A 55983-nucleotide genomic window follows, 5' to 3' on the forward strand; every position below is an offset into this window, starting at 1 on the left:
CCGCACCGACCGTCCCCGCCTGTCCCTCCTCCGCACCGCCCTGATCGGGACGACGACCGCTCTGCTGGCCGTCCTGGTCGCGGCGGCGCTCCTGTTCCACGCGTCCGGCGGACGCTGGTTCATCGTGCAGACGCCCTCCATGGGCACGGCCGCCCCGGTCGGCACCCTCGTCCTCACCGAGCCGACGGCCCTCGAGGACGTCCGGGTCGGCGACGCGGTCAGCTTCCACCCCACCACCACGCCCGACGAGACCTACACCCACCGGGTCGTCGAGATCGCCGACGACGGCACGCTCCGCACCCAGGGCGACATCAACGGAGCCGTCGATCCGTGGGCCACCGGCCAGGACCAGCTCATCGGAGTCGTCACCACGGCGCTGCCGGTGCTCGGCTGGCTCGTGCGCGGCCTGCCGCTGCTGATCATCGGCGCCGTCCTCGTGCAGCTGCTCACCCGCTTCATCGCCTCGCCCACCCAGCGGGCGTCGATGCGGATCCTCGGCCTCTCGCTCGTCGCGTCCGTCACCGTCTTCGTGCTCCGCCCGCTGGTCGGCATCGTCGTCCTCGAGGCCACGGTCGACAGCGGCACGACGAACGCCACGCTCGTCTCGACGGGCGTCCTCCCCATCCGCGTGAGCGCCGAGGGCGCCGACCCCGTCGACCTGGTCTCCGGACAGGTCGGCCGCCTGCAGATCCCGGCGCACGACGGAGACGCCTACGCCCTCTCCTCCGCTCTGCACCTGCCGTTCTGGGGCTGGGTCCTCTTCGTCCTGCTCTGCGCGATCCCGGTGCTCTACACGGTCTTCGTCGGCCTCCCCGGCGAGCCGGAGCGGACCGCCGAGCGCGGCCGCCGCGCCGCCCGCGAGGAGGAGACGGCATGAGCCGGCACCGCCTCTCCGCCGGCTCGCCGGCCGCGCGGCTGCGCACCCTCCTCGCCCGCCCGAGGTCTGTCGTCGCCGCCCTCGCCGCCGCCGCCCTGGCCGCCGTGCTGCTCACCGCCCCTGCCACCTCCGGCGCGTACACCGCCTCGATCCTGAACTCGACCAACACGGTCGGCAGCGCCGCCGCGTTCTTCACCTGCGACGGCGCCCTCGCCGCCGACCGCGGGGCCGCGCTCTTCGCCTACACGCTCGCGCAGCCGAGCGGATCGACGACCGCGCCCGACACGGACTCCGGCCAGTACCCGGGCACCTACCGCTCCACCAGCCTCTTCCCGACCGCGATGGTCAGCTCCGCCGCGACGCCCAAGGCCTGCCCGCGCGACGCGGGCGGCTCGTGGACGCCGAACGGCACCAACCAGTACCTGAGCACGCCGCTGGAGATCAGGAACCCCGGCACCTTCAGCACCGAGATCTGGTTCAAGACCACGAACGCCGGCGGCAAGCTCTTCAGCTTCAGCGCGGGCGCCACCGCTCCCGGCGGCCAGTACGACCGCCACACCTACATCGGCGCCGACGGCAAGCTCGTCTTCGGCGTCTACAACGGCGCCGCGCAGACCATCACGAGCACCCGAGCCGTCAACGACGGGCTCTGGCACCACGTCGTCTCCACGCTCTCGCCGACGGCGGGCATCGCGCTCTGGGTCGACGGCGTGAAGGTCGCCTCGAACAGCACGTACCGCACGGCCGAGAACACGACGGGCACCTGGAAGATCGGGTACGACAGCCTCGGCGGCCAGTGGCCGAACGTCGGCTCCTCGTACTTCGGCGGGAGCCTGCGCTACGCCGCGGTGTACTCGACGGTCCTCACGCCGGAGCAGATCCAGACGCACTACGCGGCAGGACGCTGAGCGAACGGCCCGGTCGGCGGCGCCTCCGCCGCCCTAGGGTGAGCGGATGAGCACCCCCGCCCTCTCGCGCCGCGCCCGCTTCCACCAGCGGTTCCTCGTGGAGGAGCGCGTGATGGCCCCGGAGGAGCGCCGCGGCCTCGACCGGGCCGGCTTCGGCCTCATCGGTGTCGGCGTCGTCCTCTTCGCGGCCTTCACCGCGCAGGTCGCGAGCGGCACCGGCCTCACCGTCCTCGATCCGGTCGTCGCCGAGTGGTTCCGCGAGAAGCGCTCCGCCGAGGGCACGGTCGTGATGGACGCGCTCGCCACCGTCTTCGGGCCGGTCTACCTGCCGGTCATCATCCTGGCGGTGCTCGTGCTCTGGTTCGTCCTCGCGCGGCACCTCTGGCGGCCGATCCTCCTGGCCGGCGGCATGCTCGTCGGGATGCTCAGCGTGCAGCTGGCCGCTCACCTCGTGATGCGGATGCGCCCGCCGGTCGAGTACATGCTGCTCGGGCCCGACGGGACCTTCTCGTTCCCCTCCGGCCACGTCACCGGCGTGAGCGACTTCTTCCTGATCACCACGTTCCTCCTCGCCTCCCGCCGCTCCTCCCGGAGCTGGATGATCGGGGGCTTCGCGCTCTCGCTCGGGATGATCGCCGGCCAGATCGTCGCGCGGCTCTACCTCGGCTACCACTGGCTGACCGACACGCTCGCCTCGGTGTCGCTCGCCCTGATCGTGCTCGGCTCGGTGATCGTGATCGACACCCGCCGGACCGCGGTCGTGCGGGGCCACGCGGACTGACCGGCGCGGCGCCTCCCTCTGCGGCGAGGAGCAGGCCGCGGGAGCAGGCCCTGTCGTCAGCCCCGGTCGGCCGGATCCTCCTCGGTGACGATCGGCACCGGCTCCGTCACGCCGATCGTGCTGACGATCGGGACGATCCCGGTGCGGGTGAACGGCTCCTCGGCGGCCGGCGCCGGCTCGTCGGGCAGCGGTGCGGGGTCGACCGCGGCCGACGCCGACGGGTCGGACGCCGTGAGGCCGGATCCGCTGCCCGGCGCCGTGACGACCTGCGCGGTGTCCGCCTGCCCGGCCTCGGCGCCGTCGGGGTAGAGGACGTCGGCGGCGAGGGCCTGCTCGATCCCGCGGTCCCGGCGGGTCCGGGCGCGGACCGGCGCCACCGCGCGCACGATCGGGGTGCGCAGGCGGCGGTAGGCGATCCGGCCGAGCGTGACTCCGCCGGCGAGGCCCAGCGCGATCATGCCCGCCTGGAGCAGGAGCTCGATCCCGGCGCTCGGGCCGGCGTTCGAGGTGAGGCCGAGGACGCCGCGGTAGAGGGTGAGGCCGGGCAGGAGGGGGACGATCGCGCACGCGGTCGTCACCACGGCGGGCACCCGCATCCGCTCGGCCAGCATCTCGCCGAGCAGGCCGATCGCCAGCGCCGGGAGGGCGTTGGCCATGAGCGGCGCGAAGCCCGAGGTGGTCAGCGAGTCGGAGACGAGGAACGCACCGGCTCCGGTGAGGGCGGCGATGAGCGCGGGCCGCGGCGGGGTGTGCGACGAGAGCGCCCAGGCGCCGGCCGCGACCCCGGCGCCGAGCACCTGCACAGCGGCCGGCCAGGGGCGGGCGTAGGAGTCGACCAGCACCAGCTCGACCCCGAGCGAGCGCGCGCCGTCGAGCACCACGGCGATCCCGACGACGATGCCCAGCGTCAGCAGCCCGACCTCGAGCAGCCGGCCGCCCGCGGTGATCGGGAACCCGTTGATCGCGTCGTCCGCCGCTCCCACGAACGAGAGCCCGGCGAGGAGCACGACCACCCCCGACGCGACGACGAGCGCGGGCGGCAGCACCGCCAGCTCCACGGGCAGCCGCGGCACGACCGCGAGCAGCACCACCGCCACTCCGGTCGCCAGCGCGGCGCCGGCGATCTGCTGGAAGAAGGCGGGCAGACCCCAGCGGGCGAGGAGCTGGTTGACCAGGTCGATCGCGGCGGCCGTCGCGGCGGCGAGGAGCACGACGAGGGGTCCGCCCCCGAGTAGGAGCGCGACGCCCGCCGCCATCAGCGCGAGCGTGAGGGTGACGACCCCGCGGCGGTAGCGGTGAGGCTGGACGAGGATCGCGTCGAGCCGGTCGTGCGCGGCCTCGAACTGGTGCCGGGCCTCCTCGCGGGCCTCGGCGGAATCGACGGCGTCGGCGACCCGCACCTCCGGCGAGCCCTCGGTGATGGCGGTGACGAGCGCCGTCACGCGGGCGAGCCGCTCGTAGTCGGCGCTGCGGGAGGGGACGACGCGCAGCACGCTCACGCTGGGGGAGTCGTCGCCTCCGTCGTGCACGACCAGGATCGACGTGAAGGTGAGGTCGACCTGGCACTCGATGCCGTAGGCGCGGCACACCCGCTGGATCGTCTCGGTCACCTCGGCGGCCGCGGACCCCAGCGAGAGCAGCGTCTCGCCCAGCCGCACGGCCAGCTCGAGCACTCCGCGGACCGTCTGCTCGGCGAGGAGCGCGCGCTGCGCTCGACGGCTCACCGGGGCCGCGGGCCGCTGCCCGCCGAGCTTGCCGACGACCTGCTGCAGAAGACGAGGAGAGCGCACCGTCCAGGGTAGGCACGCGGGGGCCGGTCCGGGGACGGCTTGCGGCGGCTTTCCCGCGGATGCCCGGGCAGCAGCCCTCAGAAGCAGGCGAGCACCCGGGTCGTCAGCCAGAGGGCGGCCTCGAGCTCGGTGTGCAGCTCCCGGCCGAGGGCGAGCCAGCGCTCCTCCGCCTCGGCGCTCCTCCATCCCTCGAACACGTCGCATCCGGACGCCCAGAGCTCCTGCCAGCGGAGCAGCGGTCCGTGCAGGGCCTCCGGGACGCCGATCGCACCCGGGTCGTCGATCGGGCCGTCGACCGCCCAGAGCGGATACTCCGCGCAGTGGTCCGGGTACAGGCGGAGGTCGGCGAGCCGCCCCTCCCGATCGGCCCGCGCGCGGGCGAGGGTGTCCTCCTCCGTCGCGAACGGCGGGACGATCCACTCGATCTGCGTGACGGGATCGACGACTCGGCGTTCCACGGCTCCTCCTCCGCTCCTCGATGCGCGCACGACGGTAGCAGGGCCGTTCCGCGCCGCATCGGAGGGGGCCTGCCTACACTGGCGAGCGACTGCGTCCGCGAACGGGCGGGCGGGGCGAGGGGTGGGAGCGCATGAGGGTTCACGAGCGTGCGGTGCGGCACGGGCGGCTCCGGCGGCGGTCCGGGGTGCGGACAGTGGTGGTCGGGATCGCGGCGGTGGTCGGCGTCCTCGCTGTCAGCGCCACCTCGCTCGTGGCGATCGCGACGGTGAGCATCAGCCGGAACGTCGCCGACAACGCGGTCGATCTGGGCGTCGCTCCTCCCACCGCCGGGAACGTGCAGATGGGCGCGGTCGAGGGCGGTTTCGACGTCCTGGTGGTCGGCACCGACAACGACGCCACGCAGGGCGACACGTTCGGCGTCCGCGACGACACGCTCAACGACGTCAACATCCTGCTCCACGTCTCGGCCGACCATCGCAGCGCGACGGTGATCAGCTTCCCGCGCGACCTGATCCTGGACCGTCCCGCCTGCACGGACCCCGAGACGGGCGTCGTCACCGAGGCCGCCGCCGGCGTCCCGCTCAACTCCGCGTTCCAGTACGGCGGGCTCGCCTGCGTCAACGACACCCTGCAGCAGTTCACCGGCCTGACGGTGCCCTACGCCGGCTGGGTGTCCTTCAACGGCGTCATCGAGATGAGCAACGCCGTCGGCGGCGTCCCGATCTGCCTCACGGGTCCGATCCTCGACACCGACTCGGGCCTGGACCTGCCCGCCGGCACCTCCACCGTCTCCGGGTCGATGGCCCTCTCGTTCCTCCGCAGCCGCCACGGCGTCGGCGACCAGAGCGACCTCAGCCGCATCTCGTCGCAGCAGCAGTACCTGGCCTCGCTGATGCGCACCGTCCGCTCGGCCGACACCCTCTCGAACATCCCCGCCCTCTACGGGCTCGCGCAGGCGACCTCGTCGAACGTGCACCTGTCGACGTCGCTCACGAGCCCGGCGACGATGATCTCGCTCGCCCTCGCACTGAAGGACGTCGACCTCTCGAAGATGGTGTTCGTGCAGTACCCGGCGCTCGACGACCCGGACTACCCGGGCAAGGTCGTGCCCAACGCCGAGGTCGGCGCCGAGCTCATGAACCGCGTCCTCAACGACCAGCCGGTGACCCTCGCCTCCGACGCTCCGGCGGAGGAGGCGCCCGCGGCGGAGGCGCCCGCGGAGGGCGGCGCGGCTCCGACGGATCCCGCTCCCGTCGCCGTCGACGCTCCGGGCCAGACCGCGGCGGAGGAGACCTGCGCGGTGCCGTCCGACTGACCCGACGGGTCTCGCGACGACGAAGGCGCCCGGGCGGTGTGCCCGGGCGCCTTCGTCGTGCGCGGTGCGCGGCCGTCTACGCGCGGCGGCGGCGGAGCACCGTCAGGGCGAGACCGCCGAGGATGCCGAAGGCGGCCAGGGCGAGCGGCGCGGTCGTCGAGACGCCGGTCGAGGCGAGGACGGCGCGGTGGCCGCCCGTCTGCGCCGCGGGTCCGGAGCCGGCCGGGTGCACTGCGGGCCCGGCGCCGGCAGGGTGCGCCGTGACGGCGGCGACCGCGGCGGAGCAGTCGGCCTCTCCGGCGATCGGGTCCTCCTCCGTCAGCGTGTAGTCGTAGGAGGTGCTCGCCACGAGACCGCTCGACGTGCCGCGGGCGATGACGCAGTAGATCTCGCTCGCCGGGTCCTGCAGCGGGTACTCGCCGAGGGAGATCAGGCTCCAGCCCAGCGCGTCGACGCCGACCTCGAGGCTCGAGCCGCCGCCCGTGAGCGTCTGGCGCGCACCCGAGGTCGAGAAGACGCCGATCGAGACGGTCTCGTCCGCGCCGAAGCCGAGGAGTGCGCCACCGCTGGTGGGCTGTCCGTCCGCCGGGGCGGGCTCGGGCGGAGCCCCCTGGGGCCAGATCCGGATCGCAGTGCGCGAGGGGACCTGCTCGAGCGACGACGCCACGGAGCGTCCGCTGGTCTCTCCCGTGGCGGTGACGGTGAAGGTGCCCAGCTGGTCCGCCATGGTGTCGGCGTCGAGCAGGACGAAGGCCTCGCCCGAGAGCGGGGTCGGCGCGGGGGGCACGAGGGCGGAGGTGCTGCCGTCGGGCGCGGTGAGCGTGACGGACACGTCCTCGCCGCGGTCGAATCCGCGGAACGAGGCGACGACGCCGTGGATCCGGAACTCTCCGACCTGGATGTCCGCACCGGCCGGGAGCACCCCGCCGTCCTCCCGGTTCTGGAAGACGACGCTCGTGTCGGGCTGCGTCACGGTCAGCTCGACGGCATCGGAGGCGACAGTGGCGCCCGAGGCGTCGAGTCCCTCCGCGACGACGGAGATCGTCTCGCCGGGGAGCGGGAGGTGGGGGTCCACCGCGACGCCGTCCGCGTCGGTGGGGAGCCAGTCCTGGAGGCGGAGCTCGCCGGAGGCGGTGATCACGCTGGTGGTGACGGCCTCCTCCGAGTCGCCGTCGCGGAGCACGACGACGGCGACGGTGCCGGGCTGGAAACCTGTCCCGGACACGTCCAGGCCGCCGGCCCAGCCCTCCGCCGACGGGATCGCGGAGAACGCCGAGCCCGCTTCGTAGGTGGTGCGGTCGAGGGCGATCGCCAGGGGCGACTGCGCGCTCTCGACGGGCGCGATGGTCGGAGCCGGAGTGGGCACGGGAGTCGAGGCCGGTTGCGGCGTCGCCGTGGGCTCCGGAGTCGCGATCGGCTCCACGGTGGGAGCCGGCTCGGCCGGTGCAGGACTCGAGGCGGCGTCCGGGACGACCTCGGTGGCCAGAGCGACGGACGGGAACGCGAGCGCCCCCAGCAGTGCCGCAGTGGTGATGACGGTGACGCCGTGGCGTCGTCGCGCAGAGCGCACGATTCCTGCTTCCTCCGAGCCGCTGATCGCGGTCGGCTTCCCCATGAGCGGGGGACGCTCGCCCCCTGTCGCTGAGTGTGTCCTATGCGGAACCTCAGCCGGTGCCGGATCCTGCAACGATCCGATCACGCCGCGCGGCGCGAGGTGACGGTTCGGTCGCGGGCGCGCACGGCGACCCGGACAGACTGGTGGGCGACGCTCCCCGGGGGTGCTCAGACCGGCGGCACGACCAGCAGCAGCACGCCGATCGCGGCACTCATCGCGGCGACCACGCACCAGCGCTCCGCCCGGGTTCCCGCGGGTCCGCGCGTCCGCGCCACGGCGCCGAGACCGATCGCGAGCACGGCGATGCCGACCTGCAGCGCCACGGTGGTGCGGATCAGCGTCCAGGCCTCGAAGACGCTCGCTCCAGCCGATCCCGTGGCGAGCAGCGGCACTCCGCCGACGCCCACCGGTACCAGCAGCAGGCCGGATCCGATCGCGAGCGCCGCGACCAGGTGGGCGAGCACGTCGTCCAGCGCGGTCCGTGGGGGCGCGCCGACCGGCCCGAGAGCGGCGGCGCCGGGCCTCATCGCGACAGTGCGGAGATGCATGGGGCGAGCGTAGGTCCGGACCGCACCCGAGCGGACCCCCTGCGGAGGCCCCTGTCCGGTGGGCATTCCGGAGGAGGATCGGCGCTTTCTCGAAGGTGGTGCGAGGCCGGCGATGATTCCTCGCTCGTCGACTGGAATGCATGCCCGTGCAGTCCGATCGAGCGCCACGGGACGAGCGCGATCGCCTCGAGCGGGAGGAGTGTCTTCAAGGAGCAGAACTACTCAGGAGGAAAGACGCCGAGGCGGCCTGCGAGAAGCGCAGACCGCCTCGGCGGGAAGTACTCAGCCCTTGTCCGCCTGATCGGCTCAGAGAGCGATGTAGTTCCCGTTGTCGTGCAGAAGGAAGCTCTGAGCGCTCTCGGGAACGACGTAAGCGGTGTATCCGGTGAAGCTCGTGCCCGGGTACAGGGTCGGCCCGTCCGACATCGACGGCATCGAGTCGCCGAGGATCACGTACTCGTTGTCGTAGCGATTGCCCTCGGGCGTCGCCAGCGAGAGGTCGAAGCTGGCGAGAGAGGGCTCGACGCCGTCGGGGTCGATGCCCGTCATCGTCAGCTCGACGACGACGTACTTGAATCCTGCGGGCGCCTCGTCATTGAACATGTTGCCCTCCGTCACGAGAGCGCCGGCGTTCGCGTCCACCACCTTCGCGGTGAGGCTGTACTTGTCTCCTCCGAACAGTCCTTCGGCGACGTAGGGCTGGGGGAGCGGCTGCTGCGCGGAACCGTCCGCGGTCGGCTCGGCTGCCTCGGTCTGCTCCGGCGCGGGCTCCGGCTCCACGGCGTCCGCGATGGGCGCCTCGGCCTGCTCGGCAGGCGCTTCCGCGGCCTCCGACGCAGGAGCGGCTGCGGCCGGAGCGGGGTCGGCCGGCTCGACCGCCGCCGTCTCCGACGACCGGGTGTCGGAGGGGACGAGCGCGAGAGTGGTGGCGAAGATGCCGCTGATCAGGGCGACGGCTCCCAGTGCGAGTCCGGTGACAGCCAGGCCCTTCGGCTGCTTCCTCAGCAGGGCGAGAACGGCGAGAGCGACCGCTGCGATGGCGAGGACGAGACCGAGGCCGGGGACCAGACCCGTCAGGAAAGCGAGGATCCCGAGGACCAGCGCGAGGATGGCGAAAGCTGCGGGGCCCTTCGGCTTCGGGGCAGCGGAGGCACCCCAGGAAGCGGCGGTCGGCTGGGTCTGCTGGAAGGAGCCGTAGCCGCCGGGCTGTGCGGGAGGCGGCGGCGGCGCGTCGTCGTGCCAGCGCTGACCGTCCCAGTAGCGCTGCTCATTGTTCGCGTGGGGAGCGGGATACCAGCCGGCGGGCGTCTCGTGGGGCATTCTCGTGTTCTTCCGGATTCTCGATGAGTGATGGCGCAGTGAAAGCACTCGCGCCGAGCGCGTCTTGTGGGGAGTGCTCAGGAGTATGTCAGAAGCGCGTCGAGCGGCCGACAGTCGATCGACGACACTTCTCGCGGAGCATCCGGCGAGAACCGACGGGAATGGATCCTCGAATTCCGCCGCGCCGATATCGCCCGCAGATGCAGAGATCGGGTGCAGGACTCTTCGTGCGCTCTCCGGTCGCGAAACGTGATCGGACGAGGATCGGTCGGCCTCATCGATGCCTCCGCCCGGCACCTCGGCCTCGGGCACCGTCTCGGGCAGGATCAGGGGATGCTCCTGCAGACGATCACCACCGGATCCGGACCGCGACACGTCGGGCTGGTGCACGGTCTCGGCGGGTCGGCGGCGACCTGGGGGCCGTTCGTCGAGCGGCTCGTCGCGACCGGCCGCTACACGGTCACGGCCGTCGACCTGCGCGGACACGGCGCGAGCCCGCGGGCGGGGTCGTACCGGATCGACGACATGGCCGCCGATCTGGTCGAGTCGCTGCCGGCGGGACTCGACAGCGTGGTCGGCCACTCGCTCGGCGGCGCGGTGCTGCAGCGCGCCGTCGCAGGACTCGCGCCCGGCCGGGCCGTCTACCTCGATCCCGGGTTCGCCCTGGCGCTCCCGACGAGCGGCCTCGCCGGACGGCTGTTCTGGGCGGCACCTCTCCTGTCGCTCGGCCTCGCCCAGCTCGGACAGGCGCGGGCGAGCGCCGCGGTCCGCGCCGCCTACAGCCCCCAGACCCGCGCACTCCTCGACGACGCGAAGAAGCGGTTCGACGCGCGGATGGCTGTCGGCGTGTTCCGGGACGTCGCCTTCCACCCGGTCCCGGTCGAGGCGCCGGCGGTCCCGTCGACGATCGTGCTCTCCGACCAGTCGCCGGCGGTGCTGCCGGACGCCCTGGCCGCGCGGCTCGAGCAGCGGGGCTGGCAGGTGCGTCGGCTCCCGGGCGTGCACCACGACATGCAGCTCGAGGATCCGGACAGGACGTTCGCCGCGATCGCGGACGTGCTCTAGCCGCCCCCTCCGCGGGTCGGGCGCCGGTGAACGGGGATTCCGGATGCATCCGTACCTCGCGGATCGAGACGGCGGGCGATCCCGGAGGCCCGCCCGCCGTCCTCCTGCGCCCGCCGTCAGCGGACGGTCGTCGCGGCGGTGTCGGTGTTGCTGCGGATCGACGGGTCCGGCGTCCTGACCGAGAACGCGGCGGCGAAGGCGGTCGCGGTGCCGGTGCCGGTGGCCGTGACGGTGATCCTCTCGGTGACGGTCCGCCCGTTCGCGAGACTCGAGCGCGGGAAGATCACGATGCTCCCGATGCGGCTGTACGAGCCCGTGGCGGAGACGAACTGCACCGTCGGGGGGAGGACCACCTTCGAGAAGACGGACGTCGACGCGGAGGGTCCGGCGTTCCTCGTGATGAGCGTGTACGTGAACGTCCTCCCCTTCACCGCGGTGGTCGGAGCGGAGACGTCGACCCGCAGGTCGGCCCGCGTGGTCGCCTTCTGCGGAGAGACGGTCAGAGTGCTCACCGCCTCGACGGTGCCCGCCGAGTTCGCCGCGCGGAGGGTGAAGCCGTAGGTCCCCGCGGTGGTCGGGGTGCCGGTGAGGCGCCCGGAGGCGTCGAGGGCGAGTCCGGGAGGCAGAGTGCCCGACGCGACGGTGACGACCGGCGCCGGGGATCCGGTCGCCGTGTACGTGAAGTCGTAGGCGGAGCCGACCACGCCGGCCGCGGCCGTCCCCGAGAGGGTCGGAGCGGTCGCCGCCTGCCCGACGGTGAGTGTGTGGGGCGCGCCGGTGGTGGTGCCGAAGGTGGTGCGGGCGGACACGGTGAAGGAGGACGCCCCCTCGACGGTCGGGGTGCCGGAGAGGACGCCCGCGGAGGTGAGGGTCAGGCCGGCCGGAAGGGACCCGGAGGCGAGCTCGAACGTCGACGCGCCGCCGGTGGCGAACGTGTAGGAGAAGGGCGCTCCGAGAGGCGCCGTCGCCGGAGGGGCGTCGGCGGTGAAGACGGGCCGAGCGCCGAGGGCGAGGCTGTGGAAGCTGCCGCCGGACACGGCGGTGGCGCCGGTGAGTCCCGCCGGCACGGAGGCCTCGCCGAAGCCGTCGTAGCCCCAGGCTGTGACGGTGCCGTCGCGGCGCAGAGCGATGCTGTGGTACCCGCCGGCGGCGACGGCGGTGACGTCCGCGAGGCCGCCGGGGACGTCGGACTGGCCGTCGCTGTCGCTGCCCCAGGCGACGACGGTCCCGTCCGAGCGCAGCGCGAGGCTGTGGGAGGCGCCGGCGGAGACGGCGGTGACGCCGGTGAGTCCCGCGGGCACGTCGGTCTGCCCGAAGGCGTCGTCTCCCCAGGCGGTGACGGTGCCGTCGCGGTGCAGCGCGAGGTCGTGGAAGCGGCCGGCGGCGATGGCGACGACTCCGCTGAGCCCGTCCGGAACGGTCGCCTGTCCGGAGAAGTCGTATCCCCAGGCGGTGACGGTCCCGTCCCCGTGCAGGGCGAGGTTGTGGTAGCCGCCGGCAGCGATGGCGGTGACGTCGGCGAGCCCGTCCGGCACCGTGGCCTGCCCGTCGCCGTCGTCGCCCCAGGCGGTGACGGTCCCGTCCCTCCGCAGGGCGAGGCTGTGGTTCACGCCGGCGTCGACGGCGACGACGTCGTCCAGACCGGTCGGCACGGTGGCCTGCCCGCTGCTGTCCTCGCCCCAGGCGGCGACGGTGCCGTCGCTGCGCAGGGCGAGGCTGTGGGAGCCGCCCGCGGCGATCGCCGTCGCGTCGGTGAGCCCAGCCGGCGCAGCGACCTGCCCGCTGGAGTCGTCACCCCAGCCGACGACACCGGTCGCAACGGGAGCCGCGGCGACCGCGGACAGGGGAGCCGTGGTCCCGAGGAGGAGCGCGACGGTCGCCGTCAGCGCGAGCAGGCCGAGCGCCGGCCGAGGCCTCGTCCTCCGCTCAGGGGTCGAGCGGGCCGTGCCGGCGTCCGGGTCGGTCGGGCGGGAGGCGGAGGGAGAGCGCATGCTGGAGCCTTCGATCGGGTCGACCGTGGGCGGCCGTCTCCGAACAGTGGCACCCGGTCCCACCGCCGACAACAGCCTCTAGCGGACATGTCCGCAACAGGGCAGGTGCCGGTGCGCGGAGGACGCGGTGGCCTCGTCTCGTCCCCCGCGGAGCATCCCCCACCGGTGCCCGGGGGCGGTCCCGCCGGATCGCGCGCAGGCGTCTCGCGCGGACCGATCGCGGCGAGACGTTCTCCTCCCGGCCACCCGTGCCGGACGCCCCGGCCCCTACCGTGGCCGCATGACAGCAGCGGAGTCAGGACGTCCCGGAGCCCGAGAGCGCAGCTCGAGCCGTATCCTCGCGGCCGGCGCTCTGATGCTCGCCTCGGCCGGGCTGCAGCAGCTCGCCGCCGTTCAGCGCTGGGCCGTCGCCGGGCCGATCCTGGGCGAGCAGGCGATCGAGGACCACCGGTACGACTACTCGTGGCCCTCCGATCCGTGGGAGAACGTCGGATCGGCAGGGCAGCTGCTCGGGATCGGGCACCTCCTCGTCGCTCTCGCCGTCCTCGCCGCGGTCGGTCCGGGACGGCGGCGCCCGGTCGCGGTGCTGCGGATCGTGGTCGCCGCGGCGTTCGGCTGCCTCGGCCTGCACGCGGTCCTGTCCGGGATCCTCGGCGCACCGACGATCCTGCAGGCGATGCTCCCGGCGGTCGTGCTGGGACTGGTCGCGCCCACCGCTCTTCTCGCGCTCGCGGTCCTCATGGCGAGGACGTCGCCCCTCCGCGCCGCGTCCTTCGTCCTCCTGATCGGATCGACGCTGCCCGGCTACCTCGTCGCGACGTTCGCGATCGCTCCCGCGCTCGTCGGCTCCCAGTCGTACGACACCACGCCCTGGACGGAGTCGGTGGTCGCCGCCTCGGTGGCGCTCGCCGGGGCGGCACTCCTGCTCGAGGCGCTGATCCGCTCGATCGCGCAGCGCGCGGGGGCCGTGCCGCATCGCGACCGGTCGCCGGGAGCCGCGGCCTCCTGAAGGCGGGCTCACCAGCCCGCCGTGTCGGCAGTGCCCGGACACGAGGAAGGGCCGCCCCGGGGGACGGCCCTTCCCGCGACTCCGTCGGCCCTGCGCTCCTCGGCAGGAGCGCGGTCACCGGGGGGTCGGGTCAGCGCTGGACGAGCGGGACGGCGATGTCGGTGACGTTCGCCCCGATGGCGCCGAGCGGAGTCGCCGTGCCGTTCAGCAGTCCGATCTCGTAGAGCGACCCGTTGACGGCGGCGAGGCCGACCGAGCCGATGGAGCTGCCGTTGCGGAGGACGGAGTAGATGTCGAAGCCGGTCGCACCCGCTGCGTCGAGGCCGAGCTTCCCGGTCGGCGCCAGGGTGCCGGCGTTGGCCGGGGACTGGATGGCGATCTGGTCGAGGGCCGTGTCGAGGACGAACAGGGTGGTCGCGCTGTTCGCGTCGAGGTCGTTGTTCGTGTACGCGGCCCCGGCGACACCGGTGGCCACGGCGGGCGCGGCGTAGCTGAGCGTGCCGTCGGCGACCGTCGCGGCGCCCGCGGTGGCGAACGGCTGACGGAGGTTCTGGCCTGTGTCGCTGACCACGCGGAGCGCGTTCGCGGCGGGGTTGAAGTCGACGCCGAAGGAGGTGCCGCTCAGCGCCACGGTGAGACGGGTCACCTGGGTGGCCACGCCGGTGGACGGGTTGATGGAGTAGACGCCGGCGCTCGCCGCGTTGTCGCCGACGCCGTAGAGGGCGCCGTCCTGGACCCGGTAGTCGATGCCGATGAGCGCGGTGTCGCCGCCGGTGAGGCCGGTGACGGCGACGCGGTTCGTGACCTTGCCGGGCTTGGTCGGGTTGAACTGCACGAGCTTCGTGCCGCCGTCGGAGAGTCCGACGACCCGCAGCTTCGCCGCCACGGAGCGGACCGCGTTGATCAGGTTCCTGTCCGACGCGCTGCTGGAGTCGCTGGTCGCGGCGGCGGGAGCGACGCTGCTCGCACCGGCGAGCACGGGTGCCACCGCCATCACGCCCGCGACGGCGACAGCTGCGATACCGACTCTGATGTTCCTGGTCATCGTGCACTCCTCGAGACTTGCGGTCGCCGGAGATCGGCGGCTCGGAGGGGGATACCGTCCGGAGCGCGCGAGCGTTCATCCGATCCGGAGATCCGTGCCCCGTCACTCCAGAGAGCCGTCGGCGAACCGGCGGAGCGCGGCCGCGTAGCGGTCCGGGTCCCGGTGGTCGCTGTCGGTCAGGAGCAGCACCGAGCCGGAGACGGCGCGCGTGTATTCGCCGCGGCAGGGGAGGGTGACCACCGTCGTCAGTCCGGCCTCCCAGGCGGGGACGAGGGAGCCGAGGCAGCGCCGCTCCGGGGCGGCGTCCAGCGGGACGTCCCGCGCGTCCATCCGGGCGGACCGCAGCTCGTCGTGCCAGGCGCGGAATGGGGCTCCGAGGGAGTCGTCGCCGAAGCGCTCGCGCCAGCCGGGGCCGCGAGCGAGGTCGAGGAGGCGTGCGCGCTCGAGCGATCCGTCGGCGGTGCTGGAGAGCTGCCGGAGGAGCGGGCCGGTCTCGACCGCCAGATGCTCGACGCAGTCCTGCCACAGCTGAGGCCAGGCGCGCTGCTCGTCGGCGCCGGGCTCCGCCGACCCGACCCGTTCCGGGGACCGCTCGAGCGGCGGCGGCCCGTCGCCCGCCGGAGTGAAGCCCCACGCTTCGCGGATCCAGAGGAGCTCGAGCAGCGCCGAGGGGTTGTCCTCGACCGTGATGACCATCTCCGACGGCCAGGGGTCGCCGGGAAGAGGACGGGATGCGCGCATGGGAGGGGCTCCTTCCGAGGGGATGAGGTCGGATCGTGCCGGAGAAGGCTCCAGGGAGGCTGGGCTCGCGTCGGCCGACGCGCCACTCCTCCGGGCGCCCAGCGGCGTCGCCGGTGATCGTCCCCGCGAGCGGTCGAGGACGGCGCCGAGCGCCTCCCGAATGTCGGTGCCCCCGACCTACACTCGGACGCGTTCGAACACACGTTCGATGCCACGAGGAGGGAGCCGACCATGGGCGTGACCGTCGTGGAGCGCATCGCGACTCCGGCCTCGGACGCCGTCGCCGTCATGTTCCTCGTCACCAGCGAGGCGGTGGCGGCGGGGTTCCCGTCGCCGGCGCAGGACTACTTCGACGGGTCCCTCGACCTCAACGACCACCTGATCCGCGACAGGACGTCGACGTTCATCGTCCGTGTCTCGGGCGAGAGCATGGTCGGCGCGGGCATCAGCGACGGCGACGAGCTCGTGGTCGACCGGTCGATCACGCCGACGCACGGGAGCGTCGTCATCGCGATCCTCGACGGCGAGCTGACCGTCAAGCGTCTCGAGCTGCGCCCCGGGGGAGTGGTGCTGCGGGCCGAGAACCCGGAGTACCCGCCGATCCACGTCGCCGAGCTGAGCGATCTCCAGGTGTGGGGCGTCGTCACCGTCTGCCTCCACCGGCTGCACCGTGCGCTCTGAGCGGCGCATCGCCCTGGTCGACGTGAACTCGTTCTACGTCTCCTGCGAGCGGCTGTTCGATCCGAGGCTCGCGGGCCGCCCCGTCGTCGTCCTCTCGAACAACGACGGCTGCGTGGTCGCCCGCTCCGACGAGGTGAAGAGGCTCGGGATCGAGAACGGCACGCCCTGGTTCCAGATCGAACCCCTGATCCGCTCGGGCCGCCTCCCGGAGGTGATCGCCCGATCGAGCAACTACGAGCTCTACGGCGAGCTGTCCGCGCGCGTGATGGAGCTGCTGGGCCGCTACTCCGCCTGGCAGGAGGTGTACTCGATCGACGAGTCCTTCCTCGGCGTCGACGGCGACGTGGCGGAGCGGGCGAAGATCGGCCGGGCGATGCGGGCGGCGGTCGCGAAGAACGTCGGGCTGCCCGTCTGCGTCGGATTCGGGCCGAGCAAGACTCTCGCGAAGTTCGTCAACAAGGGCGGAGCGAAGAAGCACCCGCGCCTGGGGGGCGTCTGCGACACGGACTGGTACACGCCCGAGCAGCTCGACGCGCTCATGGCCTCGCAGCACGTCACCGAGCTGTGGGGAGTCGCCGGCCGCACAGGGAAGCGCCTCGCGGAGCTGTCTATCCACACCGTCCGCGACCTCCGCGACGCGGACCCCGCGCTGATCCGCAAGAAGTTCTCCGTGGTCCTGCAGCGCTCCGTCTACGAGCTGCGCGGCGTCGACTGCATCCCACTGGAGGCCGCCCGCACCGTCCGCGACCAGCTGATCTTCTCCCGGTCGTTCGCCACTCCCGTGACGACGATCAGCGACATGGAGCAGGTGCTCTCCGTCTACGCGCAGCGCGCCGCCCACCGCCTCCGAGCGCAGGAGTCGGTCACCAGGACGATGAGCGTGTTCGCGTCGACGTCGCCGTTCGCGGATGCGCCCTCCGAGTCCGCCGGCGGCCTGGCCGGCTTCCCCGTCCCCACGGACGACCCGGTGGCGATGGTGAGGGCCGCGATCGGCACCCTGCGCCCGCGGCTGCGGGAGGGCGCGCGCTACGTGCGGGCCGGCGTCATCCTCACGAACCTGTCGCCTCGGAACTCCCACGCGCTGCTCGAGATCTTCGACACCGCCTTCGACACGAAGGGCCTCGGCGCCACCATCGACGCCGTGACGAAGCGCCACGGCCGGTCCGCGGTCGGCCTCGGGCTGGCAGGCATCCGCACGGGGCCGGTGTGGACGATGAAGCGCGACGCCCTCTCGCTCCGGGCGACGACGCACTGGGGCGAGCTGGCCACGGCGCACGCGCGGTGAGCCCGCCGGCGGGGAGATCGGGTCATCCGACGGGTAGGCGCCCGGGGCGCTCTCGGGCAGGCTCGTCGCCATCGACGAGTGTCGGTGCGGGGACGGCGGGAGGACCCATGGCCGAGAGCTGGCAGGACGCGTCGGTGCGGGGCGTCGCGATGATCGAGAACGAGCTGGTCGTGCGCGACTTCCTCGAGGTGTGGAGCGCTCGCGACAGCCGCCAGCTCATCCCGTTCCTGCATCCGGAGGTCGTCTACAGCGCGTCGAGCTCGCAGGAGATCGCGGAGCGGGCGCGGGTCCTCGAGATGTGCGACGAGGTCCATCGGGCGTTCACCGAGATCCGGATCGCCCTCGTCACGATCGCGGTGGCCGGCAGCGTCGTCCTCACCGAGCACGCCCTGCACCTCCGCTCGGACACGGGGGAGGGCCACTGGCTCCGCTGCTTCGGGAGCTACGAGCTCCGCGGCGAGCAGATCGTCACCTGGCGGCAGCTCCATGGGTGAGGGCCGCGCGTGACGGCGGTGACCGGCCCCGCGCGCCTCAGGCTCGCCCTGGTGCTGCTGGCCATCGCCTCGGGCGCGACCGACGCGTTCGCGTTCCTCCTGCTCGGCGGCATCTTCACCGCGAACATGACGGGCAACCTGGTGCTGCTGGGGCTGTACCCCCGCTCCGCCTGGCTGACGACCGCGGCCGGAGCGGTCACGGCGATCGTCTTCTTCGCCGGAGCGGTCTACGCCGGGTTCCGCACGACCCGGGCGCGCACGCCGTCGACCGGCGACGGGAGACGTCCGCTCCGCGCGATCGCGCTCGTGGGGGTCGTCCTGCAGCTCGCCGTCGCGGTCGCCTGGCCGACGGTGCAGGGCGGCACGTCGCTGCTCGTGGACTGCGCGTTCATCGCGACCAGCGCGGCGGCGCTGGGGCTGCAGACCGTGCTCGCGAAGCGGATCTCCGGCGCCGCCGGCCTGACGACCACTTTCGTCACGGGCACGCTCACGAGCCTGATGCAGGAGCTCGCCGAGCGCTCGTCCGGGTCGAGGACCCTCCAGGCGCTCATCGTCGCGAGCCTCGCGGGCGGGGCCGTCGTCGGAGCGGCGACCGTGACGCTCGCTCCGGCCTGGGCTCCGACGCCGGCCCTCGTGCTCTCGGCGCTCGCCGTGGTGCTGCTCTTCGCACACCGGACGCGAGCCGTGCCCGCGGGAGCGGAGCCCGGGGCCCCGCGTCCCGCGTGACCGGGATCAGGCGTCGAGCGCCCACTTCGGCCGGACCCAGTGGCAGGTGTAGCCGCCGGGGTGCTTGCGCAGGTAGTCCTGGTGCTCCTCCTCGGCGTCCCAGAACTCGCCGGCGGGCTCGACCTCGGTGACGACCGGTCCGGGCCAGCGGCCCGACGCGTCGATCTCGGTGATCGTCTGGCGCGCGACCCTCTCCTGCTCGGGCGAGAGGAAGAGGATCACGGAGCGGTAGGCCGTGCCGATGTCGTTGCCCTGACGGTTCTTCGTCGTCGGGTCGTGCACCTGGAAGAAGAACTCGAGCAGGTCGCGGTAGGAGAGCTGCTCGGGATCGAACTCGATCTCGACCGCCTCCGCGTGGTCGCCGTGGTGGCGGTAGGTCGCGTTCGGCGTGCTGCCGCCGGCGTACCCGGCGCGGGTGCTGAAGACGCCCCGCATGTCGCGGATGAGCTCCTGGAGCCCCCAGAAGCATCCGCCCGCGAGGATCGCGCGCTCCTCGGCCATCAGACGCCTGCCTTCGTGTCGTGCGCGGACTCGCGCGGAGAGATCATCATGCGGGCAAGTCCATCACGGCCGAGGACGTCGCGGCGAGCGTCGGACGACTCTCCGAGCAGACCGTCGGCGGGCAGCGCGGCTCGATCCTCGGCCCGGCGGCCCCGGGATCCGGATGCGCCGACGACGAGCGGGGACGGTCCGGCCGGTCGAGCGCGGCTGCCGGCCGAGCTCCGCCGGACACGGCGCCGACGGAGTGCGGTCGCTGTGCTCTTGTTCAACGGACCCGGCGAAGCCCCCAGGCCCGGGTACCGCAGGCTGCCCGAGCATGGCGGCATGACGCACCTCACCGATCAGCGCCGACCTCCGCTCCCTCGGATCCGCTCACACCTCGTCGCCGGCCGGTACGCCGCCTCGACGGTGCCCGAGGCGACGGCGCTGTTCTGGATCCTCAAGGTGCTGACGACGGGGATGGGCGAGACGGCGTCGGACTTCCTCGCGACCGCGTTCGACCCGGTGATCGTGGTCGGCGCGACAGGGCTCGCGTTCCTCGCGGCCCTCGCGCTGCAGTTCGCAGCCCGCCGGTACACCCCGTGGGTGTACTGGACGGCGGTGCTGATGGTGAGCGTCTTCGGCACGATGGCCGCCGACGTGCTGCACGTGGTCGCCGGGGTCCCGTACCTCGTCTCGACTCTCGGGTTCGCGGTGGCGCTCGCCGCGGTCTTCGCCCTGTGGTGGCGGGCGGAGCGGACGCTGTCGATCCACTCGATCACGACGCCGCGCCGCGCCGCGTTCTACTGGCTCGCCGTCTCCGGGACCTTCGCGCTCGGTACGGCCGCGGGCGATCTGACCGCGTCGACGCTCGGGTTCGGCTACCTGCCGTCCGCGGTCCTGTTCGCGGCGGTCATCGCGGTGCCGGCGCTCGCGCACCGGTTCACGGGGCGGAACGCGGTCCTCGCGTTCTGGGCCGCCTACGTCGTCACGCGACCGCTCGGCGCCTCGGTCTGCGACTGGCTCGCGGATCCGGTCGACCGGAAGGGCCTGGGCCTGGGCACCGGCCCGGTCACGCTCGCGGCCCTCGCGGTGTTCCTGCTGCTGGTAGCGGTGATCGCGCTCCGCCGACCGCGCCCGACCCGTTGAGCGCGGCGCTCAGGCGTCGCGGCCGGCGCGGTTCTTCTGCCGCCAGTACGTGAGGGCGATGCCGGCGAGGCTGATCACGACGATGCCGACGAGGACGATGTCGATGTACTTCCCCACGAAGTCCGCGACGCCGGGGATCTGCCCGAGGAAGAAGCCGAGGAGGATGACGCCGGTGGACCAGACGGCGGCGCCGAGTGCGTTGAAGCCGACGAAGTGGCCGTAGTGCATCTTGCCGACGCCCGCGGCGACGGGGGCGAAGGTGCGCACGACCGGCACGAAGCGGGCGATGGTGACCGCCCAGCCGCCGAACCGGTCGAAGAACGACTGGGTGCGGGCGACGCTCGAGCGGCTGAAGAGCCCGCTGTCCTTGCGCTCGAAGATCCGCGGCCCGCTCGCGCGGCCGATGACGAACCCGAGCTGGTCGCCGAGGAACGCGGCGGCGGCGACCATCAGGATCACCAGCGGCACCGGCAGGGAGATCACGCCGGTCGCGACGAAGACACCGGTGAAGAAGAGGAGGGTGTCACCGGGGAGGAAGAACCCGATCAGCAGGCCCGTCTCGACGAAGGCGATCAGGCAGACCAGGGCGATCGCCCACGGGCCGGCGCCGTCGAGCAGGGATTGAGGGTCGATCATCGGTTCTCCTTGCGAGGGGTGAGGTCGGGGCGCGTCACGGGGAGGCGGACCTCCACGCCGAGCCCGCGCGGTACGAGGTTGCGGATCGTGAGCTCACCGCCGGCGGACCGGCTGAGCCCGGCGACGATCGCGAGTCCGAGGCCGGCGCCGCCGTCGCGGGAGCGGGCGGCGTCGGGGCGGGTGAAACGGTCGGTCGCGACGGCGAGGAACGCCTCCGGAACGCCGGGGCCGTCGTCGTCCACCGAGAGGACGGCCTCTCCTGAGCGCTCGACGAGGGTCGCGGTGATGCTGCCCCCGTCCGGAGTCGCGGCGACGGCGTTGGCGAGCAGGTTGTCCAGAATCCGGCCGAAGTCGGTCGGCGAGACGGCATACCGGGTGGCGCGAGCCGACGCGGGGGCGACGAAGTCGATCGCGAGATCACGGTCGCGGGCGAGCATGCGAGCGCGGTCGACGCTGTCGGTCACCTCCTCCCGCAGTGCCGTCGACGGCGCATCACCGACGGCGGTGCCGGCATCGATCCTCGACAGGATCAGCAGTCCGTCCGTCAGGGACTGGAGGCGGTCGATCGACCGCCGCGCGTCGACGACGTCGGCGTAGAGAGCGGCCGGGTCGTCGCGCACCCGCTCGGCGAGCTCCAGCCGCGTGCGCAGAGCGGCGAGGGGGGTCCGCAGCTCGTGGCTCGCGTCGGCGACGAGCCGCCGCTCCCGGTCCGCGGACTCCCGCAGATCCTCGATCAGCGCGTTCAGAGTCGAGGCGAGGTCGGAGAGCTCGTCCTGCGCCGGGCCGACGGGGAGCAGCTCGGTGGAGTGTCCGCGGCGCAGGCGGTCGGCGATCGCGCGCATCCTGCCGACGGGGCGCAGCGCGAGGCCGACGAGGACCCAGGAGGCCACCGCGAACACGACGAAGAGGATCGCCAGGGCGAGGAGGAGTGTCCTGCTGACGCCGCCGACGACCGCCTCGGCGGTGTCGCGGCTCTCCTCGATCAGCGCCTGCGACGCTCCCGAGCGGACCAGCTCGATGGTGGAGGCGTCGAGGATGTGGTCCAGCTGCTCGCGGACGATGATCGCGACGATCCCGAAGAACAGCATCGCGACCAGCAGGCTCGACACCGTGATCCGCACCCGGATCGACAGGGACCGCCACCTCACGGCTTCACCCCGAGCCGGTAGCCCGCACCCCGACGGGTGACGATCTCGACCGACGCGGCACAGGCGACGAGCTTGCGGCGGAGGTAGCTGATGTACTGCTCCGCGATGTTGTGGTCCACGAACTCCGCCGACCCCCACACCTCGAGCAGGAGCTCCTCCCGCATGACGAACCCGCCCGCACGCACGGCGAGCACGCGGAGGACTCCGAACTCCTTCGGGCTCAACGGCAGGACGGCGCCGTCGACCGTCGCGGAGTGGGTGTACGGGTCCATGCGCAGGTTCCCGATCACGACCGGCGCGCGGTGCGTGAGGTGCTCTCTGCGGATCATCGCTCGGAGGCGGGCGGAGAGCTCCTCGAAGTGGAACGGTTTCGCGAGGTAGTCGTCGGCGCCCGCGTCGAGGCCGAACACACGGTCCTGCAGGGCGTCGCGGGCGGTGAGCATGATCACCGGGAGCGTGGCACCGCTCGCGCGCAGGTGCCGGCAGATCTCGAAGCCGCTCATGCCGGGGAGCATCACATCGAGGACCGCCGCGGCGTAGTCCGCTTCGCGCGCCGCGTTCAGCGCGTCGACTCCGTTGGAGAAGAGGGCGACGTCGTAGCCGTCACCGAGGAGACCTCGCTCGAGGAGCCCGCCCATCTCGACGTCGTCCTCCACGACCATCACCGCATCACGCATCCGTGCCTCCTCCGGTCATGCTCGCATCCGCGGCGGGCCGGGACCGGCCCGTCGCGCCCGGATGTGCGGCTTCTCAGCGGCACGGCCCGGATGCGGGGGCGGCTCACGTGCGGACCGTCCGGGCAGCTCCTCCTCGGCGCACGGACGCCGAGGAGGAGGAGTGCGGGACCGGCCGGGGCAGGGGGCGGCCGCAGGGCGACGGGCAGCGGGCCCGCCGGCAGAACGAGTCATCTGACCGGGTCGCTCCGGGTGCCCCCGTTCCTACGCTCGTCGGTACAACCGAGGAGAGAGCGGAGCGGACCATGGAGCAGCCGAACGTCGAGACGCGCAGTGCACGGCGGGTGATCGAGACCCTGACCGCCAACGGCGTGAAGTACGTCTTCGGGATCCCGGGAGCGAAGATCGACGCGGTCTTCGACGTCCTCGCCGACGAGGGGCCGGAGCTGATCGTCTGCCGGCACGAGCAGAACGCCGCCTTCATGGCCGCCGCGGTGGGACGGCTGACGGGCAGCCCGGGGGTCGTCCTCGTGACCTCCGGCCCCGGCACGACCAACCTCGCCACCGGCCTGCTCACGGCCAACACGGAGCAGGACCCGGTCGTCGCGCTCGCCGGGGCCGTGCAGCTCTCCGACCGCCTCAAGCGCACGCACCAGTCGATGGATGCGGCCGCCTTCCTCTCCACCGTGACGAAGTACACGGTCGAGTCGACGGATCCGGACGACGTCTCGGAGGCGGTCAGCAACGCCTTCCGCGCCGCCGTCACCGAGCCCCGAGGCGCCGCGGCGGTCGTCCTCTCGGCCAGCGTGATGGCCGCGCCGACCTCGCAGGTCATCACCCGGGCGGCCACGGGGCCGACGAGCGGTCCGGCGCGCGCCGAGGACCTCACCCACGCCGCCGACCTGATCAACACCGCGGAGCGGCCCGTCCTCCTCGTGGGACTCCGCGCGTCGGAGCCGGCGACCGTGGCGGCACTGCGGGTCCTGATCAGCGAGACGGAGCTGCCGGTGATCGAGACGTTCCAGGCGGCCGGCCTCGTCTCCCGCGAGCTCGAGGACCACTACCTCGGCCGCGTCGGCCTGTTCAAGAACCAGCCCGCCGACCTCGCCCTCGCCGAGTCCGACCTCGTCGTCGCGATCGGCTACGACGCCGTCGAGTACGACCCGGTGATCTGGAACAGCGACGTCGACCGCCGGATCGTCCACATCGACTCCGTCGACGCCCCGCTGGACAACCACTACCTGCCCGCGCTGGAGCTGAAGGGCGACCTCGCGCAGACCGTCGCGGCCCTCACGCCGCTCGTCTCCGGCCTGCAGCTCGACGAGGACGCGGCCGACCGGGTCGCCCGGCACCGGAGCGAGCTGGAGCGGATCGACGACGCGGCGCGGACGGCCGAGGCGGCTCCCGGGACCGTCGATCCCGCCCGCCTCGTGCTCCTGATGCGCGACCTGCTCTCGGACGACGCCACCGTGGCCTGCGACATCGGCTCGAACTACATCTTCATGGCCCGGCACTTCCGGGTGTACGAGCCCAAGCACCTGCTCTTCTCGAACGGGCAGCAGACCCTCGGCGTCTCCTTCCCGTGGGGCATGGCGGCGAGCCTCCTGCGCCCCGGGACCCCGGTGGTCTCCGTCTCGGGCGACGGAGGTTTCCTGTTCTCCGCGACGGAGATCGAGACGGCGACACGGCTCGGCCTCTCGTTCACGCACGTGATCATGCGGGACGACACCTACGACATGGTCGGCTTCCAGCAGCTGCTGAAGTACGGCCGCAAGTCCGGGGTCCAGCTCGGCGACTACGACATCGAGAAGTTCGCGGCGGCGTTCGGCGCCACGGGCAGGCGGGTGAGCGGCCTCGCCGAGTTCGAGGAGGCGTTCCGGGCGTCCCTGGCCGAGCCGGGCGTCTCGATCATCGACGTCGCGGTGGACTACAGCCGCAACGTCGACATCGCCGCCCACCTGGTCGAGGACGCCTTCGAATGAGCACGCACACGGTCGACTCGACCGACGACTACGCGATCTACCAGAGCTCGACCATGGCCGCGCTCCTCGCCGGGGTCTACGACGGGGACCTGACTATCGGCGAGCTGCTCTCCCACGGCGATCTCGGCCTGGGCACCTTCAACCACCTGGACGGCGAGATGGTGATCGTCGACGGCGTCTGCTATCACCTGCGCAGCGACGGCTCCGTCCAGGTCGCGGACGGCGACGACCGGACGCCCTTCGCGGCCGTGCTGCCCTTCCACGCGACCACGACGTTCACGGTCGAGGAGCCGACCGGTCTCGCCGGCCTCACCCGGCTGATCGACGACGCGGTCGACGGCGGGAACATCCCCGTCGCCCTGCGGATCGACGGCCGGTTCACCGAGGTCCGCACCCGGACCGTGGGCGCGCAGACCGAGCCGTACCCGCCCCTGATCGAGGCGACCGCCCACCAGAGCGTCACCGGCATCGCCGACACCCGCGGCACGATCGCGGGCTTCCGCACCCCGCAGTTCGAGCAGGCCGTGTCGGTCCCCGGGTATCACCTGCACTACGTCGACGACGCCCGTGAGAAGGGCGGGCACGTCCTCGACGTGACCGTGGCCGAGGTGACGGTCTCGCTCACGACCGTCGCCGGACTGCACCTCGCGCTTCCGGAGACGGACCAGTTCCGCCGGGCGGACCTGGCGATGAAGGACATCGCGGCGCAGGAGGCGCGAGCGGAGGGGTGAGGCGGACAGGACGTGCGGGGAGACGGGCCGGCCGCGACCCGTCTCCCCGGAGGCCGGTCAGGGCGCGAGCTCCTCGCGGACGATCGCTGCTCCCGCGCTCAGCGCGCTGAGCTTCCCCCAGGCGAGGTCGCGGGGCAGCGGTGCCATGCCGCAGTTCGTGCTCGGGAGGAGCAGGTCCGCGTCGACGAACCGGAGGGCGCGGCGCAGGGTGTCGGCGACCTCCTCGGGCGTCTCGACGGTCCCGCTCGCCACGTCGATCGCTCCGAGCATGACCTTCTTGCCACGGACGAGCTCGATCAGCTCCATCGGCACGTGGGAGTGGTGGCTCTCCAGCGAGACGATGTCGAGCGAGGACTGCTGGAGGAGCGGCAACGACTCCTCGTACTGCCGCCACTCCGACCCGAGGGTCGCCTTCCAGTCGGTGTTCGCCTTGATCCCGTAGCCGTAGCAGATGTGCACCGCGGTCTCGATGCGGAGTCCCTCCGCCGCCCTCTCCAGCGCGGCCACGCCCCAGTCCTGCACCTCGTCGAAGAAGACGGTGAAGGCGGGCTCGTCGAACTGGACGATGTCGACTCCGGCGTCCTGGAGGGCTCGCGCCTCCTCGTTGAGGATGGTCGCGAACTCCCACGCCAGCTTCTCGCGGCTCCCGTAGTGCCGGTCGGAGAGAGTGTCGATCATCGTCATCGGGCCGGGCAGCGCCCACTTGATGGGCTGATCGGTCTGCTCGCGCAGGAACCGGGCGTCGTCGGCGAACACGGGCCTCTCGAGCCCCACGGCGCCGACGACGGTCGGCACGCTCGCGTCGTACCGGTCGCGGATGCGCACCGTCTCGCGCCGCTCGAAGTCGACACCCGTGAGGTGCTCGATGAACGTCGTGACGAAGTGCTGCCGGGTCTGCTCCCCGTCGCTGACGATGTCCAGGCCCCGGTGGTGCTGCTCGTGGACGGCGGCGCGCAGGGCGTCCTGCTTGCCCTCGGCCAGGGCGTCGCCGGTCAGCCGCCACGGGGACCACAGGGTCTCCGGCTGCGCGAGCCACGACGGCTTCGGCAGGCTGCCGGCGATCGAGGTGGGCAGGAGCGGGAGGGCCGTCGAGGATCCGCGCGCGCTCATCGGACCGCTCCCGCGTACCCGGCGGCCCACTGCCGCAGCCGCTCCCCGTGCGGCTTCATGAGGTGCTCCTCCGCGAACCGCCCCTGCTCGACCGCGAGCCGGCCGCGCTCCTCGCGGTCGTAGGAGACCGCGGGCCGCACGTAGTCCTGCTGCTCCAGGTCCGGCCGGTAGACGTCGGCGGCGGCCGAGCGCGCGCCGTAGATCTCGGGCCGGTAGATCCTCTGGAACGTCTCCATCGTGCTGATGGTGGCGATGAGCTGGAGGTCCGAGTAGTCCTCCAGCAGGTCGCCGCCGCAGTAGAACGCGAGCGGCGCCGTGCTGCCGGGCGGCATGAAGAAGCGGACCCCGAGGCCCATCTCCGCGAAGTACCGGTCGGTCAGCGAGAGCTCGTCCTGCCGGTACTCGACGCCGAGGATCGGATGGAGGGTCCCGGTGCGCCGGTACGTCCTGCTCGTCGAGACGCTGATGCAGATGACAGGCGGCGTCGACGAGAGCTCCGCGTACTGCGCGGAGTCCCGGAAGTGCTGGAAGAGCGCGCCGTGCAGGACGCCGAAGTCGTCGGGGACGGTGAAGCCGGCCTGCGCGGCGTTGACCGCCGGCAGCCGCACGCTGAAGTCGTGGTCGCGGAGGTAGGAGGAGAAGTTGTTCCCCAGTGTCCCCGGCTGACATCGGCCGGTGCGGCGGTCGAGGATCCGGGTGCGCAGGACCTCCAGCAGGGGGAACTCCCGGTCCTCGCCGTCCGTGGTGAGCCGCAGCCCGACGGAGACGATGTCGAGCCCGACCGTGTAGCGGCCGCGGCTCGGATCGTCGCCCGGCACGAGATCGTTCAACCGGTCGTCGATCATCCGCAGCGCGGTCCGGAGGTTCTCCCGGCGGCGCTCGCCGCGGGCCAGATTCGCGAAGTTGGTGGTGATCCGGGAGCTCTGGGCCGGCGAGTAGTCCTCGTCGAAGGGGGTGAGGGTGATGCTGAAGGCGGGTTCGTTCGTCATGATCGGCCGATCGGTAGGAGGGACTGGGGCGGGGGCGGGTCCCCTACGTCCCGAAGAGGTTGGCGCGGGTCCCGCCGGGAGCGAGCTCGTCGCGGAGGATCCCGCGGCGGCGCAGGACGGGGACGAGGTCGTCGAGCATCCGGTGCAGGGTGACCGGGTGCAGGTCCCCGGAGAGGAGGAGCCCGTCGCTGCCGCCGTCGTCGCCGAGCTCCTCGACGAAGTCGGCGAACTCCTCCGCGGTGCCGACGAAGCCGGCGCGCTCGGCGACGCGGCCCTTGCGCGCCTTCCTTGTCAGCAGCTCCCGCAGCGGAGCGTCCTCCGTACCGCCGTAGAGGCCGGCGATGGTGCCGTGCGAGACGTGCTCGCCGAACACCGACCGCGGGACGGGGAGGTCCAGGTCCAGCCCGGTGAGGTCGGTCTCCAGGTCGCTCGACCAGCCGAGCGCGATCCGCCGCAGCGCGTCCTCGTCGGGGTGGCGCGACGCCTCGACGACGCGCGCGGCCTCCTCCGGGCTCGACACGATCTCGGGCTTCACGACGAAGAGCACGCGCAGGTCGTCCGCCGTCCGCCCGAGCTGCTCGGCCGCGGCGAGCACGCGCGCCCGGTAGTCGCGCACCGCCCGGGCCTCCAGAGGGGCGAGCGCGAGCTGCACGTCCGACTGCGTGCCGGCGAAGGCCAGCCCGCGGGGGGAGCCGCCTGGGGAGACGACGATCGGGTCGCCGTTCGCGAAGGGGACGGCGTTCAGGGGGCCGTCCACGCGGAAGTGCTCCCCGCGGTGCCGGAACGCGTCGATCCGGGTGCCGTCGGCGTAGCGGCCCGACCCGGGGTCGGCGACCAGCGCGCCCTCGCCCCAGCTGTGCCAGAGCCGGCGGACGACCGCCATCCACTCGTCGGCCCGGTCGTAGGCCGCGTCGTGCGACAGCGGCTCCAGGCCCACGTGTCGGGCGCTGCCGACGTCGGTGACCAGGTTGATCCCGAAGCGGTCGGAGCTGAGGTGCTGCAGCGTCGCCGCCTGCCGGGCGGCGAGGTACGGGGGCGTGATGCCGGCGTTGATCGTCGGCGCCAGCCCGATCCGCTCGGTCGCCGCGAACAGGTACGGCGCCAGGAGGAGCGGATCGTGCTTCGGCCCGCCGTACGCCCCCCGCACCCGCAGGTCGAGCGTCTCCGGGGAGCCGAGCGAGACGGCGTCCTCCATCACGATCAGCTCGAAGCCGGCCTGCTCCAGCTCGCGGGCCGACTGCTGGTAGAGGCCGGGCTTCGTCCAGTCGTGGTTCCACTCCCGGTAGGGGTGCCCCCATCCCTGCGGGCCGAAGCCGCGGGAGAAGAACCAGCCGAAGTGCTGACGGCGCGCCACGCTCACAGCTCCGCGAGCGCAGGGAGGGCGCGTGCGCGCACCGCGGCGAGCCCGCGCTCGAGGTCGCGGAGGAGGTCGTCGACGTCCTCGATCCCGATCGACAACCGGAGGAGCCCGGGGTGGATCCCGGCGGCAGCGCGCTCGGCGGAGGTGCGTCCGGCGTGGGTGGTCGACGCGGGGTGCAGCACCAGCGAGCGCACGTCGCCGAGGTGGGTCATGTGGCTGAACAGCTCGACGGCGTCGATGAAGGCGGCCGCGCCCGCCTCCCCTCCGGCCACGGTGAAGGAGAAGACGGAGCCCTGCCCGCGGGGGAGCAGGCGCTGCGCGAGGGCGAACGACGGGCTCGACTCCAGGCCGGAGTAGTCGACCGACACGACCTCGGGCCGCTCCTCGAGGAAGCGGGCGACGGCGAGGGCGTTCGCCGAGTGCCGCTCGACCCGGAGCGACAGCGTCTCGACGCCCTGCCGCAGCAGGAAGGAGTTCAGCGGTGACGGCGTCGGTCCGAGGCGGGAGACCACGATGTCCCGCGTGTACGAGACGAAGGCGCGCCGGCCGTGCTGCTCGGTCCAGCTGCGCCCGCCGAACGACCGCTCCTCCTGGTTGAGGTGCGGGAAGAGCGCGGGGCGCGCCGCCCAGTCGAACGTGCCGGCGTCGACGACCACGCCGCCGAGGGCGGAGCCGTGCCCGGCGAGGAACTTGCTGGTCGAGTGCACGACCACGTCGGCCCCGTGCTCGATCGGGCGGAGGAGGTACGGGGTCGCGAGCGTGTTGTCGACCACGAACGGGAGCCCGTGCCGGTGCGCGATCGCGGCCAGCGCCGGGAGGTCCAGCAGATCGTTCTTCGGGTTCGGGATCGGCTCGCCGAAGAGGACCCGGGTGTCGGGCCCGATCCGCCGCTCCCACTCGCCGAGGTCCGACGCGTCGTCGACGAAGTCCACGCCGATCCCGAGCCGACCGAAGTTCTGCACCAGCAGCCCCCGGTTGCCCTCGTACAAGCGGCGCGACGAGAGCACCCGGTCGCCGGCCTGCAGGATCCCCAGGAGAGCGGAGGCGGTGGCCGCCTGGCCGCTCGCCACCAGGATCGCCTCGGCGCCGCCCTCGAGATCGGCGAGCCGGCGCTCGACCTCCTCGGTGGTCGGGTTCCCGTTGCGGGTGTACAAGTAGCCCTCGTCCTCCCCGGCGAACCTCTCGCGGGCGTGCTCGAAGCTGTCGAACACGAAGCCGGCGCTGAGGTGCACGGGAGTGACGCGCGCCCCGTGGGCGCCGTCGGGCGCGGCACCGGCGTGCACCTGGCGCGTGGTGAAGCCGGCCGCCGCGGAGGCAGGGTCTTCGGGCGCCGGGGTCGAGGTCGCGGCGCTCGCCGCAGTGGTCGCTGTGGTCGCCGCAGCGGTGGTCGCGGTGGTCGCCGGTGCAGTGATCGTCACGGTGTGCTCCTGTCCAGACGCCCGGAAGGCGGATGCCGGGAGCCTGTCAGGCCGAGGGGAGTGCGCGCCGGATCGTGACGGAGTGTGACTGCGCGGGCGCGCCGTCGTGGGTCGTGGACGTCGACCGCTCGGAGTCCGCGTGTCGTGACTCAGCTGTGCGTCGTGTTCGCCCGGATCTCCTCGACGGACAGCTCCGGCGCACCGCCTGCCGCGGCCGCCGAGTCCATCCAGACGAAGTCCCAGTGGTGGCCGTCGAGGTCGTCGAAGCTCTTCGAGTACATGAACCCGTGGTCCTGCTCGCCGGCCGGGGTCGCGCCCGCGGCGAGGGCCTTACCGTGGAGGGTGTCGACCTCCTCCCTGCTGTCGGCGCTGAGGGCGAGCTGCACCTCGGTCGAGGTGGTGGCGTCGATGATCGGCTTGCTGGTGAACTCGGCGAAGAACTCCCGCGTGAGCAGCATCGCGGTGATCGTGTCGCTGATCACCACGCTGACGGCGTTCTCGTCGCTGAAGCCCTCGTTGATCGAGTAGCCGAGCGACTCGTAGAAGGCCCTCGCCCGGGCGAGATCGGCGACGGCCAGGTTGACGAAGAGCATGGTGGGCATCGGTGCACCGTTCCTGTCGGGACGCCGGTGGCGCGCCGCCGCCGGTCGTGACTGCATGATGGTGACCGGCCTGCGGCGGTGTCAAGGAAGCGGTGCCGGGAAGGCGGTGGATGCCCGGCGCGGGGCGTCCGGAGGAGGACGCGGCGCACGGATGCCGCGGATCTGCTGGACTGGCCTCGAGCACCGCAGCACGAGCAGGAGGGAGCGGAGATGATCCGGACCCTCGTTCCCACCGTCTTCGCGGCCGCCCTCCTCGCGGCCGGCTGGACCGCGATCGGACCCTCGCATCCGGTCTTCGCCGCGGTCGCGCAGATGGTCCTCACCAGCTGGGCGGCCCTGACCTTCGGTGCGCGCACGCGTCCGCTCGAGCAGCTCTGGTTCGACGTGGGTCGCCGCGAGCCGGCGCTGCTGCGGGCGCTCGGGGTCGGCGTCTTCGGCCGGCTGCTCGACGTCGTCGGGTGGAACCGCCTCGTCACCCGCGAGCGCGGCTTCGACGGCACGCGCGCGGGACTGACCGCTCTCGATCAGCACACCCGCCGCTCCGAGGCGGTGCACCTCGCGTGCACGGCCGTCGGAGTCGCGCTCGCCCTCGCCGCGACGGTCACAGGTGCGACGGGCGGCGCGGCCTGGCTGCTCGGGTCGACGATCGCCGTCCAGCTCTACCCCGCGCTGCTGCAGCGGCTGGTGCGGGCGCGCATCCAGCGGGCGGGGCGGGCGGCGCGCGGTGCGCTTCACGTCGCGGACTCGGGAGACAGCGCCCCCGGCGGCGGACCGACCACGGCTCCCGAAGGGCGGTGATCACGGGGTCCCCGACGCGCCGCGATCGTCACCGGGATCGGCCAGGGGATGGCGGCGCGCGAGGACATCGCGAGCCACGTCGGGCGGATCGCGCCGGTCGTCCTCCGCCGCCGTCAGCAGGAGAGCGAGGGCCGTGTCGGCGGGGACCCGCTGCGCTGCGCTGATGAAGCCGACGGCCTGCAGCACGGCGATCGTCCCCGGCGTGAGCGGGGCGCGGGACGCCGCCCAGCGACGGACCTCGGCGTCGTCCGTGTCCTCGGTCAGAGCGTCGGCCAGGAGGCGTGGAGGGAGGGCATGGGCGGGCCGGTCAGTACCCGAAGCCGTGCTCGAGCTCGACGTCGAAGGTGACGTCGTCCTCGCTCGGCTGCACGGGGAACACTCCCGTGAGCGTCCTGGTGCGTTCGCGGATGCGGGCGACCTCGGCCGTGTTGTCCGGCTCCGGGAGATCGGAGGGAGTGGTCTCGGCGACCAGGGCGGCGCCGGCGTTGAGCAGGAACACCGCCTGCACGGTGCCGCCGTCGCTGCCGATGCCGGTGTACTCCACACGGTCCGCCGTGCTGCTCGCGGCGAGGGCGACGCCGTACTCGACCAGAGCGTCCGCCGCGTCGTCTCCGACCAGCATCGTCTTGTTCGCGAAGAGGAGATGCTTCATGCCTCCAGCGTGCGCAGCGCCGAGGCAGACGGGGGAGAGACTTGACAGCTCCTGGGGCGGTCGACAGACGCGACCGCGGCACCCGGTGACGCCCGGTCGCGCCCGGTCGTCCTCGGCGTCGCCGAGACGGCACCCGTGGCGTCGGCCGTCCTCTGAGCAGGTCCGCGTCACAGGGACGTGGATCGACGGACCCGGGCTGATGTCGGCCGCCGAGACACCCGGCCGAGAGCAGGGCGACGTGACAGGCGGTGTCAGCGGACCATTCGCCGACGCCCGCGCCGCTTCTCCCCTCTGAGGATCAGGGCGGCGAGGAACGCGGCGAGGACTGCGCCGATGGTGTTCATGAACCAGTCGTTCGTGTCGCAGGAGCGGCCGATCGCCGGAACGCCCGCCTGGACCAGCTCGATCAGGGCGGACAGGCCGGAGACGGCGGCGGCGACGAGCAGGGGCCGGCCGACCGCGACCGCGAGCAGCAGGGCCCCGGGGAGCAGGAGCGCGATGTTCGCGAGGGTGTCGATGCCGTCGAACGGCACCGAGAACTGCACGGTGCAGAAGACCCGCGGCGTCCCGTCGGGCGGATACACGGTCAGCGCGATCCCCACGACGAAGGCGAGCGCGGCGAGGACGAGAAGAGACCTTTCCGCGCCGCGCCGGTGCAGCAGCCAGGCGATCGCCGTGACCACCGCGACCGCGATCCAGAAGGCGATCGGGACGAGCGCGGCGTGGTCGACGAGGTACGTGCTGATCACGGTGCTCCGCTTCGAGGTGTCGGGTTGCGGGATCGGAAGAGGCCTTCCATTGACGGACGGCCCGCTTCCTCCAGGTCGGCCTGTGCCGACGGCCGGCAGGCCTTCGGCGCGAGTCAGCTCCGGAGGGGAGAGCCTGCTGCGTCGAAGCGGTAGCCGCCGAAGGCGCCGCTGAGCAGCGGGCGCGCCGTCGCGATCGCGGCCTGGACCCGGGGGAGGGCGAGGGAGGCCCGATGCGCCTCGGCGCTCTCCCACAGCTCGACGACGAAGACGGTGTCGGGCTGCTCGTCGTCGACCCCGACCTCGTAGAGCAGGCAGCCGGCGTCGACGAGGTCGTCGTTGTGCTCGGTGAGGACGGCGACGAGCTCGTCGCGTCTGCCGGGGACGGCCCCGAGGGTGCCGACGTTCACGAAGGTCATGCCGCGAGGGTACCGCCGAGGACACCGGCGGCGGGTGGCCGTCTCGCCGGTCGGAGTGCGGTCGGGACGTCACGCTGGACGGAGTCGCCGTGCTCCCGCCTGCGAACCGCAGACCGGTCGCGCTCGGCCCGACGCCACGCCCGCTCTGGAGGATCGCGTCGCGAGAGAGAGGATCCCCGGTGGTCTCCGCGATCCCCGTCGGGTCCCACCGGCCAGGAATGGGCGTGCTCGGACCGACGGAGTGCGGCCGGTCAGCCCGCGGGCCTGCTGAACAGGTTGACGACGTTCCCGTCCGGGTCGCGGACGAGGGCGGAGCGGTTGCCCCACGGCATGGTGCTCGGCGGGAGCACCACGTCCTCGCTCCGGGGTGCGAGCTCGGCGAAGGCGCGGTCGACGTCGGGCACCTCGAACTCGAGCAGCACGGAGCGGTTCGACGCGGGGACGACGGCGCCGTCGAGCACGGCGACGGTCGAGGTGTGGGCGATCGCGAGGGTCGCGCCCGCTCCGGTGAACTGCGCGAAGACCGGCGCCGGGCGCTCGGCCGGACGGCCGACGACCTGCTCGTAGAAGGCGACGAGGCCGTCGAGGTCGTCGGTGACGAGGCGGAGGGAGGTGAACGACACGGGGCTCCTTCAGGGGCGGGGATGAGGTGGAGGCACCAGGCTCGCCGGTCGTCGCGACACCGTCCTGTCGGTGTTTCCGCAGATCGTCCGCGTCTCCGCGAGGCCCGCGGGGCCCGGAGCGGGTCAGCCGTCGACGACGGACCGCAGCCGGCCGTACTGGAGCGCGAGGTCCTCGGCCCGGAGGGTGCGCTGCGGAGGTCGCTCGTCGGTCACCTCGACCGACAGCATCCGGTCGCCGCGGAACGCCCGGACCCCCTCGCGCAGCCGGCACCACGCGATCAGGTACCAGTGCTCCTCCTTCCCGATCGAGCCCAGCGGTTCGACGTCGCGGACCGACTCCGCGCCGCTGCTGTCGCGGTAGCGGAGCCGGACGACACGATCCGCGCGGAGGGCCGTCGCGAACTCCGCCGGAACGGGCGCCTCCTCCTCGCTCTCGAGGAAGTGCACCCGTGAGGCGACCGCGCCGGCGCGGGCGGCCACGTCGTCCGGCAGGACCGCGAGCGTCTTCCGGGCGGCGGTCCGGGCCGCCTGCCGGAACGGACTGCGCTGCAGCGCGCTGAGGCCGATCAGCACCGCGACGGCCTCCTCCACCGTGAACCCGGCCGGACCGAGGGTCGCGGACGCGTCGATGACGTAGCCGCCCGTGCGGCCGGGCTCCGCCCAGATCGGCAGACCCGCCTGCTGCAGCGCGGACAGGTCCCGCTCGATGGTCCGCACCGACACCTCGAACCGCTCGGCGAGACGGCGCGCGCTCCGCGGCCGGGGCGAGACCGCCCGCAGCTCCTCGACGAGCCCGTAGAGACGATCGGTGCGGTTCACCCGACCATCATCCGCCCGGGCCTGCGGGGTGGCGTCCGTCGCCGGACTCACTGCGGAGAGATCTCCGCGGCAGCGGCCGCCGCGGGGCGCCTGCGGGAGGAGCCGTCCTGACGGTGGGCCGCCCCTGGGAGTCGCCCGTCTACTCCGCCAGCGCGCGCAGGTGCACCGCCGCCCAGGAGCGGAACGGCGTCCACGTCTCGGAGATCTCGTCGATCGACCGGTCGTCGCCGTAGCGCTTCGCGACTTCGTCGCTCAGCCTGCCCTCGTTGCGCGGCAGGACGTCGGGGAAGTTCGCGCCGCGGATCACGACGAGCTCGGCCGAGAACGGCCCCATCCCCAGGATGCTCTGCACCTGGACGAAGGCCTCGGCCGGCTGGAGCGAGCGCAGGTGGGAGCCGGAGAGCTGTCCGTCGAGGGCGGCCTCGGCGATCGCCTGCAGGTACTCCGCCTTGCGGTCGGGCAGGTCGAGGGACGCCGCACGCAGGACGGCCGGGGACGGGAAGGCTCCGTCATCACCGAGCTGCTGCGCGAGACGCGTCCTGACCGCCGCCGCCTGCCGGATCTGCAGCCGACGCGACAGAACCGTCCAGACCGCCGCCTCGTAGGGCGAGAAGAAGCCGCACGGCCGGAACCCGGGGAGCCGAGCCTGCACGTCCGCGATGACCTCGTCGCGCGCCGCGACGTCGGGCCAGCTGCGCCCGTCGATGTCGATGGACAGCAGCCGACGGACCTGCTCGGTCGCGGCGTCCAGGTCGCCCGGGCCCTCGACCACGATGCGGGCGGACGGCCCGTCCTGGGTGACCACGACGTCCACTCGCTGCCAGTCGGCATCGCAGAGGAGGGCGGAGCGGATGCCCGCGGCCTGCGGCTGCGACGCGAGCCGGTTCGGGGTGAAGCCCTCCCAGAACCGCTGGGTGGTGGCCAACGACCAGGGCCCGAGGATCTCGTGAACGGTCTCGAGTCTGGTCACGGTCGGGCCTCGGGGCTCTGAGCGGCGGCAGGACCGTCGGTCCCGGAGGGGGTGGACGAGCCGTCGGGCGGTTCATCGGCGGGTGCCGCATCGGTCGACCGTTCTCCGAAGAGGAAGGCCTCGCCGTCGGAGTAATGGCTGTTCACGCTCAAGTGCTCGGCGAAGCGCTCGTCCCCGAACGCCGCTGTCAGGTCGTCGGCCGAGCGCCACTGCACGTACTCGATGATCCGATCGCTCCGGAGGTCGCGGAAGAAGCTCGTCGAGACGAAGCCCTCGAGCGTTCTGATGTGACCGCGCGTCTCGCTCTCGTTGTACTCGGCCATCCATGCCTGCTTGCCCGCGACGGGCGCCAGTCGGATGATCTCGTGGGCCGCCGTCGGGGCAGCGCGCACCGGATCGACGGGAGTCGCGTCGTCCGGGCTCGCCGTCGCCGAGGTGGTGAACCGGTAGATCCCCTCGTCCACGACCCACGACGATTCAGCGCGGCTCAGTTCCGCCGCGAAATCCTCGGCGTCGCGGCGGCTGCGCCAGAAGAGCAGCCCTAAGAGGAGCTCGGTGCCGGGGGAGGAGGGCGGGCCGAGCACGCGGCCCTGCGCCAGCCGGATCGCTCCGCCGTACCCCGTCCTCGGACGTGCGAGCGCTGCCGGCGAGGTGGCCGGATCGGACCGTTCCGACCCCGCGCCGCTCGGGTGCGCTTCTGCGCTGACCACGACGACGAAGGGGGACGCGTCACCGTCGACGGTGGTGCTTCGTGGGGACACTGACATGGGAGGACCTCCGGGCTTCGAGGACGCCGGAGGTTTTCGGCCCCGGATCGACACCGCCGGTGAGACGGGTCGACCACTCCGATGAGAATCGGTCAGGCGATGACGGTACACCACTTCCCTCCCGCCGTCCCGATCCCGGACGCCCGATTCGCATCCCTCGGGTGAAGCGGTCGGTCCCGCTCGGCGGTGACGGGGACAGCCGCCCGACCGGCGACCGCGGCTCAGTACTGCGCCGGCTCGTGCACCTCGACGGAGCCGTAGAGGGGGGCGCGTCGGGCGTACCGCACGGCGTCGTCGCGGGTCGGGCAGTCGAGCAGGTAGTAGCCGACGAGAGCGGACCGCTCCTCCGCTCGGGAAGGGGCCGGAACGCCGCTTCCTCTGCCCGCCGCGGTCAGATCCGACTCGATGGAGACGTCCCCGGAGGCGTCGGCGAAGCGTCCGGAGTCGACGAGGACGCCGTCCGCCTTCAGCGACGCGTCGTAGTCCGCCCAGGCCGCGTAGTCCTCGGGCGCATCGCCCCCGGCGTAGCTGCCGTCCGACCGCATCACGAGCATGATCTTCATCGCGCCTCCTGGTTCATCCGACCACCGTTGCCCCGGCGGTCGCCTCCGCGGTCGGATCGCCCCCGGGAACCGGCGCGCCGAGCCTCCGACCATTCTGGGTCGAGGCGACCGTGCGGGGAAGGGATCGCTACGGAGCGGGATCGTCCGCGTCGAGGGCCTGCTGGAGGAGCCGGAGCGCCTTCGGTCCCACTCCGTGGAGCGTTCCGAGACGGTCGAGACCCGCCCGCCTCAGGTCGTCCACATCGTGCACGCCCGCGTCCTCGAGCGCACGCGTGGCCGGGGCGCCGACGGCGGGAAGCGGTCGCGGATCCCTGCGTCCGACACGACGAACCGGACGACCGTGCCGACAGCCGATCATTCGGCGACTTCTGGCGGCGGGTGATTCCGGCGGCTGCCGTCACGACAGCAGCGGCGGCGAAGGCCACCGTCGTGCGCCTCGTGGTCGTGGTCCCGGGTGGATGGAGGGCCCCCGGGCGAGGTCGTCCGCTCAGGTCGCGGGAGCCGGATGCGGAGGCGCCGTGCTGCCGCGTTCGACGATCTCAGGGCTGAGGAGGCGCACGACGTACGCCTCCTCGGTGTCGGTCGCGCCTTCGATCCGGCGGACGAGCTGACGCACCGCCATGCTCCCGAGCCGGTCGGGTGCGCTCTCCACGAAGGAGTAGGGGAGCGAGAAGGTGCGCGCGAACTCCTCCGAGAACCGGCCGAGCACCGAGACGTCCTCCGGGCTCCTCGTGCTCCGCGCTCCCAGAACGCTCGGAAGTGCCGCTGCGGCCGCCTCGTTGTTGACGAGCAGGCCCGTCGCCCGCGGGTGCGCGTCGAGCAGATCTCCGAGCGCCCGGCCGACGTCCGGCTGGGTGGAGGGCGCGAACGACGTGTGCAGTCGGATGCCGTGGGCGTCGGCGGCCTCGAGAGCGGCGTCCTGCAGGCGCCAGACGTAGGCGCCGCCGCGATCGACGACGTGCTGGGGCGGGGACACGAGCACGAGCTCCCGATGCCCGAGGGCGTGGAAGTGCTCGATCATCGCGCGACCGGTCTCCTCGAAGTCGAGGTCGAAGACGTCGACACCGGAGCAGTCCCTCGGCAGGCCGACGAGGGCGCCCGGCTGCCGGGCGTTGCGCAGGATGTCCAGCCGCGCATCGTCCACGGCGACGTTGAGCAGGACGATCCCGTCGACCATGCGCGAGTCGCTGATGCGTCGCAGTGCGCTCGTGCCGTCGGCGTCGGTGACCAGCAGGATGTCGTATCCGAGCTCGCGGGCCATGTTCGAGACGCCGAGGGTGTACTGCAGCATCGCGGGGGCGAACTCGTCCTCGAGGAACTGCGCCAGCAGGCCGATGACCCGGGTCTGCGAGGTCGCCAGCGATCGCGCGCCCGCGTTGGGCGTGAACTCCAGGCGACGAGCCGCAGCGAGCACTCGCCGACGCACCTCGGCCGAGATCGGGCGGTTGCCCGAGAACGCGTAGGACGCGGTGCTGCGGGAGACGCCCGCTTCGCGGGCGACGTCTGCGATGGTGGCCACTGTCGTTCTCCTCGGAGGCTGTCGGACGGCGAGGACCGGTCGGACTGCTGCCGGCTCTCCGCTCAGGTGCAGGAGAGCACGCGGCGGTCGCACCTCATGCTCCTGCATCCAGGGGCCGCTGCCGGTCCGGGCGGGGGACGCCCTCCCTGCGCCCAGCCTGCCGTGGCATGCCCCGCACACGCTCGAGGCGCCCCGTACGGAGACGGGGCGCCTCGAGGTCCGGGTCAGTTCAGGGTGAACTGGACGGTGGTGGTGTTCCCGGCGACGTCGTGGACGACCATGGTGTTGGCGCCCTTGACCGCGCCGAAGACGCCCGGCTTGATGAAGTTCACGTCGGACCACGCGTTGTCGGTGAGATCCTTCACGCGACCGTTGATGACCGCCCTGTCGATCCTGCCCGCGTCGTACAGCTTGAAGCTCACCTGGTCGTAGACGCCCTTCTCACCGGTGGTGAAGGAGGGCTCGGTCTTGACCGTGGCCGTCGGCGCCGTGCTGTCCAGCGTCACCGCGAAGGTCTTCGTGGGCGCGATGTTGCCCGCGAGATCCTCCGCGTTGTACTTGACGGTGTAGTTCCCGTCGGGCAGCTGCACCGTGGCCGAGTGCGATCCGGTCCTCGCTCCACCGGCGACCGGGGACTGCGTGCTCGTGACGAGCTTGCCGTCCTTGTAGATGTTGGCCACGATGCGCTTCAGTCCGCGGTCGTCCGTCGCGTCGACCTGGACGGCCAGTGCGGAGAAGGGGCCCGCCGTGGTGGGCGACACCAGCGTGACCGCCGGCTTGGTCGTGTCGGCGACGGCGACCGGCGTGAGCGTCCAGAACCGGTCGGCGGTCTGGGCGTCGGTCGCGGTGCTGGTGGTGGCCCCGTCGGTTCCGAGCACGATGGTCCCGTTCCGGTTGTTCCCCGAGGAGTCCTGGAGCGCGGCTCCGGACGCCTCGTCGAACGCGTACTGCGCGACGGTGCCCGCCGCCGCCCGGCCGCCGGCCAGAGCGGCCACGTCGGCCGCGGACAGCGCCCGGTCGTAGACGGCGAAGTCGTCGATCGCGCCGTCGTAGGCCGGGTCCCCGTACTGCGACTTGCCCAGGTAGTTCCGGTTGGTGTTCCCGAGAGCCGACGGCTTCACCGTCATGTTCGGGTTCGTGGCGACGACCGTGCCGTTGAGGTACATCGTGCCCTGCGTGCCCGAGACGGTGACGACCACGTTCGACCACTGGTTGAGCGGGAAGTTCTGACCGCCGTAGGTCAGTCGCTGCTCGCCCCCGGCGCCGGTGTTCGTGATGGCGAACCGCGGTCCGGCACCCCCGGCGTTGAGGGTGAGGAACATGTTGACGTTCTGGCCCGTGCCGAAGTCGAAGACGCGGGAGTAGTTCGTCAGCGACGCCGGCTTGATCCAGGTCGAGACGGACCAGTCGCCGGTGAGTCCGCTGACGATTCCGCTGGGGAGCGACCCGTACGACGCCGTCTTGCAGAAGTCCAGTGCCGTGCCGAACCTGCCCGGCTGGCGGGCTCCGCTGACCTGGCAGTTGGAGGTCGGTGCGCCGTCGGACCACTGGATGACCGCAGCGCCCGCGTCCTTGCTCAGGTTGAGGACCCCGAGCGTCTTGCCTGTCGCGTAGTTCGCGAGGCGGACCTTCCCCTTCCCGTCGGGGATGAGCTGCCACAGCTGCTCGTCTCCGCCGTTCGCGTCGGCGATCACCGCGGCTGCTCCGTTGGACGCTGCGGCGCCGGCGATGGTCAGGGCGCGCCCGCTGGGGGTGTGGACGACGCGGTAGAGGCCCTGGCCCGCTGCCGTGATCCTCCACGCCTGTCCGGTCGCGGTCGCGGAGTCGGCCTGGACGACCGGCGTCCCGTTCGCGGTCGCGCCGCCCTGCGTGGCGAGCTGCAGACCGGAGTTCGCGTTGCCCACGGTGTAGTCGCCCGCCAGGCTGGTCGGGCTCTTCTCCGGGGTGACGATCACCTGGTAGCCGTAGGTCGGGTTCATCACGATGGGCACCGTGATCGATCCGTCGGCGGCGACCTCGTAGGTCGTGTTGGAGATGGTGACCGGGCCGTCGGTCTTCACCGTCCGGCCGTAGGAGGCGGTGAAGTCCACCTGGACGTCGACCTTCGAGCCGAGCGACAGCTCGTCGAGCCCGTTGACCTTGATGGACGTGGCTCCGGTGTTGCCGCCGGCGATGACGCGCACTTCGTCGCCCTCGTCGCTGACGGAGGCGGCGCCGTCGAGCGGGCTCTCGTTCGACGGCGGCGTGGTGGTCACCATCTGGCCGCTCATCTGGGCGTACCAGGTGTAGAGCCAGTACGCGCCGTTGGGGTCGCCGTTCCGTCCGGTGAGGAGGTCGCCCAGGGCGCCCGACTGGTTCCAGAACGGGAGCTCGGCGCGGGTGATCCCGTAGCGCTCGAGCTTCGCGATGTACCCGACCAGCGGGCCGGACAGGCCGACCTCGGCGGGTGCCGCGTACTCGGTGATGTCGATCGGCGGCTCGGGGAGGTCGAGGTCGTCGAGGATGGCCCGGACCTTCTCGACGTCGCCCTTGATCTTCGAGGAGCGGATCAGCTCGTGCCACTCGAGGACGTCCGGGAGGGTGTCGGTCGCCTTCGCGTGCTCGTAGAACGCGCGCATGCTCGTGATGTTGTCGGAGTAGGCGGGGCCCTGGATCGGCATCTCGGGGTCGAGGGTGCGGATCAGACGGTAGGTCTCGGTCCAGAGATCGAAGAAGGAGCCGTTCGACGCCTGCCAGGTGATGTCGGGCTCGTTCCAGATGGCATAGGCGACGATGTTCGTCTTGCCGGATGCCTGCGTGTCCTCGACCATCTTCTCGACGGCCGGGAGCCAGGAGGTCTTGTCGTATCGATAGGGCCAGCCGGGCAGGTAGTCCACCAGGCGGACGACGACGCCCGCACCGGCCGACTTCGCGGTGTCGGCGACCGACAGGGCGTCACCGGTCGGCTGCTGGGTGCCCCCCTCGGGCTTCTGCACGAAGGTGTGCGGCTTGATGGGGAGGATCTTGTCGAGGGACGGGACGCCGGCGCTCGCCAGTCCGTACAGGGACCCGCTGGCCATGTGAGTGACGGGACGGAAGGGCTGGTCGGCCTCCACGACGAGCGTGGCTGCGGCTCCGGGTGCCGCTTCCGCGGGAGCGCCCACGGCGAGGACGCTCCCCGCTGCGACGACCGCCGCTGAGACGACTGCTGCGAGGACACGACGCCCGCGGATCCGACGGCGCTGTCGCCGGTCGGCATCCGTGGGAGGCGTCTCGCGTAGAGCGATGGATCTGTTCATCTGCTGTATCTCCATTGATCGAGCGATTGGTCGAACCTGTCCGCACAGTGCTGCATAGATCATCGAACCGGTTCGATGTGGATTAAAGCATTAACTGGCCGAGGCCTCAATGCCTCTGAGCTCTTCGAGCCTTTCGCACCTGATGCGACATGATGCGTTCGTATCTTTCCGACACCTCTGCACCAGAAGTTGCGAAAGCTTATGAGGACCGTCGAGTGACGCAGGAAAGAGCTGTCGACGGCGTCTCGTCCTGGGCGCGTCTCACGGGGAGGACCGTGCGGGAGCGGATCCTGGCTGGGCCGCATCGTCCAAGGTCTCGGCCCGGACCGTTCACCGGGGCGGGGTCGAGGGAGAAGCCCCTCCGCCGCGACGAGCGGCAGAGCAGCGACCCTCAAGCGGTTCGGACCTCTACCGTTGCACCCGTGCCCCTCCTTCTCGCCGACCTGCTGTCGTGAGAGCGCTCGTCGCCTGGCTCGAGCACCGCCAGATCCCGCTCTACCTCGCCGCGATCGCCGCCGGCGCCGCTCTCGGACTGCTGCTGCCCGCCGCGCACCACCTCGAGGTCGCGATCGAACCGGTGCTCGCGCTGCTGCTGTTCGCCACGTTCCTCGGGGTCCCGTTCGCCGCGATCGGACGGTCTCTGCGCGACGGCCGCTTCCTCGCCGCGGTCGGGGTGCTGAACTTCGTCGTCGTGCCGCTCGCCGCCTACGGGCTGTCCCGATTCGTCGCCGACACTCCGGTGCTGCTGTTCGGGATCCTCCTGGTGCTCCTGACGCCGTGCATCGACTACGTGATCGTGTTCGCCGGGCTCGCCGGAGGGGCGTCCGACCGGCTGCTCGCCGCCGCACCGCTGCTGATGCTCGCGCAGATCCTCCTCCTCCCCGTGTATCTGCTGCTCTTCATCGGTCCTGCGGGGGTGGCGGTGGTCGACGCCGGTCCGTTCGCGCGGGCGTTCCTGCTGCTGATCGTGGTGCCGCTGTCCGCGGCCGGGCTGGTGCAGGCCCTGGCGCGCCGACACGTGTCCGGCCGGATCGTCGAGTCCACGATGCTCGGGCTCATGGTGCCGCTCATGACGGCCACGCTCTTCACCGTCGTCGCCTCCCAGGCCGGCGCCGTGGGCGCCTCGGCCGGCCGGCTTCTCGTCCTCGTCCCGCTCTACGCGGGATTCCTCGTGGTCATGACCGCTCTCGGGCTGGGTGCTGGACGCGTCTTCCGACTCGACGTGCCCGCGACGCGCGCCCTCGTGTTCAGCGGCGCGACCCGCAACTCGCTCGTCGTGCTGCCTCTCGCACTCGCGCTCCCGGCACCGCTGTCGCTCGCGCCCGTCGTCGTCGTCACGCAGACTCTCGTGGAACTCGTCGGCATGGTCGTCCTCGTCCGACTGCTCCCTCGGCTCGCCCGAGACCGAGCAGTGCGGGCCGGCCCGGTCTGACGCGGAGTCACCAGCGCCCGAGACGACCCGGGCCTGCAGAAGGGCCGCCCGGGGAGTCGCCCGGGAGGTATTCGCCGGTCAGTCCTTCTCCGGTCAGTCCTTCTCCGGTCTGCCCGCAGTCCCCGCGTCAGCGGGCTCATCGGCCGGGGCGACAGGAGCTGCGGACTCGACCGCGGTGGGCTGGACCCCGGCTGATCTCGCATTCCTGGCGGCGAGGCGCTTCTTCTGGGACTTGCCGGTGCTGAACGGGCTCACCCACAGCCAGGAGAAGCGCCGCAGCGACTGGAAGATGAACAGCGACGCCCAGAGGGAGAACACCGTCAGGGCGACCGGGAAGACCGTCGCCGGAAGGGGTGGGACATTCGTCTCGCCGAGCAGGGGGACGAATGCGACGACGACCGCGATCACGAAGAGGTGCAGGAGATAGATCTGGAAGCTCTGCTGCCCCATGGTGACGAAGATCTTCAGTGCGCGGACCTTGACGAGGTACTGGGAGCCGGCGATGCCCGCGATGATCGCGACCGAACTGGCGATCAGGATGACGCCCGGAACGCGGTTGGCGTCGAAGGCGACGATCACGGTGATGATGCCGAGGTAGGCCACCGCGAGCGCGAGCGCCTGCCAGAGCTTCACGCGAGCGGCGAAGCGGTAGAACGTGCGGGGGATGAACATCGCCACGAGGAAGAAGATGAAGTTCTGGAGCACCCGGTCCCAGCCGATGTTGTCGGTGTCCAGCAGGCCGGTGGTCGTCGCCGCGACGGCCAGCAGCCCGGCCACCGAGAGCTGGATCCATCGGGGCACCTTGCGGATCAGCCAGGCGAGGATGCTGAAGATCGCGAGAGCCCAGATGAACCAGTAGCTGCTCGACGGCAGGATGGGGAGCACCAGCACGTTGAGCGGGTCCGTCGGCGAGGTCGCCTCCGACCGTGAGAACGGGACGATGAGGTAGAAGACGACCCGGATGAACGACCACAGCAGGTAGAGGTACACCAGCGCGAGGACTCGGCGGCGCCACAGTTCGGCGAACGTCCACGTCAGCATCCGGGCGGCCGTGAGGCCCGCGATGAAGAAGAACACGGGCATGGGGAAGTAGAGGAGCACGGTCCGGAGCTTCGGGACGTACCCCGCGAGGTCGAAGAATCCGAGGAACAACGACGAGTGGTAGAGCACGACGAGGCTGATCGCGACGCCCTTGGCGAAGTCGATCCACTCCCGCGACTCGGGGCGCTTCACCACGGCGCCGGTCGCACTCGACCCGGTCATCCGCCGCTCCTCGCGTGGGCGCACACGGCGCGATCACTGTTCACCGATTGCTGCGGATCCATTGCGCCCCCAAGATGTCGAATTCGAACCGGATGCGAATGAGCCCCCGGTTCATTCCCCGTACGGGTCCTGAGAGTACGGGAAAGTTTCCGATCACGGACGAGTCGATGGAGTATCGAGGCGGCAAGGGAAGTCCGGACGCCTCGCCGCCGCCTGTCCGCGGAGATCGCCCGTCCGATCCCGGAGTCGCTCGGTGGATCGGGACGGGCGGCGGAGGATCGCAGACGAATGGACCGTCGAGAGACCCGCAGACGGCGCTTTCGTCCAGCCCCGGGGGTCGCGGACCCGAAGAACGAGACGAAACCGGCGTGCGGTTAGGACACCTCGACCTCTCCGGCATACTCCATGACGTGAACGACGCCACCACCGCCCCCAGTCTCGACGGCCGCGAGTTCGTGATGACCTCCTCGACCAACAGCGCGGTCGACCCCGAGTCGCCGTCGCGGTTCCACTACTCCGAGCGCGACGGAGTGGTCTGGGGCGACTACGTCGGCGACACCGTGACCTTCGGCCGGTTCGTGGGCACGCGCACGGGTGACGCCCTGCAGGTCTCGTTCGTGCACCAGCTGATCGACGGCGGGACCGTGGTCAGCGGCACCGGCGGCAGCCGCGTCGAGCTCGACGGCGAGGGCCTGCTGCGGCTCGTCGAGGAGTTCGAGATCGACGGCGACGACCACGTCAGCATCTGCGTCGAGGTCTGACGCTCAGCGCGCCGCGTCGCGGCCGTTCCCCGCGGTGGTGAATCGCGTCATGCCGAGCCGGTTCGTCGATCCGGAGCGGTCGGGGATGTCGGAGGGCAGAAGGTAGGCCTTGCGCACCACCTCGTCGAGCACGACGACCGAGACCACCGACTTCACCTCGGGCCGGGCCGCGACCACGCCGGTGACGAAGTCGTGCACGCCGCCGATGTCGAGCGAGCGGACCAGGAGCATCGCGTCGTGCTCGCCGGTCGTGATGCAGCAGTACTCCACGTCGGGCATCTGGAGGATGCCCTCGCGGAACCGGTGCCACGACTGCGGATGCACCGTCACGAACACCAGGGCGCAGACGTCGAGCCCCACCTTTCCCGGATCGACCAGGGCCGAGAATCCGGTGATGACGCCGGATGCGGTCAGCTGCTCGACCCGGTTGTAGACGCTCGCCCGCGAGACGTTCACCCGCTCGGCCAGGGCGGACATCGAGATGCGCCCGTTCTCGCGCAGGACGGCGAGGATGCGCAGATTGAGGTCGTCGAGCCCGCCCGCGCTTTGTCCAGCGACCGCACCGGCGGCCGGATCGGTGATCGACATAATCTGCTCCTTCGTCGCTGTGGGCGGCAGTTCGTCCACGATAGCGGCCCTCTGGAAACGGAGTGCGTCGCGATGTGCCATCGTTTCGCAACACGTCCAGCCGAACCCTCGCCAGGAGGCCTCCATGGTTGTCCGCTCCACCCGCACCCCGCGCTCCGCCCCGACGCGAGTGGTGATCGCCGCTGCGGCGGTCTCGCTCGCCCTTCTCGTGGCGGGCTGCTCCTCGGGCCGCGTCGACACCGCCGACGGCAGCAGCGCGACGCTCACCATCAACAAGGCGTTCGACCTGAAGACCGCCGACCCGGGCCGCATGTACGAGCCGACCGGCCAGATGGTCGACAAGGCGCTCTACGAGACCCTCCTCACCTTCGAGGGCGGCGACGTCTCGCAGGTCGTCGACGGCCTCGCGAGCCTCGAGCAGTCCGACGACGCGAAGACCTTCACCCTCACCCTGAACGGCGAGCACACCTTCTCGGACGGCACCGCGATGACCGCCGACGACGTGGTGTTCTCGCTGCAGCGCGTGATCGGCCTGAAGGGCAACCCCTCGTTCCTCCTCGACGGCGTCACCGTCACGAAGAAGGACGACACCACGGTGGTGCTGACCACCGAGAACCCCACGCCCGCCCTGCCGGCGATCCTGGCGAACCCGGCGCTCGGCATCCTGAACTCGAAGGTCGTGAAGGAGAACGGCGGCACCACCGACGAGACCGACACCGCCGAGACGTTCCTCAACACCACCTCCGCCGGCTCCGGCCCGTACGTGCTCGACACGCTCGACCTCGCCTCGCAGGTCGTGCTGACCGCGAACGAGAACTACGACGGCGACGCCCCGGGCTACGGCCGCGTGGTCATCCAGAACGTCGAGGGCGCGACCCAGAAGATCAACGTCGAGGGCGGCAGCGCCGACGTCGCGCTGGACCTCTCGGGCACTCAGGCGGAGGCGCTCGGCGACTCGGTCGCGGTGACCAGCGACCCGTCGGCGAACGTGATCTTCCTGCTGCTCAACCAGAACCCGAGCGTCTCGGCGATCACGTCGAACCCCGACTTCGTGAAGGCCGTGAAGGAGGCCGTCGACTACGACGACCTCGTCTCGATCGCCGGCAACGGCACCGCCCAGGCGTCCGGCGTCATCCCGAGCATGCTGCTCGGCGCCCTGCCCGAGAGCGGCGCGCTCACCCAGGACCTCGACGCCGCGAAGGCGGACCTCGCGAAGAGCGGCTACGCCGGCGAGTCCGTGACGCTCAACTTCCCGAGCGACATCAGCCTGAACGGCATCGACTTCCCGACCATCGCGCAGCGCATCCAGTCGCAGCTGAAGGACGCCGGCATCACCGTCGAGCTCGCCCCGGCCCCCGTCGCCACCGAGCTCGACGCCTACCGCAACGGCACCGAGACCATGGGCCTCTGGTACTGGGGCCCGGACTACCCGGACCCGAGCGACTACCTCGTCTTCACCCCGGGCGACGTCGTGGGCCTCCGCTCCGGCTGGACCGACGGTGCGGCCCCCGCGATCTCGGCGCTGGCCGACGCCGCGGCCACCGGCGGCAGCGACGACGAGCGCCAGGCGCGCTTCGAGGAGCTGCAGACCGCGCTGAACGCCGACGGCCCCTTCATCCCGCTGCTCCAGCCCGGCAACAACATCGCCGCGGCGAAGGACGTCTCGGGTGTCGTCTACAACGCGGTGTGGACCATCGACATCGCGGCCCTCGCCGCGCAGTAGCCCGTGTCCACCACCACGACGGCCGTCCGGACCCCGCGTCAGCGCGGGGGCCGGGCGGCCCACCCGTTCCTCCGCTACGCGCTCCGCCGCGTGCTCACCTCGCTGCTACTGGTGGTGGGCGTGACCCTCGTCACCTTCATCCTGACCAACCTCGTGCCGGGCGACCCCGTGGCGGCCGCCCTCGGCCAGCGCGCTGCGGAGGATCCGGAGATCGTCGCGCAGTTCCGCGCCCAGTACGGTCTCGACCAGCCGCTCGTCGTGCAGTACTTCACCTATCTCGGCAACCTGCTGCACGGCGACCTCGGCGTCTCCACCACCACGCACAACCCGGTGGTCGCCGACCTGGCGAAGGCGCTGCCGGCCACCCTGGAGATCGCCTTCGGCGCCATCGTGCTCAGCGTGATCATCGGCGTGCTGTTCGGCACCGTCGCCGCCTACCGGCGCGGCAGGGCCTCCGACCACGTTCTGCGCGTCGTATCGCTGGCCGGACTCAGCGTGCCGACCTTCTGGCTCGCGCTGGTCCTCTACTACGTCCTCTACTTCCAGCTGCGGATCGCGCCGGGATCCGGCCGGCTGAGCAGCGACTTCACCACGCCGCCGACGATGACGGGCCTCTACACGGTCGACGCCCTGCTCGCCGGCCAGCTCGACACCTTCCTCGACGCGGCGTCGCACCTCTTCCTCCCCGTGCTCGTCCTGACGCTCTACACGGTGGGCCTGCTGACCCGGTTCGTGCGCACCGCGGTGCTCGAGATCCTCGACCAGGACTACGTGCGGGCCGCCCGCGCGAAGGGGCTGCCGAACCGCGCGGTCACCTTCTCCTACGTGCTGCGCGGGGCGAGCATCCCGATCCTCACCGTCGTGGGCCTCGCCTTCGGCAGCCTGCTCAGCGGCACCGTGCTCGTCGAGGCGGTCTTCGGCTGGCCCGGGATCGGCTCCTACGCCTACCAGGCCGCGTCGCACCTCGACCTGCGCGGCATCATGGGCGTCGGCCTGCTCATCGGCGTGATGTACCTGCTCGTGAACCTGATCGTCGACCTGCTGTACGGCGTGCTCGACCCGAGAGTGAGGCTGGCCTCGTGACGGATCCGCGAACCACCCGGTCCGACCCGCGCGACGGCGCTCCGGCCGGTCCGCGCGACGGCGTCGGTGCCGGAGTGCTCGACCCGGTCGCCGTCCCCGGCCTCCGCCTGCGCCGCCCCCGCCTGCGCCTGGGCCGCTGGTCGGCGCCGCTCGGACTCCTCGGCGCCGCCGTCGGCGTGCTCTGGATCCTCATCGCCGTGCTCGCCCCCGTCATCGCCCCGCACGATCCGCTCGCGCAGGACCTGCCCCTCCTCCAGGCGCCCGGCGAGGGCACGCTGATGGGGACCGACGCGCTCGGCCGGGACGTGTTCTCGCGGGTGATCTGGGGTGCCCGGGTCACGATCCCGCTCGCCCTGCTGCTCGTCGTGATGTCGGTGCTGATCGGCGCGATCGTCGGATCCGTCGCCGGATTCCTCGGCCGTGCGGTCGACGAGGTCGCGATGCGCATCACCGACCTCGTGATGGCGTTCCCCACGGTCATCCTGGCGATGGTGATCGCGGCCGCGCTCGGAGCGTCGCTCCTGAACGCGGTGCTCGCGGCGCTGATCGTGTCGTGGCCGTCCTACGCCCGGCTGACCCGCGGTCTCGTGCTCGGCCTCCGCTCGTCGAACTACGTCGTGTCCGGACAGCTGCTCGGCTTCTCGCCGCTGCGCTCCCTCGTCCGCGACATCGCGCCCAACATCGTCGGCCCGGTGCTCGTCCTGGCGAGCCTCGACATCGGCACGGCCATCCTCCTGCTGTCGGGCCTGTCGTTCCTCGGGCTCGGCGCGAAGCCGCCGACCGCCGAGTGGGGCTCCATGGTGTCGGACGCCATCCAGAACTTCGACGCGTGGTGGATCGGGGTCTTCCCGGGCCTGGCCATCCTCACCGTCGTCATCGCGTTCAACTTCGTCGGCGACGCCCTGCGCGACGCCCTGGACCCGCGGTCGCAGACGATCCGCGGAGGAGGCGCCACGCTGTGAGCGACGCACTGACCATCAGCGGGCTGCGCATCCGCACCCGCAGCCACGCCGTCGTCGACGGCATCGATCTGGCGCTGCGCCGCGGCGGCATCCACGGTCTCGCCGGCGAGTCGGGCTCGGGCAAGACCATGACCGCCCTGGCGGTGCTCGGACTGCTGCCCGGATCGATGACGGCCAGCGGCAGCATCCGCCTCGCCGACGACACCGGCGACGGCACGACGGAGCTCGTCGGCGCGTCCCGGCAGGTGCTCGGCGCGGTGCGCGGACGCCGGGTCGCCATGGTCTTCCAGGACCCGTCGACGAGCCTGCACCCGCAGCTCACCGTGGGCCGCCAGCTCACCGACCACCTGCGCCACCACCTCGGTCTCGGCAAGGAGGCCGCGCGGTCCAGGGCCGAGGCCCTGCTCGAGCGGGTGCGGGTGCCGGACGCCCGGGCCTCCCTCGGGCGCTATCCCCACCAGTTCTCCGGTGGTCAGCGGCAGCGCATCGCGATCGCGGTGGCGCTCGCGTGCGAGCCCTCCGTGCTGCTGGCCGACGAGCCGACGACCGCGCTCGACGTGACCGTGCAGGCCGGAGTGCTGCAGCTGCTGCGGGAGCTGGTCGACGACGGCGGGCTGAGCATCCTGCTCGTCACCCATGACCTCGGCGTGATGAGCGCCGTGGCCGACGAGGTGACGGTGATGCGCCGGGGGCTCGTCGTGGAGTCGGCTCCGCGCGAGCGGCTGTTCACCGCACCCGAGGACGAGTACACGCGGGCGCTGCTCGCGGCTCTGCCCGGCTCGAGCTTCGAGGAGAGCCCGGAGGAGCTGGTCGCCGAGCTCGTCGAGGGGCACGAGAGGGCCGCCGCCGCGGACGATCCGGGCGCGGCCACGGCAGGCGACGTCGAGAGGGGTGCGCGATGAGCGCGGGAGTGGTTCTCGAGGCCGACGGCATCGTCGTCGAGTACGGGCGGCGACCGCCGCTGCGTGCCGTCGACGGGGTCGGCTTCCGGGTGGCGGCGGGCGAGGTCGTCGCGCTGGTCGGAGAGAGCGGCTGCGGAAAGTCGAGCCTCGCGCGCGCGGTGGTCGGCATCGAGAAGCGCCGCGGCGGCGATGTTCGCCTGAACGGCGTCGACGTGCCCGCGCTCGGACTCCGTCGGCGCAGTCCGGCGATGACCGGCGTGCAGATGGTCTTCCAGGACCCGAACTCCTCGCTCAACCCCCGTCGGCGCATCGGCGAGCAGATCGGCGACGGCGTCCGGGCGGCTCTCGCCCGGGGAGCCGAGGGCTCGGACCCGGCCGACTGGCTGCGCCGCGTCGGGCTCGACCCGGCGATGGCGAGCCGGTTCCCGCACGAGTTCTCCGGCGGGCAGAAGCAGCGCATCGCCATCGCGCGGGCACTCGCCGCGCGGCCGCGGATGCTCGTGGCCGACGAGCCGATCTCGGCCCTCGACGCCTCGACCCAGACGAGCGTCGCCGCGCTGATGCGCTCGCTCAGCGTCGAGGCCGGCGCGGGCATGCTGTTCATCTCGCACGACCTCTCGGTGGTCCGGCGCATCGCCGACCGGGTGCTCGTGATGTACCGCGGCCGGGTCGTGGAGTCGGGGGACACCGAGACGGTGTGGCAGAGCCCTCTGCATCCGTACACCCGGGCGCTGCTCGCGGCGATCCCGCTGCCGGACGGGCTGGGGCGGCTGCCGCTGGCCCCGCTCGACTCCGACCGGGCGGCCTGGCTCGAGGAGCTGCCCGACGCGCTGGAGCGGACGGGCGGGTGAGCGCGGTGGAGGAGGCCCGGGCCGAGGAGTCCGCACTCTGGAGCATGCCGAGGGCCGTGAACCGCAGTCCGCTCCCCGGGGACGGCGCGTTCATGACCGCCGGCTGGGCCGATCCGGAGCCGGTGATCGACCCCGACGAGCCGGTGCTCGCCTACACCGCGGAGCGCCGGTCGCGACTGGCGCAGGCGCTGCCCGCCGAGCTGCTGATCATCCCCTCCGGCCTGCCGCGGGTGCGCTCGAACGACAGCGACCACCGCTTCCGCCCGGGCACCGACCACGTGTGGCTGACGGGCAACGGAGTCGCCGAGAGCGTGCTCGTCGTCGACACGACGGGAGGGGAGGCCGGCTCGATCCTGTACCTGCGTGCTCCCTCCGGCCGCGACGGCGACGAGTTCTGGCAGAACGACGCGCTCGGCGACCTCTGGGTCGGGCCGCGGCCGTCGCTCGCCGAGACGCAGGCAGCACTGGGCATCGAGACCCGGCCGCTGGCCGACTTCACCCGCGACGTGGAGCGGGCTGCGCGGCGGGCCCGGCGCATCCGGGTCCTGCCCACCCTCGACGAGAGCGTCGACGAGCTGGTGCGGAGCATCTGCGGGCCGGAGCTCGGACCGCACCTCGTGCTTAAGTCGACGCTCGACGAGCTGCGCCTGATCAAGAACGACTGGGAGATCGGACGGCTGCAGCTCGCCGTCGACGGCACGGCGCGGGGCTTCGACGACTGCCTCGAGGCGTGGCAGGTCGCCCGCGCGATGCCCCGCGGCGAGCGCTACCTCGAGGGCACCTTCGCCCGCCGCGCCCTGGTCGAGGGACAGGGGCCGGCCTACGGATCGGTCGTCGCCTCGGGAGCGCACGCCACGACCCTCCACTACACGCGGAACACCGGGCCCCTCGCCGACGGCGACCTCGTCCTGATGGACATGGGAGTGGAGCTGCCCTCGCTCTACGCCGCCGACATCACCCGCACCTTCCCGGTCAGCGGGGAGTTCACTCCGCTGCAGCGGGACGTGTACTCGATCGTGCTGCGCGCGCAGCAGGCCGGCATCGACTCCCTGCGCGCGGGAGTGCGCTTCCAGGACTACCAGGACGCGTGCGGGCGAGCCCTCACCGAGGGGCTGATCGACCTCGGCCTGATCCGCTGCTCTTTCGACGAGGCCATGGCCCCGTCCGCGTCGTACCACCGCCGGTGGAGCATCTCCCGCGCCGGGCACATGCTCGGGATGGACGTGCACGACTGCAACCACGCTCCGCACGAGACGTACCTCGGGGGAGTGCTCGCGGCCGGCCACACGCTCACCGTGGAGCCGGGACTCTACTTCCAGCCCGGCGACCTGACGGTCCCCGCTGAGCTGCGGGGCCTGGGCATCCGGATCGAGGACGACCTCGTGGTCACGGAGACGTCGTCGATCCTGCTCTCGGCGGCGATGCCGCGCACGCCCGACGCGGTGGAGGAGTGGATGGCGAGGCTGGCGGGCTGAGAGGTCGGGCGCGCGAAGCGATCGGCCGGCGCGGACTACGGGAGCTGTGGGGGCGCGATCAGTTCGAGGAATCCACCGAGGGCACCTTCGAGGTAGATGATGCGCGTGCCGGCTCGGGCCCCATCAGTCATCCGGTGAGGTGTCCCGACCGGTCTCCAGCCGTGTCCAGCGCAGAGTTCGAGGACACGATCGAGGTCCGAGACCGTGAGAGCGATGTGCACCGTGCCGACCTGCGCGGGCGAGCCGGCGGACTCGAGCTGTCGGGGCGGGTCGTACTGCAGCAGCTCCACCCGGTGGGGGCCGAGTGCCACCGTCGCTGCGCGGATCACGGCTCCACGGACGCCGGTGGTCGCCGCCGTGACGTCCACGTCGAGCATGAAGGTGCGCTCGAGCACGAACCCGAGACCGGAGCACCACAGCACCAGCGCGTCGTCGAGGTCGGCCACGGTGAGACCGGAGTGAGCGACGTCGGAGACGAGCGGTGATGCCATGACATCAGTATCGAGCTCCGACACGCCTGCCTGAGGATGCGCGGCACTCCTCACCCTCCCTGGGTGAGGCCGGTGATGAGGTTGATGGCGACGGCGACGACGAAGGTGCCGAAGAAGTAGGACAGCAGGGCGTGGGCCAGGGCTACGCGACGTGAGGGGGTGGAGGACTGGGTGATGCTGCTCGCGCTGTAGGCCATCCCGATCGAGAACGCGGTGTAGGCGAAGTCGCTGTAGGACGGGTCCTCGTCCTGGTCGAAGTCGAAGCGGTGGCGGTCGTCGAGGTAGTACATGCGCGCGTACTTGAAGGCGTAGACGGTGTTGACGAGCGCCCAGGCCGCGACGACCCCGACGACCGCGAGGATCGCGGCCGCGGATCCGACGGGGTCCTTCTGCTGGCTGCGGAGGAGTGCGACGACCACGAGGACGAGGCTGAAGAAGGTGGCGGCGATGATGAGCGAGTCGACCAGCTTCCGGGACCGGTCCTCGTGGCGGGCGAGGTCGCGAGTGCGTTCCGGGCCGGCCGGCCACGCCGTCGACCAGGCCCAGACGAGGAACACCGCCGCGGCGATCGCCCAGCCGAGCAGAGGCGACAGATCGGGGACCGCAGTGGACCCTGAGCGCTCGGGCCGGAGATCCTTCAGACGGGCACGATCGGCCCCAGCACATTGAGCGCGACGACGGCCACCAGCTGGACGACGCCCGCGGTGACCAGTCGACCACCGAGGTGCGACGTGTCAGCGGGCCGCTCGGTCACCGAGCCGATCCGTACTGCTCCCGACGTCGTCCGGCACGTGAGTCAGGATGTCGCCCACCTGGCAGCCGAGGACCTCGCAGATGGCGTCGAGTGCAGAGGCACTCACACCATCCTCCTGCGAAGAGGGGGCGGTGTCAGCCGGAGAGGGCAGTGCCCGAGAGCGGGTGGGTCAGTCGTCGTCGCTGTCGGGCGCGGGTGCCTGATCGGTGCTGGTGCTCGAGGTGGAGTCGGACCAGACTGCTTGTGCGCCGGAGTCGCCGATGCGGATGACGTCGATGGTCGCTCCGACGGAGATGGCGATCGCTGCGACGGCGAGCACGATTCCGACGAGGGGGCGGCGGGTGGTGGCGGCTCGGTCCTCGGTTCGTCGCGTGCGGCGGAACCAGAGCCACTGGACCAGGGCGACGAGGAACAGGCCGGCAGCCCAGGGGAGCAGGTGGTCGCCGAGCTCGGTGTGCTTCTCGAGGATCGCGGACGGCTCCGTCTGTCGTTCGAGCGCTTCACCGGCCTGCGTGGTGAGCGGGACGGCGATCAGCGCGGCGAGGGCGATGATCGGGGTGAGGATCCCGAACTTGCGGCGGGCGGCCGGCCAGAGGCTGCCGAGGATGAGCATCAGTGCGGCGAGGGGGAGCAGAACCACGACGGCGTGCACGAGGAGCGGGTGGAGGGGGAGGCCGTTGATCTGCCAGTCGTTCATCGGGGGCGCCTTCGGTCGAGAGGGGGGCTGTCCTCGTGACGCTAACGCGCCCCGCCCTGCGCGCTCTGCCGTTGGACGTGTTCGTGTGAGCCCTCGAACGATCACTCGCCCGTCCTCCGAGCCGACTCCCCGCTTCACCGCCGATATGCGAGGAGCCGACCGAGCGGAGTCAGGACGTGTGCCGGCTCGCCGGTGCGATCAGGCGGCGGAGCCGGTCGGTCACGAGAAGGGCACCGGCGGCGTCGATGGTGAGGACGTCGACGTCGAAGCGGTCGGTGACGGTGTCGAGCGTCCCGACGCCGCCGGCGAGGATCGCGGTCGCGAGGACGTCGGCGGTGACGATGTCCTCGGCGATCACGGACACCTGCATGAAGGGGACGTCACCGGGCTCGGCAGGTCGGCGCCAGACGTGCTCTGCGCGTTCGGCGGTCCCGGAGGTGGCGATCGCGCGGCGACCGTCGCCGAGGGGGACGATGCAGAGCAGCGCCTGCCGGTCGCCGGGATCCACGATCCCGATCGTCCAGCTGTCGGCGGGCGAGGTGAGGACGTCTCCCCCGACATCGAGGAGCCATTCGCCGTCGCCGAGCAGCCGGGCCGCGTGCGCCATGGTGGTCGCTTTGACGGTTCCGGCGAGGTCGATGACCCCGTCGGGCCGGTGCGGGGTGAAGGCGCCGTCCGTCGCCGTTCGCCAGTGCAGCGATTCGGTGTAGGCGGTCCGCATCTGCTCGGACGCGGCCGTCAGCGCGAGCTCGCCGCGGGCGATCCGGGACGCCTCCGACTCCGGCCGGTACAGGCTGAAGCGGGCGTCGGCGTCGGCGAAGACGGCTTCGACGTCGCCGACCGGGGTGTCGTCGGCGGCGCGCAGGCTGACGACGGTGCCCATCGTCGTGAAGGTGTGCACGGTCAGAGTCCGGCCTG

The 55983-nt window shown here is 72.1% G+C and carries 58 protein-coding genes (1 of these 58 only partly in view); 22 read left to right on the plus strand and 36 right to left on the minus strand.

Annotation, left to right across the window (positions count from 1 at the left end):
* From C5C39_RS17475 to C5C39_RS09300, 3 genes are all read left to right on the plus strand, one after another.
* A partial coding sequence (locus C5C39_RS17475) for a S26 family signal peptidase (protein ID WP_104353199.1) occupies positions 1-877 on the plus strand: 877 nt, incomplete at its 5' end.
* Positions 874-1785, plus strand: a complete 912-nt coding sequence (locus C5C39_RS09295; protein WP_104353200.1) for a LamG domain-containing protein — start codon at positions 874-876, stop codon at positions 1783-1785. The genes C5C39_RS17475 and C5C39_RS09295, both read left to right, overlap by 4 nt.
* A 46-nt stretch (positions 1786-1831) precedes the next feature.
* Positions 1832-2566 carry a phosphatase PAP2 family protein gene (locus C5C39_RS09300; protein WP_104353201.1) on the plus strand — a complete coding sequence of 245 codons (735 nt, stop codon included), beginning with the start codon at positions 1832-1834 and terminating at the stop codon, positions 2564-2566.
* 56 nt (positions 2567-2622) lie between these two features.
* On the opposite strand, the gene C5C39_RS09305 is transcribed toward C5C39_RS09300, so the two are convergent.
* Both C5C39_RS09305 and C5C39_RS17480 read right to left on the minus strand, forming a co-directional pair.
* The gene (locus tag C5C39_RS09305) at positions 2623-4356 is read right to left on the minus strand and encodes a threonine/serine exporter ThrE family protein (RefSeq protein ID WP_181136358.1); all 1734 of its coding nucleotides are present in this window, start codon (positions 4354-4356) and stop codon (positions 2623-2625) included.
* Positions 4357-4433: 77 nt separating this feature from the next.
* Positions 4434-4814 (minus strand): hypothetical protein, encoded by a 381-nt coding sequence (locus tag C5C39_RS17480; RefSeq protein ID WP_104324363.1) that lies wholly within the window; start codon positions 4812-4814, stop codon positions 4434-4436.
* Positions 4815-5008: 194 nt separating this feature from the next.
* On the opposite strand from C5C39_RS17480, the gene C5C39_RS09310 reads away from it, so the two are divergent.
* Positions 5009-6130: an LCP family protein gene (locus C5C39_RS09310; RefSeq protein ID WP_181133464.1), complete on the plus strand. Its 1122-nt coding sequence runs from the start codon at positions 5009-5011 to the stop codon at positions 6128-6130.
* 76 nt (positions 6131-6206) lie between these two features.
* Here C5C39_RS09310 and C5C39_RS09315 read toward each other — a convergent pair whose 3' ends face one another.
* From C5C39_RS09315 to C5C39_RS09325, 3 genes are all read right to left on the minus strand, one after another.
* On the minus strand, positions 6207-7745 hold the full coding sequence (locus C5C39_RS09315) for an LPXTG cell wall anchor domain-containing protein (protein ID WP_104353204.1): 1539 nt from the start codon (positions 7743-7745) through the stop codon (positions 6207-6209).
* Positions 7746-7912: 167 nt separating this feature from the next.
* Positions 7913-8293 (minus strand): hypothetical protein, encoded by a 381-nt coding sequence (locus C5C39_RS09320; RefSeq protein ID WP_104353205.1) that lies wholly within the window; start codon positions 8291-8293, stop codon positions 7913-7915.
* Between the two features lie 306 nt (positions 8294-8599).
* Positions 8600-9613, minus strand: a complete 1014-nt coding sequence (locus C5C39_RS09325; RefSeq protein ID WP_104353206.1) for a DUF2510 domain-containing protein — start codon at positions 9611-9613, stop codon at positions 8600-8602.
* Between the two features lie 333 nt (positions 9614-9946).
* Here C5C39_RS09325 and C5C39_RS09330 point away from each other — a divergent pair, with 333 nt between their 5' ends.
* Positions 9947-10678 carry an alpha/beta fold hydrolase gene (locus C5C39_RS09330; protein WP_104353271.1) on the plus strand — a complete coding sequence of 244 codons (732 nt, stop codon included), beginning with the start codon at positions 9947-9949 and terminating at the stop codon, positions 10676-10678.
* A 116-nt stretch (positions 10679-10794) separates the two neighbouring features.
* Here C5C39_RS09330 and C5C39_RS09335 read toward each other — a convergent pair whose 3' ends face one another.
* Positions 10795-12669, minus strand: coding sequence for a putative Ig domain-containing protein (locus tag C5C39_RS09335; protein WP_104353207.1), 1875 nt, complete (start codon positions 12667-12669; stop codon positions 10795-10797).
* Positions 12670-12949: 280 nt separating this feature from the next.
* On the opposite strand from C5C39_RS09335, the gene C5C39_RS09340 reads away from it, so the two are divergent.
* Positions 12950-13678 carry a hypothetical protein gene (locus C5C39_RS09340; protein ID WP_146083906.1) on the plus strand — a complete coding sequence of 243 codons (729 nt, stop codon included), beginning with the start codon at positions 12950-12952 and terminating at the stop codon, positions 13676-13678.
* Positions 13679-13808: 130 nt separating this feature from the next.
* Here C5C39_RS09340 and C5C39_RS09345 read toward each other — a convergent pair whose 3' ends face one another.
* A complete protein-coding gene (locus tag C5C39_RS09345) occupies positions 13809-14723 on the minus strand; it encodes a DUF4394 domain-containing protein (RefSeq protein WP_219813325.1) in 915 nt (304 codons plus the stop codon).
* A gap of 102 nt (positions 14724-14825) precedes the next feature.
* Positions 14826-15464 carry a hypothetical protein gene (locus tag C5C39_RS09350; protein WP_104353209.1) on the minus strand — a complete coding sequence of 213 codons (639 nt, stop codon included), beginning with the start codon at positions 15462-15464 and terminating at the stop codon, positions 14826-14828.
* 288 nt (positions 15465-15752) lie between these two features.
* On the opposite strand from C5C39_RS09350, the gene C5C39_RS09355 reads away from it, so the two are divergent.
* The 4 genes from C5C39_RS09355 to C5C39_RS09370 all read left to right on the plus strand — a co-directional run bounded on the left by C5C39_RS09355 (position 15753) and on the right by C5C39_RS09370 (position 18650).
* Positions 15753-16145, plus strand: coding sequence for a LexA family transcriptional regulator (locus C5C39_RS09355; RefSeq protein ID WP_258075811.1), 393 nt, complete (start codon positions 15753-15755; stop codon positions 16143-16145).
* Positions 16135-17430 (plus strand): Y-family DNA polymerase, encoded by a 1296-nt coding sequence (locus tag C5C39_RS09360; protein WP_104353211.1) that lies wholly within the window; start codon positions 16135-16137, stop codon positions 17428-17430. The genes C5C39_RS09355 and C5C39_RS09360 overlap by 11 nt, the downstream gene beginning before the upstream one ends.
* A gap of 107 nt (positions 17431-17537) precedes the next feature.
* On the plus strand, positions 17538-17924 hold the full coding sequence (locus C5C39_RS09365; RefSeq protein ID WP_104353212.1) for a nuclear transport factor 2 family protein: 387 nt from the start codon (positions 17538-17540) through the stop codon (positions 17922-17924).
* Between the two features lie 9 nt (positions 17925-17933).
* Complete coding sequence (locus C5C39_RS09370; RefSeq protein ID WP_104353213.1) at positions 17934-18650, plus strand: YoaK family protein; 717 nt, start codon at positions 17934-17936, stop codon at positions 18648-18650.
* Between the two features lie 6 nt (positions 18651-18656).
* Here C5C39_RS09370 and msrA read toward each other — a convergent pair whose 3' ends face one another.
* Entirely contained in the window at positions 18657-19151 is a 495-nt protein-coding gene (gene msrA, locus C5C39_RS09375; protein WP_104353214.1) for a peptide-methionine (S)-S-oxide reductase MsrA, read from the minus strand.
* Positions 19152-19475: 324 nt separating this feature from the next.
* Between msrA and C5C39_RS09380 the strand changes: the two genes are divergently transcribed.
* Entirely contained in the window at positions 19476-20279 is an 804-nt protein-coding gene (locus C5C39_RS09380) for a hypothetical protein (RefSeq protein ID WP_104353215.1), read from the plus strand.
* Positions 20280-20288: 9 nt separating this feature from the next.
* Here the strand turns inward: C5C39_RS09380 and C5C39_RS09385 are convergent, their stop codons facing one another.
* Genes C5C39_RS09385 through C5C39_RS09395 form a run of 3 tightly spaced genes read right to left on the minus strand, consistent with a single transcriptional unit; the run spans position 20289 to position 22740 of the window.
* Positions 20289-20915, minus strand: a complete 627-nt coding sequence (locus tag C5C39_RS09385) for a DedA family protein (protein ID WP_104250829.1) — start codon at positions 20913-20915, stop codon at positions 20289-20291.
* Positions 20912-22063: a cell wall metabolism sensor histidine kinase WalK gene (locus tag C5C39_RS09390; RefSeq protein ID WP_258075804.1), complete on the minus strand. Its 1152-nt coding sequence runs from the start codon at positions 22061-22063 to the stop codon at positions 20912-20914. The genes C5C39_RS09385 and C5C39_RS09390 overlap by 4 nt, the downstream gene beginning before the upstream one ends.
* Positions 22060-22740 carry a response regulator transcription factor gene (locus C5C39_RS09395; protein ID WP_104353216.1) on the minus strand — a complete coding sequence of 227 codons (681 nt, stop codon included), beginning with the start codon at positions 22738-22740 and terminating at the stop codon, positions 22060-22062. Before C5C39_RS09395 ends, C5C39_RS09390 begins: the two co-directional genes overlap by 4 nt.
* A gap of 302 nt (positions 22741-23042) precedes the next feature.
* Between C5C39_RS09395 and alsS the strand changes: the two genes are divergently transcribed.
* Entirely contained in the window at positions 23043-24719 is a 1677-nt protein-coding gene (alsS, locus tag C5C39_RS09400) for an acetolactate synthase AlsS (protein WP_104260759.1), read from the plus strand.
* Positions 24716-25450, plus strand: coding sequence for an acetolactate decarboxylase (budA, locus tag C5C39_RS09405; protein ID WP_104353217.1), 735 nt, complete (start codon positions 24716-24718; stop codon positions 25448-25450). Before alsS ends, budA begins: the two co-directional genes overlap by 4 nt.
* 57 nt (positions 25451-25507) lie before the next feature.
* On the opposite strand, the gene C5C39_RS09410 is transcribed toward budA, so the two are convergent.
* The 5 genes from C5C39_RS09410 to C5C39_RS09435 all read right to left on the minus strand — a co-directional run bounded on the left by C5C39_RS09410 (position 25508) and on the right by C5C39_RS09435 (position 30929).
* Complete coding sequence (locus C5C39_RS09410) at positions 25508-26560, minus strand: methionine synthase (RefSeq protein WP_104353218.1); 1053 nt, start codon at positions 26558-26560, stop codon at positions 25508-25510.
* Positions 26557-27549, minus strand: coding sequence for a putative oxygenase MesX (locus C5C39_RS09415; protein WP_104291814.1), 993 nt, complete (start codon positions 27547-27549; stop codon positions 26557-26559). Before C5C39_RS09415 ends, C5C39_RS09410 begins: the two co-directional genes overlap by 4 nt.
* Positions 27550-27592: 43 nt before the next feature.
* The gene (locus C5C39_RS09420) at positions 27593-28903 is read right to left on the minus strand and encodes an LLM class flavin-dependent oxidoreductase (RefSeq protein WP_104353219.1); all 1311 of its coding nucleotides are present in this window, start codon (positions 28901-28903) and stop codon (positions 27593-27595) included.
* Positions 28904-28905: 2 nt separating this feature from the next.
* On the minus strand, positions 28906-30327 hold the full coding sequence (locus C5C39_RS09425) for an O-acetylhomoserine aminocarboxypropyltransferase/cysteine synthase family protein (protein ID WP_258075805.1): 1422 nt from the start codon (positions 30325-30327) through the stop codon (positions 28906-28908).
* Positions 30328-30476: 149 nt separating this feature from the next.
* Positions 30477-30929, minus strand: a complete 453-nt coding sequence (locus C5C39_RS09435) for a VOC family protein (protein WP_104353222.1) — start codon at positions 30927-30929, stop codon at positions 30477-30479.
* Between the two features lie 210 nt (positions 30930-31139).
* Here C5C39_RS09435 and C5C39_RS09440 point away from each other — a divergent pair, with 210 nt between their 5' ends.
* Positions 31140-31727, plus strand: a complete 588-nt coding sequence (locus C5C39_RS09440; RefSeq protein WP_104353223.1) for a hypothetical protein — start codon at positions 31140-31142, stop codon at positions 31725-31727.
* Here C5C39_RS09440 and C5C39_RS09445 read toward each other — a convergent pair whose 3' ends face one another.
* From C5C39_RS09445 to C5C39_RS09505, 11 genes are all read right to left on the minus strand, one after another.
* Positions 31728-31913 (minus strand): hypothetical protein, encoded by a 186-nt coding sequence (locus tag C5C39_RS09445; RefSeq protein ID WP_104233977.1) that lies wholly within the window; start codon positions 31911-31913, stop codon positions 31728-31730. It lies immediately after the preceding gene.
* A 121-nt stretch (positions 31914-32034) separates the two neighbouring features.
* Positions 32035-32379: a hypothetical protein gene (locus tag C5C39_RS09450; protein WP_104353224.1), complete on the minus strand. Its 345-nt coding sequence runs from the start codon at positions 32377-32379 to the stop codon at positions 32035-32037.
* 251 nt (positions 32380-32630) lie between these two features.
* Positions 32631-33128 (minus strand): VanZ family protein, encoded by a 498-nt coding sequence (locus tag C5C39_RS09455; protein WP_181136359.1) that lies wholly within the window; start codon positions 33126-33128, stop codon positions 32631-32633.
* A gap of 113 nt (positions 33129-33241) precedes the next feature.
* Positions 33242-33544, minus strand: coding sequence for a putative quinol monooxygenase (locus C5C39_RS09460; RefSeq protein ID WP_104226533.1), 303 nt, complete (start codon positions 33542-33544; stop codon positions 33242-33244).
* 251 nt (positions 33545-33795) lie between these two features.
* Complete coding sequence (locus C5C39_RS09465) at positions 33796-34167, minus strand: VOC family protein (protein WP_104353226.1); 372 nt, start codon at positions 34165-34167, stop codon at positions 33796-33798.
* 123 nt (positions 34168-34290) lie between these two features.
* Positions 34291-34986, minus strand: a complete 696-nt coding sequence (locus C5C39_RS09470) for a YafY family protein (RefSeq protein WP_104353227.1) — start codon at positions 34984-34986, stop codon at positions 34291-34293.
* A gap of 139 nt (positions 34987-35125) precedes the next feature.
* Positions 35126-35956, minus strand: a complete 831-nt coding sequence (locus C5C39_RS09475) for a DNA-3-methyladenine glycosylase (protein WP_104324382.1) — start codon at positions 35954-35956, stop codon at positions 35126-35128.
* Positions 35953-36717: a hypothetical protein gene (locus C5C39_RS17485; RefSeq protein WP_181136360.1), complete on the minus strand. Its 765-nt coding sequence runs from the start codon at positions 36715-36717 to the stop codon at positions 35953-35955. The genes C5C39_RS09475 and C5C39_RS17485 overlap by 4 nt, the downstream gene beginning before the upstream one ends.
* 227 nt (positions 36718-36944) lie before the next feature.
* A complete protein-coding gene (locus tag C5C39_RS09490) occupies positions 36945-37286 on the minus strand; it encodes a YciI family protein (protein ID WP_181136361.1) in 342 nt (113 codons plus the stop codon).
* 487 nt (positions 37287-37773) lie between these two features.
* Positions 37774-38805, minus strand: a complete 1032-nt coding sequence (locus C5C39_RS09500; RefSeq protein WP_104353230.1) for a LacI family DNA-binding transcriptional regulator — start codon at positions 38803-38805, stop codon at positions 37774-37776.
* 224 nt (positions 38806-39029) lie between these two features.
* Entirely contained in the window at positions 39030-41864 is a 2835-nt protein-coding gene (locus C5C39_RS09505; RefSeq protein WP_219813326.1) for a LamG-like jellyroll fold domain-containing protein, read from the minus strand.
* A gap of 670 nt (positions 41865-42534) precedes the next feature.
* Between C5C39_RS09505 and C5C39_RS09510 the strand changes: the two genes are divergently transcribed.
* Complete coding sequence (locus C5C39_RS09510; protein WP_104353232.1) at positions 42535-43515, plus strand: arsenic resistance protein; 981 nt, start codon at positions 42535-42537, stop codon at positions 43513-43515.
* 93 nt (positions 43516-43608) lie between these two features.
* Here C5C39_RS09510 and C5C39_RS09515 read toward each other — a convergent pair whose 3' ends face one another.
* Positions 43609-44778, minus strand: coding sequence for an acyltransferase (locus C5C39_RS09515; RefSeq protein ID WP_104353233.1), 1170 nt, complete (start codon positions 44776-44778; stop codon positions 43609-43611).
* Between the two features lie 410 nt (positions 44779-45188).
* Between C5C39_RS09515 and C5C39_RS09520 the strand changes: the two genes are divergently transcribed.
* Positions 45189-45539 carry a hypothetical protein gene (locus tag C5C39_RS09520; RefSeq protein ID WP_258060307.1) on the plus strand — a complete coding sequence of 117 codons (351 nt, stop codon included), beginning with the start codon at positions 45189-45191 and terminating at the stop codon, positions 45537-45539.
* A 3-nt stretch (positions 45540-45542) separates the two neighbouring features.
* On the opposite strand, the gene C5C39_RS09525 is transcribed toward C5C39_RS09520, so the two are convergent.
* Positions 45543-46127 (minus strand): Lrp/AsnC family transcriptional regulator, encoded by a 585-nt coding sequence (locus C5C39_RS09525; RefSeq protein WP_104223259.1) that lies wholly within the window; start codon positions 46125-46127, stop codon positions 45543-45545.
* A 124-nt stretch (positions 46128-46251) separates the two neighbouring features.
* Between C5C39_RS09525 and C5C39_RS09530 the strand changes: the two genes are divergently transcribed.
* Genes C5C39_RS09530 through C5C39_RS09555 form a run of 6 tightly spaced genes read left to right on the plus strand, consistent with a single transcriptional unit; the run spans position 46252 to position 53123 of the window.
* Positions 46252-47850: an ABC transporter substrate-binding protein gene (locus C5C39_RS09530; RefSeq protein WP_104345528.1), complete on the plus strand. Its 1599-nt coding sequence runs from the start codon at positions 46252-46254 to the stop codon at positions 47848-47850.
* A 3-nt stretch (positions 47851-47853) separates the two neighbouring features.
* Positions 47854-48933, plus strand: a complete 1080-nt coding sequence (locus tag C5C39_RS09535; protein WP_104353234.1) for an ABC transporter permease — start codon at positions 47854-47856, stop codon at positions 48931-48933.
* Complete coding sequence (locus tag C5C39_RS09540) at positions 48930-49895, plus strand: ABC transporter permease (protein ID WP_258068375.1); 966 nt, start codon at positions 48930-48932, stop codon at positions 49893-49895. Before C5C39_RS09535 ends, C5C39_RS09540 begins: the two co-directional genes overlap by 4 nt.
* On the plus strand, positions 49892-50797 hold the full coding sequence (locus tag C5C39_RS09545) for an ABC transporter ATP-binding protein (protein WP_104226524.1): 906 nt from the start codon (positions 49892-49894) through the stop codon (positions 50795-50797). The genes C5C39_RS09540 and C5C39_RS09545 overlap by 4 nt, the downstream gene beginning before the upstream one ends.
* Positions 50794-51648 carry an ATP-binding cassette domain-containing protein gene (locus tag C5C39_RS09550; protein ID WP_104353235.1) on the plus strand — a complete coding sequence of 285 codons (855 nt, stop codon included), beginning with the start codon at positions 50794-50796 and terminating at the stop codon, positions 51646-51648. The genes C5C39_RS09545 and C5C39_RS09550 overlap by 4 nt, the downstream gene beginning before the upstream one ends.
* 56 nt (positions 51649-51704) lie before the next feature.
* Positions 51705-53123: an aminopeptidase P family protein gene (locus tag C5C39_RS09555; protein WP_219813327.1), complete on the plus strand. Its 1419-nt coding sequence runs from the start codon at positions 51705-51707 to the stop codon at positions 53121-53123.
* A gap of 35 nt (positions 53124-53158) precedes the next feature.
* Here the strand turns inward: C5C39_RS09555 and C5C39_RS09560 are convergent, their stop codons facing one another.
* The 6 genes from C5C39_RS09560 to C5C39_RS09585 form a co-directional block, all read right to left on the minus strand.
* The gene (locus C5C39_RS09560; protein ID WP_104353236.1) at positions 53159-53614 is read right to left on the minus strand and encodes a VOC family protein; all 456 of its coding nucleotides are present in this window, start codon (positions 53612-53614) and stop codon (positions 53159-53161) included.
* Positions 53615-53664: 50 nt separating this feature from the next.
* Complete coding sequence (locus tag C5C39_RS09565; RefSeq protein ID WP_104353237.1) at positions 53665-54255, minus strand: DUF1345 domain-containing protein; 591 nt, start codon at positions 54253-54255, stop codon at positions 53665-53667.
* A gap of 93 nt (positions 54256-54348) precedes the next feature.
* Positions 54349-54474 carry a helix-turn-helix transcriptional regulator gene (locus C5C39_RS17980; protein ID WP_181065426.1) on the minus strand — a complete coding sequence of 42 codons (126 nt, stop codon included), beginning with the start codon at positions 54472-54474 and terminating at the stop codon, positions 54349-54351.
* Between the two features lie 63 nt (positions 54475-54537).
* Positions 54538-55065 carry a DUF2231 domain-containing protein gene (locus C5C39_RS09575; RefSeq protein WP_104226519.1) on the minus strand — a complete coding sequence of 176 codons (528 nt, stop codon included), beginning with the start codon at positions 55063-55065 and terminating at the stop codon, positions 54538-54540.
* Positions 55066-55234: 169 nt separating this feature from the next.
* Positions 55235-55966, minus strand: a complete 732-nt coding sequence (locus C5C39_RS09580; RefSeq protein ID WP_258075806.1) for an FAD:protein FMN transferase — start codon at positions 55964-55966, stop codon at positions 55235-55237.
* A gap of 2 nt (positions 55967-55968) precedes the next feature.
* Positions 55969-55983: the 3' portion of an FMN-binding protein gene (locus C5C39_RS09585; protein ID WP_258075807.1), read on the minus strand. The gene runs 525 nt beyond the window's last position; 15 of the gene's 540 nt are visible here — the last part of the coding sequence; its start codon lies off the right edge, out of view — the gene reads right to left on this strand; its stop codon occupies positions 55969-55971.

This window comes from Rathayibacter sp. AY1F3, assembly GCF_002931975.1.
Taxonomy (GTDB): Bacteria; Actinomycetota; Actinomycetes; order Actinomycetales; family Microbacteriaceae; genus Rathayibacter.

What these genes read in the sequence shown, in the direction of transcription:
- C5C39_RS09410 (WP_104353218.1), bottom strand. Translation starts at nt 26,560, where the DNA reads ATGAGCGCGCGCGGATCCTCGACGGCCCTCCCGCTCCTGCCCACCTCG.
- C5C39_RS09440 (WP_104353223.1), top strand. Translation starts at nt 31,140, where the DNA reads ATGATCCGGACCCTCGTTCCCACCGTCTTCGCGGCCGCCCTCCTCGCG.
- alsS (WP_104260759.1), top strand. Translation starts at nt 23,043, where the DNA reads ATGGAGCAGCCGAACGTCGAGACGCGCAGTGCACGGCGGGTGATCGAG.
- C5C39_RS09525 (WP_104223259.1), bottom strand. Translation starts at nt 46,127, where the DNA reads ATGTCGATCACCGATCCGGCCGCCGGTGCGGTCGCTGGACAAAGCGCG.
- C5C39_RS09300 (WP_104353201.1), top strand. Translation starts at nt 1,832, where the DNA reads ATGAGCACCCCCGCCCTCTCGCGCCGCGCCCGCTTCCACCAGCGGTTC.
- C5C39_RS09450 (WP_104353224.1), bottom strand. Translation starts at nt 32,379, where the DNA reads ATGAAGCATCTCCTCTTCGCGAACAAGACGATGCTGGTCGGAGACGAC.
- C5C39_RS09365 (WP_104353212.1), top strand. Translation starts at nt 17,538, where the DNA reads ATGGCCGAGAGCTGGCAGGACGCGTCGGTGCGGGGCGTCGCGATGATC.
- C5C39_RS09295 (WP_104353200.1), top strand. Translation starts at nt 874, where the DNA reads ATGAGCCGGCACCGCCTCTCCGCCGGCTCGCCGGCCGCGCGGCTGCGC.
- budA (WP_104353217.1), top strand. Translation starts at nt 24,716, where the DNA reads ATGAGCACGCACACGGTCGACTCGACCGACGACTACGCGATCTACCAG.
- C5C39_RS09530 (WP_104345528.1), top strand. Translation starts at nt 46,252, where the DNA reads ATGGTTGTCCGCTCCACCCGCACCCCGCGCTCCGCCCCGACGCGAGTG.
- C5C39_RS09505 (WP_219813326.1), bottom strand. Translation starts at nt 41,864, where the DNA reads ATGGCCAGCGGGTCCCTGTACGGACTGGCGAGCGCCGGCGTCCCGTCC.
- C5C39_RS09340 (WP_146083906.1), top strand. Translation starts at nt 12,950, where the DNA reads ATGACAGCAGCGGAGTCAGGACGTCCCGGAGCCCGAGAGCGCAGCTCG.
- C5C39_RS09460 (WP_104226533.1), bottom strand. Translation starts at nt 33,544, where the DNA reads ATGACCTTCGTGAACGTCGGCACCCTCGGGGCCGTCCCCGGCAGACGC.
- C5C39_RS09355 (WP_258075811.1), top strand. Translation starts at nt 15,753, where the DNA reads ATGTTCCTCGTCACCAGCGAGGCGGTGGCGGCGGGGTTCCCGTCGCCG.
- C5C39_RS09490 (WP_181136361.1), bottom strand. Translation starts at nt 37,286, where the DNA reads ATGAAGATCATGCTCGTGATGCGGTCGGACGGCAGCTACGCCGGGGGC.
- msrA (WP_104353214.1), bottom strand. Translation starts at nt 19,151, where the DNA reads ATGGCCGAGGAGCGCGCGATCCTCGCGGGCGGATGCTTCTGGGGGCTC.
- C5C39_RS09315 (WP_104353204.1), bottom strand. Translation starts at nt 7,745, where the DNA reads ATGGGGAAGCCGACCGCGATCAGCGGCTCGGAGGAAGCAGGAATCGTG.
- C5C39_RS09350 (WP_104353209.1), bottom strand. Translation starts at nt 15,464, where the DNA reads ATGCGCGCATCCCGTCCTCTTCCCGGCGACCCCTGGCCGTCGGAGATG.
- C5C39_RS09560 (WP_104353236.1), bottom strand. Translation starts at nt 53,614, where the DNA reads ATGGCATCACCGCTCGTCTCCGACGTCGCTCACTCCGGTCTCACCGTG.
- C5C39_RS09345 (WP_219813325.1), bottom strand. Translation starts at nt 14,723, where the DNA reads ATGACCAGGAACATCAGAGTCGGTATCGCAGCTGTCGCCGTCGCGGGC.
- C5C39_RS09320 (WP_104353205.1), bottom strand. Translation starts at nt 8,293, where the DNA reads ATGCATCTCCGCACTGTCGCGATGAGGCCCGGCGCCGCCGCTCTCGGG.
- C5C39_RS09575 (WP_104226519.1), bottom strand. Translation starts at nt 55,065, where the DNA reads ATGAACGACTGGCAGATCAACGGCCTCCCCCTCCACCCGCTCCTCGTG.
- C5C39_RS09335 (WP_104353207.1), bottom strand. Translation starts at nt 12,669, where the DNA reads ATGCGCTCTCCCTCCGCCTCCCGCCCGACCGACCCGGACGCCGGCACG.
- C5C39_RS09330 (WP_104353271.1), top strand. Translation starts at nt 9,947, where the DNA reads ATGCTCCTGCAGACGATCACCACCGGATCCGGACCGCGACACGTCGGG.
- C5C39_RS09415 (WP_104291814.1), bottom strand. Translation starts at nt 27,549, where the DNA reads ATGACGAACGAACCCGCCTTCAGCATCACCCTCACCCCCTTCGACGAG.
- C5C39_RS09435 (WP_104353222.1), bottom strand. Translation starts at nt 30,929, where the DNA reads ATGCCCACCATGCTCTTCGTCAACCTGGCCGTCGCCGATCTCGCCCGG.
- C5C39_RS09380 (WP_104353215.1), top strand. Translation starts at nt 19,476, where the DNA reads ATGACGCACCTCACCGATCAGCGCCGACCTCCGCTCCCTCGGATCCGC.
- C5C39_RS09515 (WP_104353233.1), bottom strand. Translation starts at nt 44,778, where the DNA reads ATGACCGGGTCGAGTGCGACCGGCGCCGTGGTGAAGCGCCCCGAGTCG.
- C5C39_RS09325 (WP_104353206.1), bottom strand. Translation starts at nt 9,613, where the DNA reads ATGCCCCACGAGACGCCCGCCGGCTGGTATCCCGCTCCCCACGCGAAC.
- C5C39_RS09550 (WP_104353235.1), top strand. Translation starts at nt 50,794, where the DNA reads ATGAGCGCGGGAGTGGTTCTCGAGGCCGACGGCATCGTCGTCGAGTAC.
- C5C39_RS09385 (WP_104250829.1), bottom strand. Translation starts at nt 20,915, where the DNA reads ATGATCGACCCTCAATCCCTGCTCGACGGCGCCGGCCCGTGGGCGATC.
- C5C39_RS09395 (WP_104353216.1), bottom strand. Translation starts at nt 22,740, where the DNA reads ATGCGTGATGCGGTGATGGTCGTGGAGGACGACGTCGAGATGGGCGGG.